Source organism: Rhizobacter terrae (assembly GCF_003852895.1).
Taxonomy (GTDB): Bacteria; Pseudomonadota; Gammaproteobacteria; order Burkholderiales; family Burkholderiaceae_C; genus Albitalea; species Albitalea terrae.
The window spans coordinates 1-56,872 of the sequence record NZ_QUSW01000003.1; the positions used below are offsets into that span (position 1 = coordinate 1).

53 protein-coding genes (1 of these 53 cut by a window edge) are annotated in these 56,872 nt (G+C 67.6%); 25 read left to right on the top strand and 28 right to left on the bottom strand.

Annotated features, from left to right (window positions below):
• Positions 1-176: 176 nt before the first annotated feature.
• From DZC73_RS11475 to trpE, 10 genes are all read right to left on the bottom strand, one after another.
• Positions 177-605, bottom strand: a complete 429-nt coding sequence (locus DZC73_RS11475; RefSeq protein ID WP_124540408.1) for an ExbD/TolR family protein — start codon at positions 603-605, stop codon at positions 177-179.
• Positions 606-617: 12 nt separating this feature from the next.
• Positions 618-1,043 carry an ExbD/TolR family protein gene (locus DZC73_RS11480; RefSeq protein WP_124540409.1) on the bottom strand — a complete coding sequence of 142 codons (426 nt, stop codon included), beginning with the start codon at positions 1,041-1,043 and terminating at the stop codon, positions 618-620.
• Positions 1,044-1,077: 34 nt separating this feature from the next.
• Positions 1,078-1,926, bottom strand: a complete 849-nt coding sequence (locus DZC73_RS11485) for a MotA/TolQ/ExbB proton channel family protein (RefSeq protein WP_124540410.1) — start codon at positions 1,924-1,926, stop codon at positions 1,078-1,080.
• Positions 1,927-1,987: 61 nt separating this feature from the next.
• The gene (locus tag DZC73_RS30465) at positions 1,988-2,632 is read right to left on the bottom strand and encodes a TonB family protein (protein WP_124540411.1); all 645 of its coding nucleotides are present in this window, start codon (positions 2,630-2,632) and stop codon (positions 1,988-1,990) included.
• A 209-nt stretch (positions 2,633-2,841) separates the two neighbouring features.
• On the bottom strand, positions 2,842-3,591 hold the full coding sequence (locus DZC73_RS11495) for a uracil-DNA glycosylase (protein WP_268879040.1): 750 nt from the start codon (positions 3,589-3,591) through the stop codon (positions 2,842-2,844).
• Positions 3,588-4,379, bottom strand: coding sequence for an indole-3-glycerol phosphate synthase TrpC (gene trpC, locus DZC73_RS11500; protein WP_124540412.1), 792 nt, complete (start codon positions 4,377-4,379; stop codon positions 3,588-3,590). The genes DZC73_RS11495 and trpC overlap by 4 nt, the downstream gene beginning before the upstream one ends.
• A 58-nt stretch (positions 4,380-4,437) precedes the next feature.
• Positions 4,438-5,472, bottom strand: coding sequence for an anthranilate phosphoribosyltransferase (trpD, locus tag DZC73_RS11505; RefSeq protein WP_124540413.1), 1,035 nt, complete (start codon positions 5,470-5,472; stop codon positions 4,438-4,440).
• Between the two features lie 16 nt (positions 5,473-5,488).
• Positions 5,489-6,511: a low-specificity L-threonine aldolase gene (gene ltaE / locus DZC73_RS11510; RefSeq protein ID WP_407924105.1), complete on the bottom strand. Its 1,023-nt coding sequence runs from the start codon at positions 6,509-6,511 to the stop codon at positions 5,489-5,491.
• On the bottom strand, positions 6,505-7,089 hold the full coding sequence (locus tag DZC73_RS11515) for an anthranilate synthase component II (RefSeq protein ID WP_124540414.1): 585 nt from the start codon (positions 7,087-7,089) through the stop codon (positions 6,505-6,507). Before DZC73_RS11515 ends, ltaE begins: the two co-directional genes overlap by 7 nt.
• 1 nt (position 7,090) lies before the next feature.
• On the bottom strand, positions 7,091-8,575 hold the full coding sequence (gene trpE, locus DZC73_RS11520; protein ID WP_124540415.1) for an anthranilate synthase component I: 1,485 nt from the start codon (positions 8,573-8,575) through the stop codon (positions 7,091-7,093).
• 400 nt (positions 8,576-8,975) lie between these two features.
• On the opposite strand from trpE, the gene DZC73_RS11525 reads away from it, so the two are divergent.
• Together DZC73_RS11525 and DZC73_RS11530 are read left to right on the top strand one after the other, a co-directional pair.
• A complete protein-coding gene (locus DZC73_RS11525; RefSeq protein WP_235835090.1) occupies positions 8,976-9,590 on the top strand; it encodes a chalcone isomerase family protein in 615 nt (204 codons plus the stop codon).
• Positions 9,591-9,685: 95 nt separating this feature from the next.
• On the top strand, positions 9,686-10,507 hold the full coding sequence (locus DZC73_RS11530; RefSeq protein WP_198414836.1) for a glycoside hydrolase family 16 protein: 822 nt from the start codon (positions 9,686-9,688) through the stop codon (positions 10,505-10,507).
• Between the two features lie 11 nt (positions 10,508-10,518).
• On the opposite strand, the gene gph is transcribed toward DZC73_RS11530, so the two are convergent.
• Positions 10,519-11,190, bottom strand: coding sequence for a phosphoglycolate phosphatase (gene gph / locus DZC73_RS11535; RefSeq protein ID WP_235835091.1), 672 nt, complete (start codon positions 11,188-11,190; stop codon positions 10,519-10,521).
• 138 nt (positions 11,191-11,328) lie between these two features.
• Here gph and DZC73_RS11540 point away from each other — a divergent pair, with 138 nt between their 5' ends.
• The 10 genes from DZC73_RS11540 to DZC73_RS11585 all read left to right on the top strand — a co-directional run bounded on the left by DZC73_RS11540 (position 11,329) and on the right by DZC73_RS11585 (position 25,803).
• On the top strand, positions 11,329-11,952 hold the full coding sequence (locus DZC73_RS11540) for a sigma-70 family RNA polymerase sigma factor (RefSeq protein ID WP_235835092.1): 624 nt from the start codon (positions 11,329-11,331) through the stop codon (positions 11,950-11,952).
• Positions 11,949-14,462, top strand: coding sequence for a serine/threonine-protein kinase (locus DZC73_RS11545; protein WP_161974546.1), 2,514 nt, complete (start codon positions 11,949-11,951; stop codon positions 14,460-14,462). The genes DZC73_RS11540 and DZC73_RS11545 overlap by 4 nt, the downstream gene beginning before the upstream one ends.
• Positions 14,463-14,684: 222 nt before the next feature.
• A complete protein-coding gene (locus DZC73_RS11550) occupies positions 14,685-15,932 on the top strand; it encodes an extracellular solute-binding protein (RefSeq protein WP_124540418.1) in 1,248 nt (415 codons plus the stop codon).
• 90 nt (positions 15,933-16,022) lie between these two features.
• Entirely contained in the window at positions 16,023-17,255 is a 1,233-nt protein-coding gene (locus DZC73_RS11555) for an ROK family transcriptional regulator (RefSeq protein ID WP_124540419.1), read from the top strand.
• A gap of 24 nt (positions 17,256-17,279) precedes the next feature.
• Entirely contained in the window at positions 17,280-18,929 is a 1,650-nt protein-coding gene (locus DZC73_RS11560; RefSeq protein WP_124540420.1) for a glycoside hydrolase family 43 protein, read from the top strand.
• Between the two features lie 74 nt (positions 18,930-19,003).
• Entirely contained in the window at positions 19,004-19,414 is a 411-nt protein-coding gene (locus tag DZC73_RS11565) for a nuclear transport factor 2 family protein (protein ID WP_124540421.1), read from the top strand.
• A 69-nt stretch (positions 19,415-19,483) separates the two neighbouring features.
• On the top strand, positions 19,484-20,353 hold the full coding sequence (locus tag DZC73_RS11570) for an AraC family transcriptional regulator (protein ID WP_124540422.1): 870 nt from the start codon (positions 19,484-19,486) through the stop codon (positions 20,351-20,353).
• Positions 20,354-20,563: 210 nt separating this feature from the next.
• Complete coding sequence (locus tag DZC73_RS29905) at positions 20,564-23,416, top strand: immunoglobulin domain-containing family protein (protein ID WP_124540423.1); 2,853 nt, start codon at positions 20,564-20,566, stop codon at positions 23,414-23,416.
• Positions 23,417-23,551: 135 nt separating this feature from the next.
• Positions 23,552-23,890 (top strand): hypothetical protein, encoded by a 339-nt coding sequence (locus tag DZC73_RS11580; protein ID WP_124540424.1) that lies wholly within the window; start codon positions 23,552-23,554, stop codon positions 23,888-23,890.
• Entirely contained in the window at positions 23,887-25,803 is a 1,917-nt protein-coding gene (locus DZC73_RS11585) for an ATP-binding protein (RefSeq protein ID WP_124540425.1), read from the top strand. Before DZC73_RS11580 ends, DZC73_RS11585 begins: the two co-directional genes overlap by 4 nt.
• A 4-nt stretch (positions 25,804-25,807) precedes the next feature.
• Here DZC73_RS11585 and DZC73_RS11590 read toward each other — a convergent pair whose 3' ends face one another.
• From DZC73_RS11590 to DZC73_RS11630, 9 genes are all read right to left on the bottom strand, one after another.
• On the bottom strand, positions 25,808-26,479 hold the full coding sequence (locus DZC73_RS11590; RefSeq protein ID WP_124540426.1) for a hypothetical protein: 672 nt from the start codon (positions 26,477-26,479) through the stop codon (positions 25,808-25,810).
• Positions 26,480-26,763: 284 nt separating this feature from the next.
• Positions 26,764-27,453, bottom strand: a complete 690-nt coding sequence (gene rpe / locus DZC73_RS11595) for a ribulose-phosphate 3-epimerase (protein ID WP_124540427.1) — start codon at positions 27,451-27,453, stop codon at positions 26,764-26,766.
• A gap of 58 nt (positions 27,454-27,511) precedes the next feature.
• A complete protein-coding gene (locus DZC73_RS11600) occupies positions 27,512-27,988 on the bottom strand; it encodes a c-type cytochrome (protein ID WP_198414837.1) in 477 nt (158 codons plus the stop codon).
• Between the two features lie 37 nt (positions 27,989-28,025).
• Complete coding sequence (locus DZC73_RS11605; RefSeq protein WP_124540428.1) at positions 28,026-28,427, bottom strand: hypothetical protein; 402 nt, start codon at positions 28,425-28,427, stop codon at positions 28,026-28,028.
• Positions 28,428-28,436: 9 nt separating this feature from the next.
• Positions 28,437-28,760, bottom strand: a complete 324-nt coding sequence (locus DZC73_RS11610; protein WP_161974547.1) for a cytochrome c — start codon at positions 28,758-28,760, stop codon at positions 28,437-28,439.
• A 58-nt stretch (positions 28,761-28,818) separates the two neighbouring features.
• A complete protein-coding gene (locus DZC73_RS11615) occupies positions 28,819-30,237 on the bottom strand; it encodes a DUF1501 domain-containing protein (RefSeq protein WP_124540430.1) in 1,419 nt (472 codons plus the stop codon).
• A 17-nt stretch (positions 30,238-30,254) separates the two neighbouring features.
• Entirely contained in the window at positions 30,255-32,729 is a 2,475-nt protein-coding gene (locus DZC73_RS11620) for a DUF1549 and DUF1553 domain-containing protein (protein ID WP_124541107.1), read from the bottom strand.
• Positions 32,730-32,919: 190 nt separating this feature from the next.
• On the bottom strand, positions 32,920-35,682 hold the full coding sequence (locus DZC73_RS11625; protein ID WP_198414838.1) for a TonB-dependent receptor: 2,763 nt from the start codon (positions 35,680-35,682) through the stop codon (positions 32,920-32,922).
• 94 nt (positions 35,683-35,776) lie between these two features.
• Positions 35,777-35,971, bottom strand: coding sequence for a hypothetical protein (locus tag DZC73_RS11630; RefSeq protein WP_124540431.1), 195 nt, complete (start codon positions 35,969-35,971; stop codon positions 35,777-35,779).
• Between the two features lie 2 nt (positions 35,972-35,973).
• Here DZC73_RS11630 and DZC73_RS11635 point away from each other — a divergent pair, with 2 nt between their 5' ends.
• The 8 genes from DZC73_RS11635 to mltA all read left to right on the top strand — a co-directional run bounded on the left by DZC73_RS11635 (position 35,974) and on the right by mltA (position 41,895).
• Positions 35,974-36,444 (top strand): rhodanese-like domain-containing protein, encoded by a 471-nt coding sequence (locus DZC73_RS11635; RefSeq protein WP_124540432.1) that lies wholly within the window; start codon positions 35,974-35,976, stop codon positions 36,442-36,444.
• Between the two features lie 93 nt (positions 36,445-36,537).
• Complete coding sequence (locus tag DZC73_RS11640) at positions 36,538-37,296, top strand: MotA/TolQ/ExbB proton channel family protein (RefSeq protein ID WP_124540433.1); 759 nt, start codon at positions 36,538-36,540, stop codon at positions 37,294-37,296.
• A gap of 28 nt (positions 37,297-37,324) precedes the next feature.
• A complete protein-coding gene (locus DZC73_RS11645) occupies positions 37,325-37,753 on the top strand; it encodes an ExbD/TolR family protein (RefSeq protein WP_124540434.1) in 429 nt (142 codons plus the stop codon).
• A 7-nt stretch (positions 37,754-37,760) separates the two neighbouring features.
• On the top strand, positions 37,761-38,201 hold the full coding sequence (locus DZC73_RS11650; protein WP_124540435.1) for an ExbD/TolR family protein: 441 nt from the start codon (positions 37,761-37,763) through the stop codon (positions 38,199-38,201).
• Between the two features lie 7 nt (positions 38,202-38,208).
• Positions 38,209-38,928 carry an energy transducer TonB gene (locus DZC73_RS11655; RefSeq protein ID WP_198414839.1) on the top strand — a complete coding sequence of 240 codons (720 nt, stop codon included), beginning with the start codon at positions 38,209-38,211 and terminating at the stop codon, positions 38,926-38,928.
• A 31-nt stretch (positions 38,929-38,959) separates the two neighbouring features.
• On the top strand, positions 38,960-40,165 hold the full coding sequence (locus DZC73_RS11660) for a sigma-54 interaction domain-containing protein (RefSeq protein WP_124540436.1): 1,206 nt from the start codon (positions 38,960-38,962) through the stop codon (positions 40,163-40,165).
• A 59-nt stretch (positions 40,166-40,224) separates the two neighbouring features.
• Entirely contained in the window at positions 40,225-40,599 is a 375-nt protein-coding gene (gene apaG / locus DZC73_RS11665; protein ID WP_124540437.1) for a Co2+/Mg2+ efflux protein ApaG, read from the top strand.
• A gap of 126 nt (positions 40,600-40,725) precedes the next feature.
• On the top strand, positions 40,726-41,895 hold the full coding sequence (gene mltA / locus DZC73_RS11670; protein ID WP_235835093.1) for a murein transglycosylase A: 1,170 nt from the start codon (positions 40,726-40,728) through the stop codon (positions 41,893-41,895).
• A gap of 7 nt (positions 41,896-41,902) precedes the next feature.
• Here the strand turns inward: mltA and cynS are convergent, their stop codons facing one another.
• The 5 genes from cynS to DZC73_RS11695 all read right to left on the bottom strand — a co-directional run bounded on the left by cynS (position 41,903) and on the right by DZC73_RS11695 (position 47,331).
• Positions 41,903-42,346: a cyanase gene (gene cynS, locus DZC73_RS11675; protein WP_124540439.1), complete on the bottom strand. Its 444-nt coding sequence runs from the start codon at positions 42,344-42,346 to the stop codon at positions 41,903-41,905.
• Positions 42,347-42,447: 101 nt separating this feature from the next.
• Complete coding sequence (locus tag DZC73_RS11680) at positions 42,448-43,983, bottom strand: hybrid sensor histidine kinase/response regulator (RefSeq protein ID WP_124540440.1); 1,536 nt, start codon at positions 43,981-43,983, stop codon at positions 42,448-42,450.
• A 20-nt stretch (positions 43,984-44,003) separates the two neighbouring features.
• Positions 44,004-45,506, bottom strand: coding sequence for an ATPase domain-containing protein (locus tag DZC73_RS11685; RefSeq protein WP_124540441.1), 1,503 nt, complete (start codon positions 45,504-45,506; stop codon positions 44,004-44,006).
• 172 nt (positions 45,507-45,678) lie between these two features.
• Positions 45,679-46,779, bottom strand: coding sequence for a diguanylate cyclase (locus DZC73_RS11690; RefSeq protein WP_124540442.1), 1,101 nt, complete (start codon positions 46,777-46,779; stop codon positions 45,679-45,681).
• A 12-nt stretch (positions 46,780-46,791) separates the two neighbouring features.
• On the bottom strand, positions 46,792-47,331 hold the full coding sequence (locus DZC73_RS11695; protein WP_124540443.1) for an Lrp/AsnC family transcriptional regulator: 540 nt from the start codon (positions 47,329-47,331) through the stop codon (positions 46,792-46,794).
• Positions 47,332-47,497: 166 nt separating this feature from the next.
• On the opposite strand from DZC73_RS11695, the gene DZC73_RS11700 reads away from it, so the two are divergent.
• Entirely contained in the window at positions 47,498-51,067 is a 3,570-nt protein-coding gene (locus tag DZC73_RS11700; RefSeq protein ID WP_124540444.1) for an indolepyruvate ferredoxin oxidoreductase family protein, read from the top strand.
• 36 nt (positions 51,068-51,103) lie between these two features.
• On the opposite strand, the gene hutH is transcribed toward DZC73_RS11700, so the two are convergent.
• Positions 51,104-52,600: a histidine ammonia-lyase gene (gene hutH / locus DZC73_RS11705; protein ID WP_124540445.1), complete on the bottom strand. Its 1,497-nt coding sequence runs from the start codon at positions 52,598-52,600 to the stop codon at positions 51,104-51,106.
• A gap of 60 nt (positions 52,601-52,660) precedes the next feature.
• On the opposite strand from hutH, the gene hutC reads away from it, so the two are divergent.
• Genes hutC through DZC73_RS11720 form a run of 3 tightly spaced genes read left to right on the top strand, consistent with a single transcriptional unit; the run spans position 52,661 to position 55,012 of the window.
• Positions 52,661-53,404 (top strand): histidine utilization repressor, encoded by a 744-nt coding sequence (gene hutC / locus DZC73_RS11710; RefSeq protein WP_124540446.1) that lies wholly within the window; start codon positions 52,661-52,663, stop codon positions 53,402-53,404.
• A gap of 57 nt (positions 53,405-53,461) precedes the next feature.
• Positions 53,462-54,220, top strand: a complete 759-nt coding sequence (locus DZC73_RS11715) for a UPF0149 family protein (protein WP_124540447.1) — start codon at positions 53,462-53,464, stop codon at positions 54,218-54,220.
• Positions 54,221-54,241: 21 nt separating this feature from the next.
• Positions 54,242-55,012 carry a metallophosphoesterase gene (locus DZC73_RS11720; protein WP_124540448.1) on the top strand — a complete coding sequence of 257 codons (771 nt, stop codon included), beginning with the start codon at positions 54,242-54,244 and terminating at the stop codon, positions 55,010-55,012.
• Positions 55,013-55,027: 15 nt separating this feature from the next.
• On the opposite strand, the gene DZC73_RS11725 is transcribed toward DZC73_RS11720, so the two are convergent.
• Positions 55,028-55,225: a hypothetical protein gene (locus tag DZC73_RS11725; protein ID WP_124540449.1), complete on the bottom strand. Its 198-nt coding sequence runs from the start codon at positions 55,223-55,225 to the stop codon at positions 55,028-55,030.
• 487 nt (positions 55,226-55,712) lie between these two features.
• The gene (locus tag DZC73_RS11730; protein ID WP_124540450.1) at positions 55,713-56,699 is read right to left on the bottom strand and encodes a LysR family transcriptional regulator ArgP; all 987 of its coding nucleotides are present in this window, start codon (positions 56,697-56,699) and stop codon (positions 55,713-55,715) included.
• Between the two features lie 78 nt (positions 56,700-56,777).
• Here DZC73_RS11730 and DZC73_RS11735 point away from each other — a divergent pair, with 78 nt between their 5' ends.
• Positions 56,778-56,872, top strand: partial view of a LysE/ArgO family amino acid transporter gene (locus tag DZC73_RS11735; RefSeq protein WP_124540451.1) — the 5' portion only. The gene runs 529 nt beyond the window's last position; the window shows 95 of its 624 coding nt (coding positions 1-95); its start codon is at positions 56,778-56,780; its stop codon lies off the right edge, out of view.

Here is a 56,872-nt window from a genome sequence, read left to right on the forward strand (position 1 = left end):
CCTCGCGCACCTTGTCCAGCGCCTGCTTGTACTTGCCGCCCTTGATCAGCTCTTGCGCGGCCTGCAAAGGCTTGCCCACGTCCGGGCGCACGGCTTCCTGGGCTTGCGCGCCCAGCGCCAGCGCCACGGCCGCAGCAGCCAGGGTCTTCTTGATGGTGATCATGGGTCGGACCGGGTTACTTCACGAATTGCTCGTTGCCCACCATACCAAGCTTGGTCACGCCAAGCCGCTGCGCGCTCGCCAGCACCATCGCCACCGACTTGTACTCAACGAGCTTGTTCGGCCGGATGTGCACTTCCGGCTGGTCAGCTTGTGCTGCAGCTTGTGACAGTTTGCTTTCCAGCGTCAGGCGGTCCGGCAGCGCCTCGCCATTCCACAACACCGTCCCGTCGAAATCGATGTCGATCGTGACAACCACCGGCTCCTTGGTCGGCGGCGGCGGGTTGCCCGCGGGCATGTTCAGGTTCACGCTGTGCAGCTGGATCGGGATCGTGATGATCAGCATGATCAGCAGCACCAGCATCACGTCGATCAGCGGCGTGGTGTTGATGTCCACCATCACCTCCGGGTCGGCGTTGCCGCCACCACCCAATGTCATTGCCATGTTCTGTGCTCCTCAGCCTTTGGCAGGCGGTTCGGTGACGAAGCTGATCTTCAGGATCGCCGCGCGCTGGCAAGCGAAGATCACGCGGCCCACCGATTCATAGCGGCTCGCCTGGTCGCCGCGGATGTGCACTTCCGGCTGCGGCGTCATCGTCGCGATCTTCTTGAGCCGCTGGAACAACGCCTCGTTGTCGGGCACCAGCTGCGCGTTCCAGAAGACGTCGCCCTCCTTGCTCACCGAGATCTCGATGTTCTCGGGCTTGGTCTGCCGGGCGATGTTGGTCTCGCTCGGCAACTTCACCGGCACCGTCTGCGTGACCACCGGGATCGTGATCAGGAAGATGATCAGCAGCACCAGCATCACGTCCACCAGGGGCGTTGTGTTGATGCTGGAGACGACCTCGTCGTCCCCGCCGTCGCTGCCCACGCTCATGGCCATGGCGTCACTCCTCGTCTTGGCTGAACAGGGCCGATCAGCGGGCCGCGGCGCGCGCGCCCATCAGCACGCCATGCAGGTCGGCGCTGAAGCTGCGCACCGACTCCATCGTCACCTTGTTGCGGCGCACGAGCCAGTTGTAGCCCAGCACCGCAGGCACGGCCACGGCCAAGCCGATGGCGGTCATGATCAGCGCTTCACCCACGGGGCCGGCCACCTTGTCGATGGACGCCTGGCCGGCAATGCCGATGGCCGTCAGCGCGTTGTAGATGCCCCAGACGGTACCGAACAGGCCCACGAACGGAGCGGTGGAACCCACCGTCGCCAGGAAGGCCAGGCCGTCCTGCAGGCGCGACTGCACGTCGTCCACCGAGCGCTGCACGCTCATCGTCACCCAGGTGTTGCGGTCGATGTGCTCGGTGAGCGCGCCTTCGTGGTGGTCACCGGCTTCGATGCCCGTCTCGGCGATGAAGCGGAAGGCGCTGCCTTGCTTGAGCGTCTTGGCCGCATCACCCAGGCTGGCGTGCTTGAAGAAGCCACGGCGCGCCGCCTTCGATTCGCCGCTGATCTTCATGCTCTCGTACAGCTTGGTGATGAGGATGTACCAGCTGCCCAGCGACATGATGAACAGGATGCACAGCGTGCCCTTGGCCACGAAGTCGCCCTGTGCCCACAGCGCTTTGATGCCGTAGGGGTTGTCCACGCTTTCCTTGGTGGTGGTGGCTGCCGGCACCGGAGCGGCGGCCGGTGCGGTGGTTTCAGCAGGCGCTGCCGTCGCGGTGGCGGCCGGGGCGCTGGCCGGCTCCTGGGCCAGCGCAGGCACTGAGCCCACGGCCATCATCAAGACCAGGAAGAGGCGGGAGAAGAAAGACTTGCCGAGATACATGATCGATTTCCAATCCGAAGAGAAATTCAAACGATGGGTGAGGCGCTGGCTGCGGCAGCGCTTATTGAATGGAGTAGCCGAACGGCACGAGCACGGCCACGTCGTGGCCCTGGCCCTGGCACTTGTACTCGGCCACCACCTTCATGCTGGCGCGGGCGAAGATGGGGTGCGAAGCACTGACCACCTTGACGTCCTTGACGGCGCCGCTGGCACTGACGGTGAAGCTGATGAGCGCCTCGCCTTTTTCGATGCCCTGCCGCTGGGCGTCACGCGGGTAGGCGACGTCGCCCATGACCGACGTGTAGTTGGAGCAGACCACCCCCGCGGATACCGGGGCAGCCTGCGCCGGAGCAGCCACCGCCGGGGCCGGCGTGGCCTTGAATTCCTGCGGAGGCGGTGCCACCGGCGTGGCGGTGATGGCCGGCTGAGGCACCGGCTGGGGCGCGATCTGCACCTCGGGCGGCGGAATGAACGGCGGGGGCGGCGCCTCCATCTTGGGCGGCGGTGGCACCACCTGTTCGGGCGGCGGAGGCGGCTTCTTCACCTCCTCGATCACCTTGGTGTCGATGGGCGCCTTCACCACGTCGACGACCTTCTTCGCCAGCCCCGACACCAGGGCCCAGACGATCAGGGCATGCAAGCCGATGACGAAAGCCAACCCGCCGAGGTGCCGCCGCGGGTCTGCCTGTTGTCGCGAAAAGTTCATCCCCTCTGACTCCATGCTGAGGTATTCGGGCATGGGGTGTGGAACGGACCACCTGATCCGTCATCGCCCCTGGACGGTACCAGTTTAGTACCAGTAATACCAGTGAGTCAACGCAAGGAGGGCAGGGTAAACGCGAGGTTCTGCGCTTCCTACGAGGAAGGCAAGGCTACGGCATGGCTACGTGGACAATACCACTCTAATGCCAAATATTACCAATCGATGGGGGGCGTGCCGGGGAGGAGGCGCTGGAGCAGTGCATTGACCTGGCTGAAGTGGCGGCAGCCGATGAAGGGTTCGGGCGGCCTGCGCGCCGATAGCGGGGAGGGATGGTTGGCGGTGAGCACGTGATGGCGCGCTTCATCGAGCGACGCGCGCTTGCGCTGGGCAGAGCCGCCCCACAGCAGGAAGACCACCGGATGCGCCTGTGCCGCCACGTGGGCGAGCAAGGCGTCGGTCAGCGTCTCCCACCCGCGGCCCGCATGGCTCTGGGGCCGGCCGTCCTCGACGGTCAGCGCCGTGTTGAGCAGCAGCACACCCTGACGCGCCCAGGCGCTCAGGTCACCCCGCGCACATTGCGAAGGTGCGCCGGTGTCGGACTCGACCTCCTTGAGCATGTTGCGCAAGCTGGGCGGCAGCTTCTGGCCTTCATAGACGGAGAAGGCGAGTCCCTGCGCCTGGCCCGGCCCGTGGTACGGGTCCTGGCCGAGGATGAGCACGCGCACGTCCTCCGGTGCGGTGAGCTCCAGCGCTCGGAAGATGGTGCCGGGATACACGATGGCACCTTCGCCCACGCGCTGGTCCACGAAGCGCGCGAGCGATTGACCCTCGGGTGATGCAAGGAAGCGGTCGGTCACGGGCATCCATGCCGCCGGGACACGCGCGAACACATCCGCCAGCGGCTCACGCAGTCGGTTGTCGATGCCGGCGGGGTGTTCGGCGAAGAGATCGCCGGAACTCATCCGAACAACAGGCCCAGCGCCGCGCCCGGGTCGGCCGCGCGCATGAAGGCTTCGCCGACGAGGAAGGCGTGCACGTCGGCATCGCGCATGCGCTTCACGTCGGCCGGGCCGAGGATGCCGCTTTCGGTCACCAGCAGGCGGTCGGCCGGCACGTGCCTGAGCAGGCCCAGCGTCGTGTCGAGCGTCACCTCGAAGGTGCGCAGGTTGCGGTTGTTGATGCCCACCAGCGGCGTCTTCAGGCGCAGTGCGCGGTCGAGTTCGGCGCCGTCGTGCACTTCCACCAGCACCGCCATGCCCAGTTCCAGCGCCTGGGCTTCGAGGTCGGCCATCAGCGCATCGTCCAGGCAGGCAGCGATGAGCAGGACGCAGTCGGCACCCATCTCGCGCGCTTCGGCGATCTGGTAGGCGTCGACCATGAAGTCCTTGCGCAGCACCGGCAGTGCGCAGGCAGCGCGCGCCTGCTGCAGGTAGGCGGTGGCGCCCTGGAAGAACTGCACATCGGTCAGCACGCTCAGGCAGGCAGCACCGTGACGCTCGTAGGTCTGCGCGATCTCTGCGGGACGGAAGTCTTCCCGCAGCACGCCCTTGCTGGGGCTGGCCTTCTTGATCTCGGCGATGACACCGGCCCGGCCCGCACCGATCTTGCCGCGCAGGCTGCCGATGAAGTCGCGCACACCGCCACGCGCTTCGGCGTCGCGGCGCAGCGAGGCGTAGTCGCGCTGCTTCTTCGCCGCAGCGATCTCCTCGCGCTTGACGGCGACGATCTTGTTGAGGATGTCTGAACTCACTTGAAAACCTCCGTGCTGCGCACTGCGGTGCGAGCCTCTTCGGGCGGCCGGGCGAGGCTCATGCTGCGCTCAACTTCTTCGTGCTGTCCACGAACTGATCCAGCTTCGCTCGCGCCTTGCCCGAAGCAAGCACGTCGCGCGCCAACGCCACGCCGTCGGCCATGGTGCCGCAGACGTTGGCCGCATACAGCGCCACGCCGGCATTGAGGATGACGATGTCGCGCGCCGGCCCCGGCTCGTTGTCGAGCACCGACAGCAGCAGTGCCTTCGATTGCTCGGGCGTCTCCACCTTCAGCGCACGGTTGCTGGACATGGTGAGGCCGAAGTCCTCGGGATGGATCTCGTACTCGTGGATGCCGCCATCCTTGTACTCGCCCACCATCGTGGCCGCACCCAGCGACACCTCGTCCATGCCGTCGCGGCCGTAGACCACCACCGCATGCTCGGCGCCCAGGCGCTGCAGCGCCCGCACCTGGATGCCCACGAGGTCGGGGTGGAACACGCCCATCAGGATGTTGGGCGCATCGGCCGGGTTGGTCAGCGGCCCGAGGATGTTGAAGATGGTGCGCACGCCCAGCTCCTTGCGCACCGGCGCGACGTTCTTCATCGCGGGATGGTGGTTGGGCGCGAACATGAAGCCGATGCCCGTGTCGGCAATGCACTGCGAGATGGCCTGCGGCGGCAGCGAGAGGTTCACACCCAGCGCCTCCAGCACGTCGGCGCTGCCGGACTTGCTGGACACGCTGCGGTTGCCGTGCTTGCTCACGCGCGCGCCGGCCGCGGCCGCCACGAACATGCTGCAGGTGGAGATGTTGAAGGTGTGCGAGCTGTCGCCGCCCGTGCCCACGATGTCCACGAGGTGCGTGCGGTCGGCCACGTCCACCTTGGTGGAGAACTCGCGCATCACCTGGGCGGCGGCGGTGATCTCGCCGATGGTTTCCTTCTTCACGCGCAGGCCGACGAGCAGCGCAGCCATCATCACCGGCGACATCTCGCCGCCCATGATTCGGCGCATCAGCGCCAGCATTTCGTCGTGGAAGATCTCGCGATGCTCGATGGTTCGCGTGAGGGCTTCGTTGTTGGTGATGGCCATGGGAGCTTCCTTCGCGTCAGGCGTTGAAGTGGTCGCGGAACGAGCGGATGGCATGGTCGATGCCGGCGGCATCGACGTCGAGGTGGGTCACGAAGCGCAGGCGGTACAGGCCCGTGGCCAGCACGCCGCATGACTTCAGGTGCGGCAGCAGCGTCTGGGCCTTCTCGCCTGCGACGTCGACGAAGACCATGTTGGTCTGCGGCGGCTCCACCGTCACGCCGGTGATGCCTTGCAGGCCGTCGGCCAGGCGCTGCGCGAGTGCGTGGTCGTCGGCCAGGCGGTCGATGTGATGCTCGAGGGCATGCAGTGCGGCCGCGGCGAGCACACCGGCCTGGCGCATGCCGCCGCCCAGCATCTTGCGGGCGCGGTGAGCCTGCTTGATGAAGTCGCGCGGGCCGACGAGCGCCGAGCCAACGGGTGCGCCGAGGCCTTTGGAGAAGCACACCGACACGCTGTCGAAGTGCTTGGCAATGTCCCTGGCCGGAACACCCAGTTTGACCGATGCGTTGAATAGCCGTGCCCCATCCAGATGGGTCGCCAGGCCACGCCTGCGCACCAGCTCCGCGGCCTGCGCCATGTACACCATCGGCAGCACCTTGCCGCCGATGGTGTTCTCCAGGCACAGCAGGCGGCTGCGCGCGAAGTGCGCGTCGTCGGGCTTGATGGCGGCCTCGATGTCCTTCAGCGCGAGCGAGCCGTCGCCCTGGTGCTCCAGGGGCTGCGGCTGCACGCTGCCCAGCACCGCCGCACCGCCGCCTTCCCAGCGGTAGGTGTGCGCGAACTGGCCGACGATGTATTCGTCGCCGCGCTGGCAATGCGTCATCGTGGCGATGAGGTTGCCCTGCGTGCCCGTGGGCACGAACAGCGCCGCCTCCTTGCCCAGCATGGCGGCGATGCGCTCCTGCAGTGCGTTGACCGTCGGGTCGTCGCCGAACACGTCGTCGCCCAGCGGCGCGCGCATCATGGCCTCGCGCATGGCCGGCGTGGGTTGGGTGACGGTGTCGCTGCGCAGGTCGACCGTCTTCACGCCCGTCACGATGCCAGCTCCAGGAAGTTCTTCAGCATCGCGTGGCCATGCTCGCTGAGGATGGACTCCGGATGGAACTGCACGCCCTCCATCGGCGTCTTCGTGCCGACGAAATCCTTGTGGCGCACGCCCATGATCTCGCCATCTTCCGAGGTGGAGGTGACTTCCAGCACCGACGGCATGGTCTCGCGCTCGATGGCCAGCGAGTGGTAGCGGATCACCGAGAACTCGCGCGGCAGGTTCTTGTAGACGCCTTGCTGGTCGGTGGTGATGACGCTGGCCTTGCCGTGCATCTGCCGCTGCGCGCGGATGATCTTGCCGCCCAGCGCCGCGCCCATGGCCTGGTGGCCCAGGCACACGCCGAGGATGGGCAGCTTGCCCATGAAGTGCTGGATGGCACTCACGCAGATACCGGCCTCGGCGGGCGAGCACGGCCCGGGCGACAGCACCAGCTGGTCGGGCCTGAGTTCGGCGATGCCTTCGAGCGCGATCTCGTCGTTGCGGAACACGCGCACGTCCACCCCCAGCTCGCCGAAGTACTGCACGAGGTTGAAGGTGAAGCTGTCGTAGTTGTCGATCATCAGCAGCATGTCAGAACCCCTCTTCCACGAGTTCAGCGGCACGCAGCAGGGCGCGGGCCTTCGCCTCGGTCTCTTTCCATTCCAGCTCGGGCACCGAATCGGCCACGACACCCGCGGCCGCCTGCACGTACAGCGTCTGGTCCTTCACGATGCCGGTGCGGATCGCGATGGCCACGTCCATGTCGCCCGCGAAGCTCAGGTAACCGCAGGCGCCGCCATAGATGCCGCGCTTGACCGGCTCCAGCTCGTCGATGATCTCCATCGCACGGATCTTGGGCGCGCCGGTCAGGGTGCCCGCTGGGAAGGTCGCCTTGAGCACGTCCAGGCTCGTCATGCCCGGCTTGAGCAGGCCTTCCACGTTGCTCACGATGTGCATCACATGCGAGTAGCGTTCGACCACGAAGGCCTCGGTCACCTTTACGCTGCCGGTCTTGGCGATGCGGCCGATGTCGTTGCGCGCGAGGTCGATCAGCATGAGGTGCTCGGCGCGCTCCTTCGGATCGGCGCTGAGTTCGACCTCCAGCGCCTTGTCCTGCTCCGGCGTCGCACCGCGCGGCCGGGTGCCGGCCAGCGGCCGGATGGTGATCTTGTCGCCCTCGGGCGTGTGCTCCTGCCGCACCAGGATCTCGGGCGAGGCGCCCACGATCTGGAAGTCGCCCATGTCATAGAAGTACATGTAGGGCGACGGGTTCAGCGAACGCAGGGCGCGGTACAGCGACAGCGGCGACTCGGTGTAGCGCTTGCGCAGGCGCTGGCCGATCTGCACCTGCATCATGTCGCCGGCGGCGATGTATTCCTTGGACTTGAGCACCGCGGCGATGTACTCATCCTTGGGGAACTCACGCTCCACGCCGTGCGAGGTGCCGCGCTTCACGGCCGGCGCCGTCACGCTGTAGCGCAGCTTGTCGGTCAGGTCGGACAGGCGCCGCTTCGCCCGGTGGAAGGCCTCGGCCTCGGCCGGATTCGCATAGACGATGAGGTACAGCCGACCCGACAGGTTGTCGATGACCGCCAGTTCCTCGCACTGCAGCAGCAAAATGTCGGGTGTGTCGATGCCGCCGGTCTTGTGCGTCTTGGCGAGCTTGGGCTCGATGAAGCGCACGGCGTCGTAGCCGAAGTAGCCGGCCAGCCCGCCGCAAAAGCGCGGCATGCCCGGTCGCAGCGCCACTTTGAAGCGCTTCTGGTAGTCGGCAATGAAGTCCAGCGGGTTGCCTTCGTGCGTCTCGACCACGGCGCCGTCGGTGACGACCTCGGTCTTGAAACCCGTGGCCCGCAGCAGCGTGCGCGCCGGCAGCCCGATGAAGGAGTAGCGCCCGAAGCGCTCGCCGCCGACGACGGACTCCAGCAGGAAGCTGTTCTTGCCGCCGCCCGAGGCGTAGGCCAGCTTGAGATAGAGAGACAGGGGGGTTTCCAGATCGGCGAAGGCTTCGGCGATCAGGGGGATGCGGTTGTAGCCTTCGGCGGCAAGGCTCTTGAATTCAAGTTCGGTGATCACGGTGGGGGCCCTCCACAGCCCGCATGGGCGCGCGAAAACGCACGCTTGGGGAGTTGCTGAAGTTCGATGGCGCGGTCCGGATGGGACCGCAGGTCATCGCTGGGGCCGAAGGGCGGCTCATGGTGCGAGCAGCAGCCTGCGGCAAACAAACCTGTCGTGGCCTGGAAAACTCAGGCGCTGATGGGCCAGGCCCGCCAGGGCCATGCTCCCCGGTCGTGCGACCCCTTGGTTTGCTTGCGCGGTGTGAACATCCGAAAAGTGTAGCAGGGGCGGAACCCTGTCACGCAAGTCCGGGCGTGCACCAAGTCCAAGCGTGACTTGTGCACTCGACCGCACGGTCGTGCGAAGTCACACTCACGGGTGTTGTTTAGACTCATCGGTCTAGTTTGGGAGTTGCGCCGTGATCCGTCGCCAAGTAGTTGCTTTCGCCCTCGCCGCCGCCAGCCTGCCGCTGTCGGTCCTTGCTGCTGACACCGTCGAAGCCGGCGGCATCAAGCTGGACACCACCGCGACGGTGGCCAACACCAAACTCCAGCTCAATGGCTACGGCGTGCGCTACAAGGCGGTGTTCAAGGTGTATGCGGCCGGCCTGTACCTCAACGGCAAGGCCACCACGCCCGAGCAGGTGCTCAACAACACCGGCCCGCGCCGCATGCACATCGTGATGCTGCGCGAGATCGACGCCAACGAACTGGGCAAGCTGTTCACCAAGAGCATGGAGCAGAACGCCTCGCGCGAGGAGTTCTCCAAGATCATCCCCGGCGTGATCAAGATGGGCGAGATCTTCGCTGCGCGCAAGAAGCTCGCTCCGGGCGAATACTTCTCGGTGGACTACATCCCCGGCCAGGGCACGAGCATCGTCGTGATGGGCAAGCCCGCCGCCGAACCGATCAAGGAGCCTGAGTTCTACACCGCGCTCATGAAGATCTGGCTGGGCAAGGTGCCCGCCGATGCGCAGCTGAAGGATGCGCTGCTGGGCCAGGGCAAGTCGGCCGCGAAGGACCCGTTCAACTGACGGCCTGCGGACCTGCCGTTCCTGCCAAGGGCGCCTGCTGGCGCCCTTGTTCATTCCAGGCGCTCGAAACTTTCGACATCTTCCGGCGGGGTCCCTTGCGCATCATCAAGCGCATGGAGACGGACTTCGCAGCCAGCCACGCGCTCGCGTTTCATGACGAGTTCGCCGATGGCGCATTGAACCTCGACAAGTGGCTGCCCTGCCATCTGCCGCAGTGGTCGTCCCGCGTGCTGGCCGCTGCCCGCCATGACTTCGCGCTGGGCCATCTGCGCCTGCGCATCGACCCCGACCAGCCGCCCTGGTGTCCGGAATACGACGGCGGCGTGCGCGTTTCCTCGCTGCAGACCGGGGTGCAATCAGGACCCCTGGGCAGTACCCGCGGGCAGCACCGGTTCAACCCACGCAGCGTCGTTCGCGAGGCGCAGCAGCGGCGCATCCTCTGCGCGCCCACCTTCGGACGATTCGAGCTGCGGGCCCGGGCGAACATCCCGCCGGGCACGCACGTGGCGCTGTGGATGATCGGCATCGAGGACGAGCCCGAGCAGTCCGGCGAGATCTGCGTGTGCGAGATCTTCGGGCGCCATGCCACGCCCGAATCGACACGCGTGGCCTTCGGCGTGCACCCATTCGGCGACCCGGCGCTGGTCGATGACTTCCGCGAGGCCGAGCTGCCCATCGACGTGCGCGAGTTCCACCTCTACTCGGCGGACTGGACACCTCGGGGCATCACCTTCCACGTCGATGGTCAGCAGATCGGGCACGTGGCGCAATCACCGGCGTACCCGATGCAGCTCATGCTGGGCATCTACGAGCGCCCTTCCGAGACCGGCTCGCCCACCCAGGCCCTGCCGCAGGACAAATCGTTCGTGATCGACCACTTGCGGGTGCATCGCCCGGTGGAAAGCGCCGGGCTGTGATGCCCACATCGTCACGCCCACCGCAACGCATCCAGCCGATCGACGAAACCATCCGCATCCACCGCCGTCACCGGCTCGCCGTGGTTGTACCCATAGGTCACGAGCACCACCGGGCAGCCGGCCGCACGCGCCGCCTGCGCATCGTTGCTGGAGTCGCCGATCACCAGCGTGCGCTGCGGCGAGGTGCCCAGCGCCTCGCAGGTCTTGAGGAGGGGGAGCGGATCGGGCTTCTTGCGTTCGAAGGCATCGCCGCCGAAGACCAGGCTGAAGCGGTTGGCCAGGCCTTTCATCGCGAGCAGGTCGCGCGCGAAGGCGCCGGGCTTGTTGGTCAGGCAGGCGAGCTTGAGCCCATGCGCCGCCAGTGCCGCCAAACCTTCGGGCACGCCGGCATAGACATCCGAGTGATCGCCGTTGATGCGGTCGTAGTGGGCCTGGTAGGCGGCCCAGGCCGGCTCGTACGCCGACGCCGGCCCGCCCACGTCAGCGAGCACGCAGCGGATGAGATGCTCGGAGCCCTTGCCCACGCTGCGCTCGACGAGCTCGCGCGACACCGCCGGCAGCCACAGGTCCGCGAGCATGCCGTTGAGTGCGGCGTGGAAATCGCCCAGCGTGTCCACCATGGTGCCATCGAGGTCGACGATGGCCGCGTCCAGCCGGTCGTGGTTGAAGTGGATCGTGTTCACGGCCACAGAATACGCCACGGAAAATTCGCGCATCCCTGCGCCGCAGTCGGAGTAACAAACTCACGCAGCCCCGACCGGCGCAAGGGCGTAAGCTGCGCGCCTGCCTTTGGCTGAGCCACAACACTCGGAGGGGACGGCGTGGACGAGCTGTCGAACGGCGCGCAGGGCTATGGCCCGGTGACGCAGTTGCTGCGGCGCTGGACGGACGGCGACGATGCCGCCCTGCACAGCGTCGTGCCCATGGTCTACAAGGAATTGCAGCGCCTCGCAGGAAGGCACCTGGCCCGCGAGCGCGATGGCCACACGCTGCAGCGCACCGGCCTCGTCCACGAGGTGTTCCTGCGCATGTCCAAGGGCAGCGACATGCAGTGGCAATCTCGCGCGCAGTTCTTCGGCCTGGCCTCGCGGCTCATGCGCCACATCCTGGTCGACCATGCCCGCGCGCGGCTTGCCGACAAGCGCGGTGCCGGCGTGCAGGTGCTGCCGCTGGACGAGATCGAAGGCGTGGCCAGCGAGGCCTCGCCTGTCGACCGGCTCGATGTGCTCGCCCTGGACCGGGCCCTGCAACGGCTGGAGCAGCTCGACGCACGGCAAAGCGAGGTCATCGAGCTGCGCTTCTTCGGCGGCCTGAGCGTGGAGGAAACCGCCACCGCGCTCGACATCTCGCCGGCCACCGTCAAGCGCGAATGGGCCTGTGGGCGTGCCTGGCTGCTGCGCGAGCTGGGCGGCGGCACGGCGCGCCCTGCCGGAGGTGCCGCATGACCCACGCGATGGATCCGCAGGCATGGCAGCGCCTGAAAGTCCTGCTGGCCGAGGGGCTGTCGCTCGCGGTCGAGGAGCGTCCCGGGTTCATCGACCGCGTGTGCGGCGAGGACGATGCCTTGCGCCGCGAGCTCGAATCCTTGCTCGCCGCCAGCGACCTCAGCGGCACGCCGCTGGACTCGCATCCCAGCGAGCAGCTGCTGGACGCGCTCGGCATGCCGTCCACGCCGGCCTGGATCGGCCGCCGGCTGGGCGCCTACCGCCTGGTGGCGCTGATCGCGCGTGGCGGCATGGGCGAGGTCTACCGAGGAGAACGGGCCGACGGCCAATACGAGCAGCAGGTGGCCGTGAAGCTGGTGCGCGAAAGCCTGGACCGCGAGTTCCTGCGGCAGCGCTTCGACGCGGAGCGCCGCATCCTCGCCACGCTGGACCATCCCAACCTCGCCAAGATGCTGGACGCCGGCATGGCCGACGACGGCTCGCCCTACTTCGTGATGGAGTTCGTCGACGGCCAGCCCATCGATGCTTACTGCGAATCGGGCCAGCTGGGCATCGAAGCGCGGCTGCGCCTGTTCCGCACGGTGTGCCAGGTGGTGGAGTACGCGCACCGGCAAGGCGTGGTGCACCGCGACCTGAAGCCGAGCAACATCCTCGTCACGGCGCAGGGCGTGGTGAAGCTGGTGGATTTCGGCATCGCCAAGCGCATCGGGCCGGCCGGCGGCACTGCCGTCACGGCCACGGCGCAGCGGGCCCTGACGCCCGAATACGCCAGCCCCGAGCAGGTGCGCGGCGAAGCCGCCACGCCGGCCAGCGACATCTACGCGCTGGGCGTGGTGCTGTATCGGCTCCTCACGCACGCCAGCCCCTACGGTGACACGACCGGCGACAACTACGCCCTCACCCGCGCCATCTGCGACACCGAACCGCTGCCGCCCAGCCGGGCACACGATGCCGCAGGCCAGGCGCCGTCACGCGCCTTGCGGCGCCGGCTCCAGGGCGACCTCGACGCCGTCGTGTTGATGGCGCTGCGCAAGCAGGCCGATCACCGCTATGCGTGCGCCGAAGCGCTGGGCGACGACATCTTCCGGCACCTCGAAGGCCTGCCGGTGCAGGCACGGCGCGGTGCCCTGAGCTACCGCCTCGGCCGGCTGCTGCTGCGCCACAAGGCGGTGGCGGGGGCGGTGCTCTTCGCGAACGTTGCACTCATCGCGGGCATTGGCGTGGCGAGCTACCAGGCGGTGCAGGCCCGGCAGCAGCGTGAACGCGCGCAGCACCATGCGCAAAGCGTGCGGCGCTTGGCCAACAGCTTCATGTTCGAGGTGCACGACGCCATCGCCGAGCTGCCCGGCACCACTGCGGCGCGCAAGCTGCTGGTGCAGAACAGCCTCAAATACCTCGAGGAACTCAGCGCCGAATCGACCGGCGATGCGACGCTGAGGATGGAGCTGGCCATCGCCTACCGCAAGATCGGAGACATCCAGGGCCGCGCATTCACCGCCAACCTCGGCGACCCCGACGGTGCCCTCAAGAGCTACGCGCGGGGCGTGGCGCTGCTCGACGGCATGCCGGGCGAGGCGGCACAGCGCGAGCTGGTGAACCTGTACAAGCGCCAGGCCGGCGTGCTGGTGATGCGCGTCGAATCAGCCGGCGCGCTGGCCGCAGCGAGCAAGGCCGTCGCCATCGCGCAAGGGATCGCCAATGCGCATCCGGATTCCGAAGCCGACCTGATGCTGCTGGCGACCACGCATGGCCAGCATGCGCAGGCCATGCAAGGCGCCGGCAAGATGGACGACTTCATGGTCGAGTCGGAAAAAGCCGCCACGCTGCTGCGGCGCGTCCTCGCGCGCAACCCCGATCAGCGCGATGCGCAGCTCTACCTCAGCAGCCACTATTCGCAGCTCGGCGATCGCTACCTCGAACGCGACACCACGCCCGAAACCTCGAAGCTCGCCTACGACGCCTTCAGCCAGGGCGTGGCGCTGCTGGAGCGCGCACTGGCGGCCAAGCCCGACGACGCCCTGATCTCGGCCCGCATCGGTTCGATGAGCGACGACGTGGGCCGTGCACTCCTGCGCCTGAACCGGCCGGCCGAAGCCCGCACGCAGCACCTCAAGGCGCTTGCCATCTGGGACAGGCTCAGCGGTGCCGACCCCGCCAATGCGCGCTACCGGTTCGAACGTGCGCACAGCCTGGGCCAGCTCGGCACGGCGCTCATTGCCACCGGCGACACCAAGGAGGCGCGGCAACGCCTGCAAACCGCCGTGGACATCTTCGAAGGCCTGCCCGCCGGTTCACAGCAGGACGCCTACCCGCGCTACACCCAAGCCGCCAACCTGTTCCACCTCGGCCAGGCATTGCTGGCGCAGGGCGACAAGCCGGCGGCGAAGCAGCGCTACGAACAAAGCGTGGCGATGCTGGACGACGTGGAGAAGCGTTTCGGCACCGGTGCCGGCAACGTCAGCGCGCAGGACGTGCGCGCCGCCATCGAGCGCCTCGCCTCGGCGCATTGAGCGCACCCGGCCAGAAAAACACTAGCCAATCTTGCGGAATAGTTAGATCGACGCTCGAACTAATGTGTTACCCCAATGCGCGCCTGATGGCCCGCCCGTAACTTTCGCTCGCCTTGCCGCTGCGCACTGGCCATGCGCTGCAGCGGGTGCCCGAACGCCTCGCCGGTCGACACCGGCCGTGGCCACGGGCCCACCCACCCGCAACCCATTGCCGAGAACGCCATGAGACACGCCGCCCTTCTCGCCGCAGCCGCACTCGCCCTGGCGGCGAGTGCCGCCGCACAGGCCGCCACCACCGTGCTGACCGTCACCTCGTTTCCGAGCTTCGACGAGTCGGTGAAGATCGCCATCCCTGCCTACCAGAAGCTGCATCCCGAGATCGAGATCAAGCTCACCAGCCTGCCCTACGCCGACCACCACACGGCCATGAGCGCGGCGCTGGCCACCAACGCCAACCTGCCCGACGTGATGGCGCTGGAGATCTCCTACCTCGGGCGCTTCGCCGAATCGGGCGGGCTGGATGATCTTTCCAAGCCGCCCTACAACGGCAAGCCGCTGCAGCCGCAGTTCCATGCCTTCGCCTGGTCGCAGTCCTTCGATTCCACCGGCGCGCTGGTGGCGCTGCCCGCCGACGTCGGCCCGGGCGCGCTCTTCTACCGCAAGGACATCCTCGACAAGGCGGGCGTGAGCATCGAGCAGATGACGCAGTCGTGGGAATCCTTCATCGAGTCGGGCAAGGTGATCCGCGAGAAGACCGGCGCCTACACGCTCACCGGTGCAGCGGACATCTTCAACACCTACATCCGCTCCAACCTCAAGGCCGGCGAAGGCGTGTACTTCGCCAAGGGCGGCCAGTCGCTGCTGAGCACGCCGCGCTTTACGAAGGCCTTCGAGCTGGCGCTGGCCGCGCGCAAGGCGGGCATCGACGCGAAGATCAACCCGTGGAGCCCGGAGTGGCGCGAGGCCTTCAAGCGCGAGAGCCTGGCCACTCAGATGATGGGTGCGTGGCTGGCCGGCCACCTGGCGGACTGGCTCAATCCCGAGGGCGCTGGCAAGTGGCGTGCATCGCAGCTGCCCGGCGGCGCCTTCGCATCGTGGGGCGGGTCGTTCTATGCGATCCCCAAGGCCAGCCAGCACAAGAAGGAAGCATGGGACTTCATCCGCTTCATGAGCACCAACCGCGAACAGCAGCTCGCCTCCTTCCGCAAGATGGGCGCGTACCCGGCCATTCCGAGCGCGCAGGAGAAGTCCTTCCTGGAGGAACCGATTCCCTTCCTCGGCGGCCAACCGGCACGGCTGCTGTGGGCCGAGTCGGCACGGCGCATCCCGAGCATTCCGGTGAACAAGTTCGATCCCGTCGCCAACGAGCTGGTGTCGGCCGCTCTGGACGAGGTGCTGGAAGGCCGCAAGCCCGTGGCGCAGGCACTGGCCGATGCCGACGCTGCACTGAAGCGCCGCGTGCGCCGCTGAGCCTCGCTGCACATGTGGATCGACAATGCCGCCGCAAGCGCCGGTTCCGCCGGCGCGCTCCTGCCCCAGCCCCCAAGGAGAGCGGCGTCCATGGCCAGCACCCCCATCACGGGAGACCAGCGCTTCGTCAAGCACATCAACCGCATCGCGCTGCTGCGGCTGCTGCGCGAGGAGCCGGGCCTGTCGCGCGTGGACCTGGCCGCGCGCAGCGGGCTCACCAAGTCCACGGTGAGCCTGCTGAGCAAGGAGCTGATCGACGAAGGCTGGCTGGCGGAAGACGAGGTGCAGGCCACCGGTGCGCTGGGCCGCCGGCCGACGCCGCTGCGGCTGGCGGGCCGGGGACTCGCGCTCATCGGCGCCGAGCTGGGGCCGGACCGCATCCACGTCGTCAGTGCCAGCGTGCACGGCGAGGTGCAGGAGGCGACGCAAGCCGCGCTTGCCGACCGCACGCCCGACGGCGCCTGCCACCAGCTGGTGGAGATGGTGACCCGGCTGACCGCCAAGGCCACCCGCTCCGGCTCCCGCGTGCTGGGCGTGGGCGTGGGGCTGCCGGGCGCGGTCAACACCGTGACCGGCGTGCTGCAGTTCGCGCCCAACATCGGCTGGCGGCAGGTGGAGGTGGGGCAGCGGCTGGCGCGCGAGCTGCAGCGCTCGAAGCTGGGCGACGTGCCCGTCTACTGCCAGAACGAAGCCGACCTCGCCGCCATCGGGGAGATCGAGTTCGGCAAGCGGCCGGCCGACGATCCGCTCGTGTACATCAGCTGCGGCGTGGGCGTGGGGGCGGGCATCGTGCTCAACGAAGCCCTGTTCACCGGCGCGACCGGTTCGGCGGGCGAGATCGGCCACACCACCTTGCACATCGATGGGCGCCCATGCTCCTGCGGGCGCCTGGGCTGCGCCGAGGCCTACGTCGGTCTCAAGGCGATCGCGCGCGAAGCCGGGCACCTGGACCGCGCGCAGCAGGTCGACCGCGACACCCTGCGCGCCGAGCTCGCCAACCCGCGCATGCGCCGTGCACGGCAGGCCTTCGCGCATGCAGGCGACGCGCTGGGCGTGCTGCTGCAGAACGCCTGGTCCACCTTCAACCCGCAGGCCATCGTGCTCGGCGGTGAAACGGCAGCGCTGGGGGGCACGCATTTCATCGATGCGGCCATCAAGCGATTGAAGTCCTTCGCCGACCAGGCCGGCCTGCCCATGCCAGAGGTGCGCGTGGCACGCCACGGCGAACTCGCTACCGCCGTCGGCGGCGCTGCCTTCGCCATGCATTCACTGATGCGGCCCTATGGCGCGGTCACCACGGCCTTGCGCGTGAACGGGCCGTGAGATCAACACACATCGTCTTCCGCCATGTCCCGAAACATTCAAAACCCGATCCTTCCGGGCTTCCATCCGGACCCGTCCATCCTGCGCGTGGGCCGCGACTTCTACATCGCCACCTCCACCTTCGAATGGTGGCCGGGCGTGCGCATCCATCACTCGCGCGACCTGGTGCACTGGCAGCACCTGTCGTACGCGCTCACGCGCACCAGCCAGCTGGACATGCGCGGCAACCCCGATTCCTGCGGCATCTGGGCGCCGTGCCTGAGCCACCATGCCGGCACCTACTACCTCGTGTTCACCAACGTGCGCAGCTCGCTGGGCTCGTACAAGGACGCGCACAACTACATCGCCACCGCCGAGCATCCGGCCGGCCCGTGGTCGGAGCCGGTGTACGTGCACAGCCGCGGCTTCGACCCCTCGCTGTTCCATGACGACGATGGACGCAGCTGGTTCGTGAGCATGCAGTGGAACCACCGGCCCGGGCACGATCCGTTCGCGGGCATCGTGCTGCAGGAGTGGGACAAGGACCGCCGCGCGCTCACAGGGTCGGTGCAGACCATCTTCACGGGCACGTCGCTGGGCGTCACCGAAGGCCCGCACCTGTACAGGCGCGACGGCTGGTACTACCTGCTGGTGGCCGAAGGCGGCACCTTCTACGAACACGCGGTGACCATCGCGCGTTCGCGTCGCATCGAGGGGCCGTACGAGGTGAGTCCGCACCACCCGCTGCTGACGGCGCACCGCCAGTCGCCGGCCGGGCTGCAGCGGGCGGGACACGCCAGCCTCGTGGACACCGGCACTGGCCAGTGGTTCATGGCCCACCTGTGCGGACGCCCGCTCGAATGGCGGACCGATCCGCCGGCCGACGCGCCCGTCGGCGAATACGCCGGCCTGCATTGCCCGCTCGGCCGCGAGACCGCGCTGCAGGCCATCGAATGGACGGCCGATGGCTGGCCCCGCCTGGCCGGTGGCGGCACCGCGCCGCATCGCGCCGCACCGGCCCCCGACCTGCCGGCGGCACCGATCGAGCAGGAGCCGCCCAGGGACGACTTCGACCACGCCGCACTCAACCCGCACCTGAACACCTTGCGTGCCCCCGCCGATGCGTCGTGGCTGTCGCTCACCGAGCGCCCCGGCTGGCTGCGACTGCGTGGCCGCGAGTCGCTGATGTCCACCTTCGACCAGAGCCTGGTGGCACGCCGGCAGCAGCACTTCCGCTGCGACGTATCCACGCGGGTGGACTTCGAGCCGACGCACTTCCAGCATTGCGCCGGCCTGCTCGCCTACTACAACACCCAGAACCATGCCTACCTGCACCTCACGCACGACGACGCGGCCGGCGGCAAGGTGCTGGTGCTGGCGGTGAACGACCGCGGCATCCTGCGCGAGCCGGTGAAGCCCGTGCCCGTTCCCAGCGGGCCGGTGGACATGAAGGTGGTGTTCCACGCCGACAGCTTCCGCTTCTTCCACCGCCTGGGCGATGCCGACTGGCAAGCCATCGGCGAGCCCCTGCCCACCGCCATGCTGTCCGACGAACACGCCACCCACTTCGACCAGGGCACGCCGCGCAGCTTCGGCTTCACTGGCAATTTCATCGGGCTGGCCTGCCAGGACCTGAGCGGCGGGCGGCTGCATGCGGACTTCGATTGGTTCGAGTACCGGCCTGTGCAAGACTGAGCAGCGCAGGCTCCTGACAGAACGTTGTCAGGGGGGCCCTCCGACACTGCCCAGCCCGCACCAAGGAGAGCCCCATGAACCTGCGCAACATCGGCATCACCCTGTTCGACCGCTGGACCGCCCTGTGGAATGGCGACCTGTCGCTGGCCGCCGACATCATGGCCCCGACCTTCCGCCTGCGCTACGCCCAGCCTGGCACGCAAGCCTTCGACGAGTGCCGCACGCCGGCACAGATCGCCAAGCTCATCGGCGGATGGCGCCAGGGCCGGCCCGGCCTCGTGTTTCGCGCCGACGGCGAAGCGGCGGTGGACCTGACGCTCATCGAGGGCCTGCCCTACGGCCTCGTCGCCCGCCCCTACCTCGCCACGCTGGCCAAGGAGCCCGGCGAGGCGCTCCGCAAGAGCGGCACCGACATGCTGCGGGTGCAGGCCGGGCGCATCGCGGAGGTCTGGTCGGTTTCGGCGGAGCGCACCTTCTACCCCTGAGCACCTGCCCAAAAACGTCAGGCACCGTTTCTTGCATGAGGAGCAGGCTCGAACCGTTCGCGCCCTGCCATGTCCTCCAGCGTCATCGTCCTTCCGCCCTCGCCATCGCTCGCCCAGGACGTGATGGGGTACGTGGTACGACGACGTTCCATGCACATGCCGCGCGACGTAGCGGCTTTTCGCACCCACTTCCCGGCCAACCTCTATGCGGCACTCACCATTGTTCATGAAGGCACGCTGGTCGACCCGGACGGCGGCCTGCGCACGCCGCCCGTGAGCTTCTCGGGGGCGATGACGCAAGGCGTCAGCCGCGAGTACATCGATGCGCCTGAGACCACCGTGGTGCTGTTCAAGCCGGGCCGCCTGACCGACGTGCTGCGCCTGCCCGCCGGCGAGTTCACCGACCGCTGGCACGACGGTGACGCGCTGCTGAACGCGCAGGAGCGCTCGGAGATTGCCGACCGCATGGCCTCGCAGCGCACCGTGGCCCGGCAGCTCCACGTGCTCGAAGGCGTGCTGGAGCGGCGCCTGCGCCGGAAGTCACCCAGCCGTGCATCGGTGCTCGCGCGCTTCGTGCAGCAACTCGTCTGGCGCCTGCCGCACATGACGGTGCGCGAACTGGCCGAGCACACGCAGATGCACGAGCGGCGACTGCATCGCCACTTCATCGACACCTTCGGCGTACCGCCCAAGGTGGTGATCCGCTTGGCGCGGCTTCAGCTGTCGCTGCTGCACGTCCAGGCGGCTGCGCGGCAGGCCACGGCGTCGATGGCATCGGTGGCCCAGGCCTCGGGCTTTGCCGATGCCTCGCACATGGCGCGCGACTTCAGGTCGCTGATCGGGCAGACGCCGGCCGCGCTGCGGGATCTCATGGCCCGGTCCGCGCCGTCGCAGTGGGCCTTCGACCTGCCGCAGGACCTGCTGCATCCGGTGGGCTGAAGCGCACCCGCCGCGTCCGATTTGGCATGGAACAAATCGGACACGCGAGGGCTGGCGGGGTCAGATCGCGCCCAGCTTTGTCAGCGCTGGAAGGCGCCTGTGGGCGCAAGGGCCGCATGAGGCGATCACTTTTGGTCAGGCCTGGGGCGGGTCCATCAAGGCGCGGTCCTTGCGCCTTGGGGCGGCATGCCAAGCACACGCACCAACGACATGAGCCTGCCGAAATCCCTGCGCCGCGACCCACGCCTGAGCGCCCTGATGCTGGCCGTCTTCGTCACAGCCTGCGGTGGCGGCGCGGCGCCGTCTCCGACGCCTGATCCGACACCGACACCGACACCGACACCCGCCCCTGCCCCGACTCCAGCGCCTGCGCCCACCCCGACACCGCCACCACCGCCCGCGACGGCCGGCGCGCCCATCATCCTGGCGCATCCCATCGACCGCACGGTGAGCGCCGGCACCGGCACGAGCTTCAGTGTCTCCACCTCGGGCACGTCACTGAGCTATCAGTGGCGGCGCAACGGCGTGGCCGTCACCTCGGCGAACTCGGCGGTCTACACGCTCACCGCCGCGGCATCGGACGACGGCGCGCAGTTTGACGTGGTCGTCAGCAACCCGAGCGGCTCGCTGGCCAGCGAGCCTGCCGTGCTGCATGTGAATGCCGTGGCCAACCGCACGCCGGTCGCCACGCACCCGCGCTTGTGGGTTCGCAACGACGACCTCGCCCGCTTGCGCTCCTGGGCCGTCGCCTCCAATCCGATGTACGGCAGCGCCACCGGCGGCGCGCTCTACCAGCTCGCCCTCACCGCACGCGAGCGCATCGAGTCCGGCGTCGTGCCGGCGCAGGACAACGGCGGCTCCACCTACACGCCCTACGCCACCGAGTCGTACGCCGCGCTGATGGCCTTCATGGCCCTTGTCGACACCGACGCGGCACGCAACCCGCGATGGATCGCCGCGGCCAAGACCGCACTCTTTGCCGTCATCGACCAGGCCGACCTGGGCGTGGGCAGCGGCAAGTTCCGCAGTGACTCCTTCGCATCGTCGGACCGCGGACGCTGGCACGGCGAGGCCTTCCCGCTCGCGGTGGACTGGCTGTACCCCTGGCTCACCGCTGCCGAGAAGCAGCGCATACGCCGCGTCTTCCTGCGCTGGTGCGCCGAGGACCGCGACGGCTATCCGTCGGTCACCTACTACCACTCCAACCCATCGTCGGTACCAGTTGGTACCGAGCGCCGCAACAATCCGGCGCTGCTGGACCTGGCCGACCCCAAGCGGCGCGCCATCCGCTTCTCGATGAACAACTACCTGATGGCCCATGCGCGCAACATCTTCATGATGGCCAACGCGGTCGATCCGGCCGACGACGTGGCCGATGCGTCCGTCAGCGGCGACGCCGCCGGAAAGCTCGGCGACTTCATGCAGGAGGCCATCGGCACCTACCTGTACATGACCGACTTTGCCTACCGCAACGACGGCTTCGGCGGCATCAGCCCGGAGGGCATGGAGTACGGCGAGTCCATCGGCTTCTACTACGGGCTGATGCTGGCCATCCACACCTCGGGCATGGACGACACCACGACGTACGGTGACAAGGTCTCGCTCGTGAACCACCCGCTGCTGTCCAACCTGATGCCGGGCTTCTTCCACAGCCTGCCCACGAAGAAGGTGTCCACCGACTACGGGCAGGTCTATCAGCCCGCGTGGTTCGGCGACGCCGAGCAGCTCTACCTCATCGATCCGATGCGGGTGATGGGCCCGATGTCGCTGTACACGCGCTACAGCGGCCAGGCGGCGGCATTGAACGCCGCCAAGTGGCTCGAATACACCGCGCCGCCCAACAACCCCGGCAGCCTCGCCTCGCGCACCAACAACGACGACAACATCATCCAGTCGATCATGTATTTCATGATGTTCGATCCCGGCCAGGCCGCGCCCTCGGACCCCCGTGGCTCGCAGCCGCTGGTCCACTTCGCGCCGAGCCTGGGCCGGCTGCAGGCTCGCACCAGCTGGAACGACGCCGCCGACGTGCGCATGCTGGACATCAAGCTCAGCTTCAACAGCGTGGACCACCAGCACGGCGACGGCAACATGTTCGACTTCTGGCGCAAGGGCGAGTGGCTGACCAAGGAGCTGTCGGCCTACGGCGCGGGCGCGGCGATGTCGGAGTTCAAGAACACGTTGACCATCCAGAACAATCCGCAGGCCCACGTGGGCGGCTACCACGCGGCCTTCCTGGCGCGGGGCAGCCAGTTCATCGGCGGCGCGCACGACGGCGACCCGAGCGTGCTGGTGCGCGGCACTGCGTCCGACTACCTGGTCTTCACCGGCGATTCCACCAACCTCTACAACTACGGCGACGACGGCGTGAATGCGCGCGAAGTCACTCATGCAAGCCGCTCGCTGTTCTGGCTGCAACCCGACACGGTGGTGGTGATGGACCGTGCGCGCACGGCCACCGACAACCGCTTCAAGCGCTTCTGGCTCACCCTGCCCAGCAACGGCGCGGCACCGGTACTCAGCGGTTCCACGGTCACGGCCTCCACGCCCGGCAACCAGCGGCTGCACGTGAGCACGCTGCTGCCGGCAGGCGCGAACGCCACGAACACGGTGATCGGCCCGGTCATCGATGCTCCCGACCAGTTCTGGAAAGCCACGCTCGACCCGATGTCGGCTGACAAGACGAACTGGACCGGCGCCTACCGGCTGCGCGTGGAGGCCGCGGGCAGCCCGCGCGATGCCCTGTTCCTGCACGTGCTGCAAGGCACCGACGGCGGCACCACGCCGGCAACGCCTGCGCTCATCCGCAGCGACACGGGCACTGCCGTGAGCGGTGCACTGACCGGCGCCACGGCCGTGATGTTCCTGGACGACCCCTATGCCGTCCTCGCGAGCACGTCCTTCGTCGTGCCGGCTGCCGGCACCCGCGTGCTCATGACCGGTCTGGTACCGGGCGGCTCCTACACCGTCGCCACCAGCGCCGTCACCCAAGGCCGGCGCATCACCATCACCTCGGGAGGCCCCCAGTTGGCCAACCACCTCGGCGTGCTGGATCTGAATTGAACTGAAAATCTTGCAATTGACGGTGAATCGAGGTGCTTCACTCTCCACTTACTAGAATGTCCCATGGTGTACTACCGGCCCAATGGGAACAATATGCGAGCAGCACATGCCAGGCGCGCCGGGGAGGAAACCACGATGAGCGATCCAGGCTCACGTCGGAAAGACGACCCCGCGGCCTTTCCTTTGCCCATCGGCGGGCTGTTCGCAGACCTTGAGCTGGGCGTGGGCGCGGTGAACCTGCCCGACGGGTTCTTCGCCGCCTCCAGCGCCATCCAGATCGAGGTCATCGCCGACTGGCAGCGCGAGTTCGAGACGCTGCGCCTTCGCGCCATGGTGAGGCTGTACCGCGATCTGGCCGCCGCCCTGCCCCAGTGTTCGGACGCCGAGAAGCTCGAACGCTTCCGCGTGACCTGCCAGAGCCTTGAGCTGGACTGCCCCGAGGACATGCCCGCGCTGCTGGCAAAGTACGAATGAGCGGCACGCCTCCCATCGCCATGGACACGTCCACCCACGAACACACGCTGCCTCCGGCCAAGGGCGAGTTCGCCGAGCAGCTCGCCGACGAGCAGCTGCGCATGGTGTGGGAGCATGCCTCCATCGGCACGCTGGTGGCCACCGCCTTCGCGCTGCTGATGGCCTGGAAGCTGCCCACGCACTTCCCGCAGTACGTGCTGCCCTGGCTGGGGCTGAAGCTGGCGATCGCGCTGCCGCGCATCGTGCAGGCCATGGTCTACAACCGCCGCGGCCACCCCGGCGGCAAGCGCTGGCGCAACTACACCTACGGGCTGCTGGCCATCGACGGCATCGTGTGGGGTCTGGCCGGCGCGGTGCTGGTGCACGACACCATCGGCGTGGCCTCGGTCATCCTGCCGTGCCTGACGTGCGTGGCCATCGTGGCCACCTACGGCCTGCAGGCACGCGTCACGGCCACGGCTGCCTACGTCGTGCCCATCATCCTCATGTCGGGCGTGAGCGTGCTGTTCCGCGGCGACGAGTTCGGCGTGCTGTGGGGGCTGGGCTCGATGGCGCTGCTGGGCCTGCTGCTGTCCACCGCCCGCCGCTACGAGCGCCGCCTGGCCGAGAACTTCCTGCTGCGCATGAAGGCCAGCCGCAGCGAGGAGATGAAGGACGCCGCGCTCGCACTCGCCCAGCGCAACGCCGAGGAACGCGAGCACGCGCTGCAACTGGCCCAGCGCAAGAGCGCGGTGAAGAGCCAGTTCCTCGCCACCATGAGCCACGAGCTGCGCACGCCGCTGCACGGCATCCTGGGCATCGCGCGGCTGCTGCACATCGAGTCCAACGATTCGGCGGTGCAGCGCCGGGTGGAGCTCATCGAGTCCAGCGGCATGCACCTGCTGGAGCTCATCAACGACCTGCTGGACATCGGCCGCATCGAGTCGGGCCAGCTCAAGATCGCGCAGGCCGAGTTCGACGTCGCGTCCGAGGCCCACCGCGTGGCCGAGATCTACGCCGTGCGCGCCGGCGACAAGGGCCTGTCCTTCTCCTTCGACTGCCGGGTCAAGGGCGAATGCTGGGTGCTGGGCGACCCCTCGCGGCTGCGCCAGGTGCTGCACAACCTGCTGGGCAATGCGGTGAAGTTCACCAAGACGGGCTTCGTGTCGATGTCGCTCGAACACCTTGGCGGCGAGGACTACGTGTTCGTCGTGCGCGACAGCGGCGTTGGCATCTCGCCCGAAGACCAGGCCCACATCTTCGAGGCCTTCCGCCAGGTCGGCGCGACAGCGGCACGGCCCTTCGAGGGCACCGGCCTGGGCCTGACCATCGCCCGCGAGGTGGCGCAGGCCATGGGCGGCGACATCACCTGCCGAAGCGCGACCGACGTGGGTTCGTCCTTTCGCTTCACCATCAAGCTCAAGCCGATGGCGCAGGCCTCGCAGGCTGCAGGCGACACATCCGACATGCCGGCGCCCGCGGTGCAGCGCGGCGAGTTCCAGGTGCTGCTGGCCGAGGACAACGACCTCAACGCGCTCATCGCCCAGGCCTTCCTGGAGCGCGAGGGCGTGGTGGTGGAGCGTGCCGTCAACGGCCGCGAGGCGGTGCGCCGTGCGCTGCGCGAGGTGGGCCGGCCCAACCTCGTGCTGATGGACGTGCTGATGCCCGGACTGGACGGCGTGGCGGCAACGCGTGAGATCCGTGCACGCGAGCAGGCGCTGGGCCTGTCACGCGTGCCGGTGATCGCGATGACCGCGACCGCCAGCGACGAAGACCGGGAAGCCTGCCTGGCTGCCGGGATGGACGAGTTCCTGCCCAAGCCCTTCTCGGCCGAGCAGCTGGGACGGATCATGGCGTTCTGGCTGCATCGGCCGGGCGCATCTGCGCTGGGCCTCGGCACGGCGGGTGACGCCGCGCCGCCGCTCGCGCATTGATCGATCAGGCCGCCATCGCTTCGATGCGCGGCTGCGCACCCAGGCGCTCCACGAGCTGGATGTCCGGGTGATAGGTGTCGAAGCAGAAGTCAAACAAGCCCTGCTGGTTCGGATTCGCCTGCCATTCGCGCGGCCCCATCAGCGTGTCGAACATCAGCACGCGGTGCGGCATGTTGCCCGCATGGGCCAGAGGCACCATGGGCTGGTCGGCGTTCATCTCCACGAAGCCGATGCGACGGTACTGGCGGATCAGCGCCTCATTGCGCGCGCCGATGATGGCAAAGCGCGACTGCGTGGACAGGCAGTACAGGAAGGCCGCCTTGCAGATGGCGAACTTCAGGATGGGGTCGCACTTCGGCATGGTCGCCAGCCGCGTGATCTCGGCGCGGCCCAGCCGGGCCATCGACTCGGGCAAAGCCATCGACTGCTCGATCAGCAGCGGCCCGCGGCGGCTGGTCTGGATGCGTGCCGTGCCCACCGCGGCGCCGGTCTTCTTGTCTTCGCAGATCAGCACCAGCGTGCCCTCGGCGTGGTCGAGTGCATCAGGCTCGATCAGCGACTGGCGCAGCGACGGCATGTGGTGCCCGTAGCCTTCGGCCCGCACTTCGCAGGCGCGGCGCAGGTCCAGGCCGTTCACGGCCGGTCGAATGGTGAAGCTCAAGCTGGAGGTGGTCATGGCGTGTCCCGACGATCTTTGGTGGATGAATCACCAGCCATCACGCCCTACTCGCAATGGCGGCGCCGCGCGAACTTAGCGCATTTGTGACTAAGTGCACATCGCGGAAACCATCGGCAACCTCCATTGGTTGCCGTTTAGGTGTAGGCGATCAAGCAAAAAGCAGCGCAGTCACGGAAGCGACAGACCTCGTCATGACGGGACCATGACGGGCGCATCACGCACAGCAAGGCGTGGCGCGGGTTGCAGCGCAGATGGGGCGCGAAGACGCGCCAGACAAAGCGTTACTTGACGGCCAGTTCGCGTCGCATGTCGGCCACGACAGTGGCGTAATCGGGCTTGCCGAAGATCGCACTGCCGGCGACGAAGGTGTCTGCGCCGGCGTCCGCCACCTGGCGGATGTTGTCCACCTTGATGCCGCCGTCGACCTCCAGGCGGATGTCGCGGCCGCTCGCGTCGATGATGCGGCGTGCCTGCTCGATCTTCTTCAGCGCCGAGGGGATGAAGCCCTGCCCGCCGAAGCCGGGGTTCACGCTCATGATGAGCACGAGGTCCACCTTGTCGATGACCCACTCCAGCACATCAAGCGGCGTGGCGGGATTGAACACCAGGCCGGCCTTGCAGCCTTCGGCGCGGATGAGCTGCAGCGTGCGGTCCACGTGCGTCGATGCGTCGGGGTGGAAGCTCACCAGGTCGGCGCCGGCCTTGCAGAAGGCCTGGGCCAGCGCATCGACCGGGCTGACCATGAGGTGCACGTCGATCGGCACCTTTGTGCCGTCGGCCTTCACCGAATGCTTGCGCAAGGCCTCGCACACCATCGGCCCGAAGGTGAGGTTGGGCACGTAGTGGTTGTCCATCACATCGAAGTGGATCCAGTCAGCGCCGGCGGCGATGACGTTTCTCACTTCTTCCCCAAGCCGGGCGAAGTCGGCGGAAAGGATGCTGGGGGCGATGCGATAGACGGGCGTGCTCATCCCCAGGATTTTAGGGGACCGGTCAGACGCAGGGGAGCGAAGCGACTTGGGGGGCCTATCAGCTCGCGTTGCGGAAGTTGTCGTGGCATGCCTTGCAAGCCTTCGTCAACTTGCCGTGTTGTTCCTTGATCGCGCCCACGTCGCCCGTCAGCGCGACCTTCGCCAGCTCGTTCGCCTCCTTGGCGAAGTTCGCATTCAGCTCCCCCACCTTCGCGCCGTCCTTGAACAGCTCCGGCTTGGCCGTCGTGTCGTGCCAGCCCTTGCCGGTCTCGGTGCCGGCCGGGAACAGCGACCCCAGGCCGGTGTTGGCCAGCGCGGCGATGGTGTTGGCCGCCTTGATGACATCGTCCTTGTCGTAGTTGCCGTCCACCGAGGCCTTGATGCGGCCGGTGTTCCAGGCGATCACCTGGTAGGCGGACTGCCGCCACTTGATGAGGTTCTCGGGCTTGGGTGCCTGCTGGGCCACGGCGACGGAAGAAGCCAGCGCAGCAAGCGCGACGATGGGCACGAGCAGGAAGGGAATTCGCTTGTTCATGGTCATGGGTCGTGGAGGGTCGTGGTTGGAAGGGGGACTACTTGAAAGGCTTGTAGGCGTCGTGGCAGTCGTTGCAGGCCTGGGCGATGCGCAGCGCCGCCTGGCTGGCGCCGTCGAAGTCCTGCGCATCCACGAGGCCGGTGATGGAGGAGGCCAGGTCCTTGCCGTCCCTGGAGATCTGCACCGCGTCCGATGCATTGCCGGCATCGACGAAGTACGTCTGCATCAGGGCGTAGAGCCGCTCGATCTCCTGCGCGTCGGCACGCGCGGCGACGGCATCGCGCCTGGCGATGCTCTTTTGCACCGCGACGCTGCGCTTGTCGATCGCACGCATCCAGACATCGAAGTCCAGCACGCTCGCCGCACGGGCGAGGGGCACACAGGCGAAGGGCGCGAGGACCACGGCGGCCAGCCCGGCCGCGAGCGAGAGTCGGGACATGGCCGGCACCTACTTCTTGTAGACCTCGTGGCAGGACTTGCACGAGCGCGCCAGCGCGATGACGGTGGTGGACGCGGTGTCGTAGTCACCGGCGTCCACTGCCTTGATCACCTGCTCGGCCAGGTCGTGCGTCTTGCGCGAGAAGCCCACGGCATCGGTCGCATCGCCCTTGCGGGCATAGAAGTCCTCGACCTGGGCGAAGAGCGTGGCCAGTTCCTTCGCCTCGGCGGCGGCAGACTTCGCGTCCTTCAGCGACACGTTGGAATCCAGGCTCTTGGTGGTGTCCTCGATGTTGCGCATCAGGTCGCTGTCCACCTCGAACTGCGCGGACATGACGTGTCCCGCGAGCACGAGGAGGACGGCGAAGAGAGCAGTCGCATGTCGTCGCATGTCAGGCCAGGATGTCCTTCACGACATCGCCGAAGACGGAGGTCGGCCGCTCGGACCGGCCCTGGTACTGGAAGGTGATCTGGCGGTGGTCCAGGCCCAGCTGGTGCAGGATGGTGGCCTGCAGATCGTAGGTGTCCACGATGCCGCTGACCGCGCGCAGGCCGATCTCGTCGGTCGCGCCATAGGTGCCCGGCTTGATGCCGCCGCCGGCCAGCCAGCTCGTGTAGCCCCAGGGGTTGTGGTCGCGCCCGTCGCCGCTCTGGCCGTAGGGCGTGCGGCCGAACTCCGAGGTCCACACCACCAGCGTCGAGTCCAGCAGGCCGCGCGACTTCAGGTCCGCCAGCAGGCCGGCGATCGGCTTGTCCACCTGCCTGCTCATCACGCTGTGGTTCTTCTCGATGCCGTTGTGCGCGTCCCAGCTGTCCACGCTGTTGTCCGGCGCGCCGGAGATGACGTGGACGAAGCGCACGCCGCGCTCCACCAGCCGGCGGGCGCGCAGCAGCGCGGTGCCGTACTCGTCGGTCTCCTTCGTGCCCAGGCCGTAGAGCTCCTTGGTGGCGGCGGTTTCCTTGCCCAGGTCCACGGCTTCAGGCGCCGAGGTCTGCATGCGGTAGGCCAGGTCGTAGGACTTGGCGCGCGCTTCCAGCTCGGTGTCGCCGGGGCGGTTGCGGGCCTCGTAATCGTTCAGCGCCCGCAGCAGGTCCAGCGTGTTGCGCTGTTCCGGCTCGGTCACGTTCGCCGGCCGCGCGAGGTGCAGGATGGGCGAGTCGCCCTGGCGGAAAGCCGTGCCTTGGTAAGCCGCGGGCAGGAAGCCCGAGCTCCAGATGACTTGGCCGCGGCCGCCACCGGCCGCACCTTTGCCGGTGGGCAGCACCACGAAGGCCGGCAGGTCGGCGTTGGCCGAACCCAGCGCGTACTGCACCCACGAACCCAAGGCAGGACGCCCCGGCACCAGCCCCGCGGTGTGCAGCTTCAGCGACGAGATGACGTGCGTGCTGCCCTCGGTCTTGCAGCCCTTCAGGAAGGCGATGTGGTCCGACTGCTTGGCCAGGTTGGGCAGCAGGTCCGACACCCACGCGCCCGTCTCGCCGTGCTGCTTCCAGGTGCGCTTGGTGGCCAGCAGGTTGCCCACGCCGCCGTCGGTGGCGGTCTTCAGGTTCTTGGCGAACGAGTCCGGCAGCGGCGTGCCATTGAGCTTGATGAGGTCGGGCTTGTAGTCGAACAGGTCCAGCGTGCTCGGGGCCCCGGCCATGTGCAGCCAGATGACGGCCTTTGCCTTGGCCGGGAAGTGCGGCTCGCGCGGAGCCTGCGGATCGAGTTCGGCCGCCCAGGCGGCGTTCAGGCCCAGGGCCGGGGCAAAGCCCGCGCTGGCAGCCGCCAGCGACTGGGCCAGGAAGTCACGACGCGATGTGTGGCTCATGGTGGATGTCCTCGTTCTCAGAAGCGGTAGGTGAATTCGTTGGAGTTGGCGACCGCGTGGACCAGGTCCACGAAGGCCGCGGCGCGCGCCGGGTTGAGCTTGGACGACGCCGCCTTCTTCGCGATCGCGGTGCCTTCGGCAGGCTTGTCGTCGGCGTCCTCGTCAGCGCCTGCGCCGGCGGACTTCGCCTTCTTCTCCTGCTGCTTTTCCAGGAACTGCAGGAAGGCCGCCTTCTCGAAGCGGTCCGCGCCGCGGCCGTAGCTCACCTGGAAGAGCTTGTCGATCTGCGTGTTGAGCTCGGGCGCGACGCCATAGCCCTCGGGCGCATTGAGCTTCTTGCCGGCTGCGAGCTGCTGCTTCGTGATCGCCTCCTGTGCATCCAGGAATGCGGTCAGGCGCTTCTTCTCGGAGGCGTCAGGTGCGCGCGAATAGAGGATCTGGAAGAGCCGGTCGATCTGCGCCGATTCGCTGCTTCCCGCCTCGCGGATCACGCGTCCGGCCAGCGCCTTGGACCACTCGAAGACCAAGTCGCTGTTGATCAGCGCCAGCGCCTGCGGTGCGGTCGTCGTCACCTCGCGCTTGTTGTGCACGATCTGCGGGTTGGCCCAGTCGAAGGTCTCCAGCAGCGGGTACGGCGTGTTGCGGCGAACGAAGACGTAGACGCTTCGGCGGTTGTGGTCGTGCGGGTTCTCCGAGGTCGTCCACGCATTGCGGTTGTCCATGTTCACCGGGATGGGCGGGAACACGGCGGGACCGCCGATCTTCTCTTCCAGCAGGCCCGATGCCGCCAGCAGCGAGTCGCGGATCTGCTCGGCATCCAGGCGCTGGCGCGGGAAGGCCCACAGCAGCTTGTTCGTCGGATCCACGGCCTGCGCATCGCTGCGGGCGGCCGAGGCCTGGCGATAGGTGCTCGACAGGAAGATCTGCCGCTGCAGCTTCTTCACGCTCCAGCCGTCCTTCACGAAGTTGTCGGCCAGCCAATCGACGAGCTCGGGGTTGGTGGGCTTGCTCCCTTGCCTGCCGAAGTCGCTCACCGTGTCGACGATGCCCTGGCCGAAGAACTGCGCCCACTGCCGGTTGACGAAGACACGCGCCGTCAGCGGATTGCTGCCGCTGGCGATCCAGTTGGCCAGCGCCGTGCGGCGGCCGGAAGACGTGGCGGTCGGCTGGATGTCCACCTTCGTGTCACCGGCCAGCAGCGACGGCAGGCCCGGCTGCACTTCGTCCAGCTTGCGATCGTAGATGCCCTTGAAGAGCACGTAGGTGGGCGGCGCATCGGCATGGCCCAGCTCGGTCATGGCCGAGATGGCGCCCGGGTCGCGCGGCTTGATGCTGTCGAACTTCTTCAGCTCCTCGGACAGCTTCTCGTACTTGGCGTAGCCGTCCTTGTCCTTGGTCTTGAGCTGGTTGACCGCATTGCGCGTGCGGCCGGACATCGTCCACAGGTTGCGGTGGTAGATCCAGCGGTCGTAGGCGTTGCGCTCGTTCTCGGGCTTGGTGATGGACACGCGCGTCTCCGGCACGAAGCCCGACAGGCGGTCGGATTCCAGCTTGTCGATCACCGGCTTGAGGATCGCCTCCTGCTGCTCGCGGATGCTCTTGGTGGCCTCTTCCCACTTCGCGAGCCTGGCCTGGTACTCGGCGTACTCCTTGCCGCCGACGGCCGGGATGTCGTCGCGCCAGCTCGCGTTCACGAAGAAGGCCTGCAGCTGGTAGTACTCCTTCTGCGAGATCTTGTCGAACTTGTGGTCGTGGCATTGCGCGCAGCCCACCGTCGTGCCGAGGAACACCGAGCCCACCGTGTCGGTGAGGTCGTTGGCCACCTCCTGCTTCTTCAGGTTCAGGTCGCGGGCGTTGATCTCGTCGGGGAAGTTGCGCAGGAAGCCGGTGGCGATCAGCGCCTTGCGGTCATCCGGCCACAGTTCGTCGCCGGCGAGCTGCTCCTTCACGAAGCGGTCGAAGGGCTTGTCCTGGTTGAAAGCCTCGATGACGTAGTCGCGATAGCGCCAGATGTTGGGCCGCGTGCCGTCGGCGTTGTAGCCGTCGCTGTCGGCGTAGCGCGTGAGGTCCAGCCAGCGGCGGCCCTGGCGTTCGCCGTAGCGCGGCGAGGCCAGCAGGCGGTCCACCAGCTTCTCGTGGGCCTTGGGCGACTTGTCGTTGACGAAGGCCTTGACCTCTTCCGGCGTGGGGATGAGGCCCCAGGCGTCCAGCGTGGCGCGGCGGATGAAGGTGGCGCGGTCGGCTTCGGGCGAAGGCTTGAGGTTCTTCGCCTCCAGCTTGGCCAGCACGAAGGCATCGACCGGGCTGCGCACCCAGGCCTTGTTCTTCACCTCGGGCACGGCGGGGCGCTGCACGGGCTGGTAGGCCCAGGCCTTCTTCGCATCGGGCCTGGAGGCCGATGTGGGTGTGGGCGCGGCGGGCTCGTCGGCAGCGAAGGACAGCACGGCAGCCAGGCCCAGGGCGGCGGCAAGGATGGCGGTCTTCTTGGTCATGGAGCGTTCTCGGACGGACGGTGGAAACGAAAGGCGGGAAAGGCGGACAGGCTGTCTCTGCAACAAGTGCGCCACGATGCAACGGGGTGTTTGTGCTGGGTTTGCGGGAGGCGCCGCTGCGATCGAGGCAAGCCGGTGCACGGCACTCAACATCGGCCTGCTTCGATCGCAGCAGGCCGATGCGCCAGCACTACAGCTTGCCGACGAACTGGATGCCCACCGAACGCGGGATGGCCGGCGTGTAGCTGTTCCAGGTCTGGTTGCGCACGGTGTCGTCGTTGAACAGGTTCTTCACCACCAGGCTCACGTCGAAGCTCTTGCTGCGCGAACCCAGGCCCACCGCGGCGTCCACCGTCGTGCTCTTGGGCACCCCGGAGTACGCCGACAGCAGCACGTCGGAGTAGTAGCTGCTGGAGAAGGCCAGGTTGGCGCTGGCGTGGAACACCTTCTCGCCGCCGAACACCGGGCGCTGGTAGTCGGCGCCGATGTTGAAGCTGTACCTGGGTGCGCCGGCCAGCGGCTGGCCGCTGATGTCGCGGTAGGCCGGTGCGCCGCTGTAGCCGTTTTCCACCGGCTGCGCGGCATTCGGGAACTCCTTGTAGATCGCCCGGTTGTAGGCGCCCGAGAAGCGCAGCGTGAGGTTGGGAATGCCACCATACACGCCGTCGACCTCCAGCCCCTTGACCTGCACCTTGGGCACGTTGCCGGTGGCCGAGGTGTAGTAGGTGGTGCCGTCGTTGTTCAGCGCCGTCAGGTATTCATCGACCACGCGCACGGACTGCTGGTAGTCCTTGATGTTCATCAGGAACACGTCGGCATTGAGGATCAGCGTCTTGTTCAGCAGCGCCGACTTGAAGCCCAGTTCGTAGGCGTCGGTCTTCTCCGGCTTGACCAGCGACGACACGCCGTTGACGAACTGAGAGATGCCCGCCTTCTCGCCGTGCTGGTACGACACGTAGCCCGTGAGGTTGGTGTTGAACTTGTAGGTGGGGCTGAGCACCAGCGCAGGCTGGGTGGACCGGAAGCCCTCGGCCTGGCGCTGCGTGAACAGCACACCCACCTGCGACTTGCGGATGGCCTGCGCATCGGCGAGCTGGCGCTTCTGCGCATCGGTGAGGGCCGCCCAGTTCGCGGCACCGAAGTACTTCCTCGCGGCGGCATCGGCCTGGGCATTGGCTTGCGCGAGCAAGGCCGCGTTGGTGGTGTCGGTGGTCAGCGCCACGGTACCCGGCGCAACGTTCACGGCGCCCGGCAACGCGCCGGACACCACGTTGCCGTTGAGCACCCACTTGGCGGTGGACGTGGTGTTGTAGAACGAGTCGAAGCCGCCGAGCCCCACGCCGTTGACGATGGACGGATTGAGTTCGGGCGCGCTGCCATTGCTCGTGATCTCCGAGCGGCCGGCGTTGCTGCGGTCCTCGCGGGTGAAGCGCAGGCCGGTGGTCACCGTCAGCGGTTCGCTCAGGTGCCAGTTGGCCTGCGCGAAGACCGCGGCGCTCTTGTTGCGGATGTCCTGCACGCCGGTGGGCGAGTTGTAGGAGGTCTTCACGTTGGCCAGCGAGTTCAGCAGCAGCACGCGGCCGGCCGCATCGGCATCCAGCCGGTTGTACTGCGCGGGCGTGGCGAACCAGGCGCCGGCGTCGTCGCCCCACCAGCGGCGGTAGTCGGCCACGTTGTGCACGTCCATCAGGAAGAGGCCGCCCTGGTAGTCGAGGAAGCCGCCGGCGGCCGAGCTGATGCGCAGCTCCTGGCTCACCTGCCGGTAGTCGTTCCAGAAGCCGCCGGCATTGCGGTAGACGTCGAAGGGTGTGCCTTCGTCGTTCACTGCGTCGAAGTGGTAGTCCTTGTAGGCGGTGATGGAGGTGAGCGTGTGCCCGGCCAGCTTCCAGTTGAGCTCGGCGGCGGCGCCTCGGCTGCCGGTGACCAGCGGACGCTGGTTGTCGTTGCTCAGCACATTGTAGTAGTCGGCCAGCGTGTAGCCGGTGTTCTGCGTGAACCAGCGGCGCTGCAATCGCGTGCCGTTGTCGGTGGCCAGGCTGTTGACGCTGCCATTGGAGAAGGTCGTGGGCGTCGGCGTGAACACCGTGCGTCCGTTGGTCGTCTCGCCCGCACGTGGCTGCAGGTCCACCGCCACGCGGGCGCTGAAGTCGGGCGTCGGTGTGTAGAGGAACTGCACGCGGCCCGACACGCGGTCGGTGTTGGTGTAGGTGATGTCGCGGTTGTACTGGTTGACGATGTCGCCCTGGCCGCGGTTGACGGAGAAGGTGCCGCGCCAGGCGAGCAGGCCATCGACCACCGGGCCGCCGAGGGCCGCGGTGGCGAAGAGGCCGTCGCGCTGGCGGAATTCCAGCGAGTAGTCGGCGGTGGGCGTGAAGGACGGCCGGCGCGTGGTGATGTTGATGACGCCCAGGCTGGTGTTCTTGCCCAGCAGCGTGCCCTGCGGACCGCGCGTGACTTCCACCGTGTCCACGTCCACGAAATCGAAGCTCGACGTGAGCGCGTTGTAGGCGAAGTTCACGCCGTCGACGATGGTGCCCACGCTCGGGTCCTGCGCCTCGGTCTGGCCGATCTTGCCCACGCCGCGGATGGACAGGCTGCTGGTGCGCTGGTTGCCCAGGTTCCACGACACGTTGGCCGCGCGCTTGGTGATGGCATCAATGCCGTAGGCGCTCAGGCGGTCGAGCTCGGCGCCTTGCACCACCGAGACGGACAGCGGCACGTCCTGCAATCGCTCGATGCGGTTGCGGCTGCGCACGACCACGGCGTCCAGCGCGGGTGCTTCGGCCGGCGCATCGGCGGCCGGCGCGCTGGCTGATCCTGCGGGCGCAGGGGCTGCATCAGCGGCCTGCGCGGCACTCGATGCCAGCATGGCCAGGCCGGCGGCAACGGCGGCAATGGGTGAAAGACGGAACCGATGCTTGGGTTGCTGTTGCCAACCGGACTTGCGCTTCACGTGAAAACCCCTCTCGGATGTTTGGAATCTGGTCTTGTGAGGGGGTGAACCGTATCGGACACCGCAAGGTGCAGCCAATCATGAAAACGGATATTCAAATGAGGCTGCACCCAGGGATCGGGAGCATTTGCTGGGAAAGGAACAGTCGGGCAACACGCATCGCTGCAAGTGCAGCGGCCCCGTTGAAGATCTGCTGAAAATCCAGCTTTTGTGCTGCTTGAATTTGGATCGTGGTGCCGTGGCATGGATGCTGCACCACCCGGTTGTCAACACGACTCTTTTGATTCATCCATGCAACACCTTTTCGCCAGAACCGCCACCGCCATCGCCATTGCCCTGGCTTCCTTCAGTGTCTTCGCCCAGCAGGCGCCCGCTGCGGCCGCCTCGCAGCCGCAACCCTGGAAGTACAAGACCAAGCGCCTGAACCAGGCCGAGGTGGATGCCCTGCTCGCCAAGCCCGAGAAGGTGCTCTTCCTTGATGTGCGCCGGCCCGACGAGCTCATCAAGTACGGCAGCTTCCCGGTGTTCGTCAACGTGCAGAACCAGGACCTGGAGAAGCATCTCGCCTACCTGCCGAAGGACCGCGCCATCGTGACGGTATCCAACCATGCGCAGCGCGCCGGCGCCGCCGGTGACCTGCTGGCCAGCCGCGGCTTCACCATCGCGGGCGCCACCGGCTCGGAGGACTACGAACACGAAGGCGGCAAGGCCGTGGCACACATCCAGCCGCCGGCACGCCCCGCTTCTGCACCAGCGCGCTGAGCTCGAATAAGCATCTGCAAAAGTCTTTCTTCCTGCCCGGCAGTGCGATGGCCACACTGCCACCCTCCAATCGTTCGCAATCCACCCGCATCCATGAAGCGCCACACCTTCTTCACGCTGCGCAGCGCCGCCACCGCGGCGGCCCTGCTCGCGGCCAGCGCCCTTGCCTATGCTCAACCGGGCGAGGCCACCGACAACCCGTACGGCCTCACCGCCTTGTGGACGCAAAGCGATCTCGTCGCCAAGAGCGTGCTGGTGATCCTGGCGGTCATGAGCATCGGCAGCTGGTACGTCATCATCACCAAGCTGCTGGACCAGTTGCGCATCGGCGTGCAGTCCAAGGCCGCGGCGCGCGAGTTCTGGAACGCAGGCTCGGTGCAGGCCGGCGCGAAGAAGCTGTCCGACAACAGCCCCTTCCGCTTCATCGCCGAAAGCGGCCTGCTGGCCACGCACAAGCACAGCGGGCTGCATGCCCAGGTGGACTTCAACGACTGGGTGGACCTGTCGATGCACCGCGCCACCGAGCGGGTGCAGCGGCGGCTGTCCAGCGGACTGAGCTTCCTCGCCACCGTGGGCTCCACCTCGCCGTTCATCGGCCTGTTCGGCACGGTGTGGGGCATCTATCACGCGCTCACCGCCATCGGCGTGGCCGGCCAGGCCTCCATCGACAAGGTGGCGGGTCCGGTGGGCGAGGCGCTGATCATGACGGCCATCGGCCTGGCCGTGGCAGTGCCTGCGGTGCTGGGCTACAACTGGCTGCTTCGCCGCAACGTCAGCGTGATGGACGACGTGCGCGACTTCTCCGGCGAGCTGCATTCGGTGCTGCTGGGCAGCTCCGCACAACCGGCCTGAGGCCCGTACATCGACGGGAGCACGCACCATGGCCATGAACATTCCCGCCTCGGGCGGCAGCGAAGAACAGGTGGTTGCCGCCATCAACACCACGCCGCTGGTGGACGTGATGCTGGTGCTGCTCATCATCTTCCTCATCACGATTCCGGTGGTGAACACCTCCGTGCCGGTGGACCTTCCCAAGAAGCGCAACGAAGTGCGCGAGAGCAAACCGCAGGACATCGTGATTTCGGTGGACGACAAGGGCGGCATCTACTGGTTCGACGCGAAGCTCGGCAGCACGCAGGCCCTGGTGGACCGGCTCAAGAAGGTGTCGGTGCAGAACCCGCAGCCCGAAGTGCACATCCGCGGCGATGCACGCGGCGACTACGCCCCGGTGGGCCGCGTGGTGCTGGCCTGCCAGCGCGCGGGCATCGCGAAGGTGGGCTTCATCACCGAACCGCCGTCCAAGGCCTGAGCCCGACATGAGCCTCCAACGACACAAGAAGGCGCGCCGCCAGCCGACGCAGGACGAACCGGTGGCCGACATCAACACCACGCCGCTCATCGACGTGATGCTGGTGCTGCTGGTGATGCTGATCATCACGATCCCGATCCAGCTGCATTCGGTCAACCTCAACCTGCCGGTGGGCACGCCGCCACCCAGCGACATCAAGCCGGAGGTGGTGCAGATCGACATCGGTGCCGACAAGGTCGTGCACTGGAACGGCACGCCGCTGGCCGGCACGCCGGACCTGCAGGCGCGGCTGCACGCCATCGCCACGCAGACCACGCAACCCGAGGTGCATGTGCGCCCGGACAAGCACGCCAGCTACGACAGCTTCGCCGAGGTGATGGTGGCCGTGAACCAGGCCGGCCTGCAAAAGCTGGGCGTGGTGGGCAGCGAACAGTTCATCGACCAGTGAGGATTCCATGAGCGCAGTTCTTCTTCCACAAGGCGGGGTGCTGGACCTTCCGCACCGGCCGCTGCCGGCCGTGCCACTGCAGCGCCCCGTCGATCCGCTGGCCGGCCAGAAGGCCGGCAGCCGCGGCACCGGGCTCGCGGTGGTGGTGGCCCTGCACGTGCTCATCGGCTGGGCGCTGGCCTCGGGCCTGGCGCGCCAGGCGATCGAGATCGTGAAGAAGCCCATCACGATGAGCATCATTCCCGAGGTCGCGCCGCCCCCGCCGCCGCCTCCGCCGCCCAAGGTGGAGAAGATCAAGGAGACGCCCAAGGTGCAGGCGCCTCCGCCGCCGGCCTACGTGCCGCCGCCGGAAGTGCAGGTGGCCGCGCCGCCTCCGCCCATCGTCGCGGTGCAGGCGGAGCCGCCCAAGGAGCCGGTGGTCATCGAACCGCCGCCACCGCCGGCGCCCCCCGCACCCAAGCCGGTGGCCAGGCAAGAGGTGAGCGTGGCCTGCCCCGGCTACCAGGCCGTCATCGAGCAGATGCTGGGCGACGCCTTCGAGCGCGTGGGCATCGCCGGCACCGTGCGCAGCCGGCTCACCATCCGTGGCAACCAGGTGGTGGACGTGGTGCAGCTGTCGGGTCCGAAGGAGTACACGAAGTACATCCAGCCGGCCATCAAGCGGCTGAAGTGTTCGTCCGGCGGTGAAGACGTCCAGGTCAACCTGGACGTGCAGTTCAAGCCCTAGAGGAACAGTCCGCTTTCCAGAACGCACACCGATGTCCGACACGAACCTGCTCACATTCCCCGACGCCGCGTCCATGGCCTTGTCCATCCGCGCCAAGGCCCTGCTGTTCCATGACGCGCGCTCGATGGCGCTCCTGGAGCAGGTGGAGCGCATCGCGCGCAGCGAGGCGACCGTGCTGGTGATCGGCGAGACCGGCACCGGCAAGGAATTGATCGCGCGGCACATCCACAAGCGCAGCGGACGCAAGGGGCCCTTCCTCGCGGTGAACTGCGGCGCCTTCAGCGAGACGCTGATCGACGCCGAACTGTTCGGCCACGAATCGGGCGCCTTCACCGGCGCATCGCAGGCGCGTGCCGGGTGGTTCGAGGCGGCCAACGGCGGCACCCTCTTCCTCGACGAGATCGGCGACCTGCCGCCGGCGCTGCAGGTGAAGCTGCTGCGCGTGCTGCAAGAAAAGCAGGTGGTGCGCCTGGGCTCGCGCCGCGCGGTGCCCCTGGACGTGCGGCTGGTGGCGGCGACGAACGTCGACTTGCACCAGGCGGTGGAGGCGCAGCACTTCCGCGCCGACCTGTATTACCGCCTGAGCGTGGCGTCGGTGAACCTGCCGCCGCTGCGGGTGCGCACCGGCGACATCCTGCCGCTGGCGCGCCACTTCATCGGCATGTATGCGGGCAAGCTCAGCATGCTGGAGCCGCGCCTGTCAGAGGAGGCGCAGAGCGCGCTCCTGAGCTATGGCTGGCCGGGCAACATCCGCGAGCTGGAGAACGTCATCCACTACGCGCTGATCGTGTGCCGTGACGGCGTGATTCGCGGCAGCGACTTCCGCTTCTCGCCCTTGCTGCGGCTGGGCGCGACGGCGGCGCCTGTCGATGGCGTCGAGGCGAACGCCTCGGCCGGCATCGCCGCAGGGGCGCCCCTGCCCGCGCCGGCCACCACGCCGACGCCTGCCGAGGCCCCGCCCATCGAGCAGTTCACGCGGGCACTCGGCCGGCTGATCGAGTCGCGCCCTCCCGAGCTCTTCGACACCATCGAGCGGCTGGTCGTCCACCACGCCTTCGCCCATGCGCGCAACAACCAGGTCCAGTCGGCGCGGCTGCTGGGCATCACGCGCAACACCTTGCGCACGCTGCTCAAGCGCCATGGCTTGCTGAGCGCGCGGCATGAGGACGCAGACGACGCGGAACCGCCGACGCTGCCGCACGAGGCGGTGCAGACCGCCTGCTCGCCGGTGCTTTGATCGCCCTGCCCCTTCGCCGTGTGGGGCGCCCGGGCGGGCTGCACCTCTAGAATGGCCGCATGCCCAAACCCGAGTTCACGTGCAGCGTCGCCGTGCGGCCCCTGCCCGAGCAATCGCAGCCGGACGCGGGGCAGTACGCCTTCGCGTACACCGTCACCATCCACAACACCGGCGATGTCACCGCGCAGCTCATTGCGCGGCACTGGATCATCACCGACGCCGACGGCCACACCGAGGAGGTGCGCGGCCTGGCGGTGGTGGGGCACCAGCCCCTGCTCAAGCCGGGCGAGCAGTTCGAGTATTCGAGCTGGACGCGCCTGGGCACGCCCAACGGCACCATGCGCGGCACCTACTTCTGCATGACCGAGGATGCGCGGCCCTTCGACACGCCCATCGCGGAATTCGGCCTGACCACGGCCTCGTCGCTGCACTAGGCCCGCGCCGCTCAGCGCTCGTCGGGCCCTCGCCGCTCGCCGCCCTTGCGGCCCGAGAACATGGTCCACCACACGATGAGGATGAGCAGCGCCATCGCGCCCAGGGCCTCCAGCAGAATCACCCACATGGCTATGTCGTTTCGAAGTGCAGCCCGCCTCGCGTGGCCGGCGCTCATTCTAGGAGCGCTGGCGGCCTGCTCGTCCGTTCCGCTGGACGATCGCGTGCCGGTGGAGGACAAGGCCGCCAAGGCGCCTGCGCCGCCTGCGTCGGCCCCTTCCCCAGGCACCGCCTTGCTGCGCAGCCGCGCCCGCTGGGTCGCGGTGGACTGGAACGACCTTCCAGGCTGGGACAGCGACCGCACCAGCGAGCTGTGGCCCGCCCTCATGCGCAGCTGCGAGAAGCCGCCCTTCGAATGGGCCCGCCTGTGCAGCGATGCTCGCAAGTCCGGTGCCTCGCTGGCCGGTGATGCGGCGGTGCGCACCTGGCTGCAGCAGCGGCTGTCGCCCTACCGCGTCGAATCCCTCGAAGGCGCGACAGATGGCCTGGCCACCGGCTACTTCGAGCCCCTGGTCGAAGCGCGCCGCACGGCCCAGGGCCCGTTCCGCGTGCCGCTGTACATGACCCCCGCCGACCTTGCCACGCGCAAGCCCTGGTGGACGCGCCAGCAGCTGGACACGCAGGCTGGCGTGCAGGCCCAGCTCAAGGGCCACGAGCTGGCCTTCGTGGCCGACCCGCTGGATGCACTCATCCTGCAGATCCAGGGCAGCGGCCGCTTGCAGATCACCGAGGCCGACGGCACGCGCAAGCTCGTGCGCGCCGCCTTTGCCGGCCACAACGACCAGCCTTACAAGTCGGTGGGCAAGTGGCTCATCGAACAGGGCGAGCTCAAGCCCGAGCAGGCGTCGTGGCCCGCGATCAAGGCCTGGGCGCGCATGAACCCCAAGCGGGTGAACGAACTGCTGTGGAGCAACCCGCGCGTGGTCTTCTTCAAGGAAGAACCCATTCCCGATCCGGCCGCCGGCCCACGCGGTGCGCAGGGCGTGCCCCTGTCGCCGGGCCGCTCCATCGCGGTCGATGCACAGAGCGTTCCCTACGGCACGCCGGTGTGGCTGGACACCACGGAGCCGCTGTCCAACACACCGCTGCGGCGCGTGGTCCTGGCGCAGGACACGGGCACCGCCATCACCGGCGCGGTGCGCGCCGACTACTTCTGGGGCTGGGGCGAGCAGGCCGAGCAGCAGGCCGGCCGCATGAAGCAGCCGCTGCGCATGTGGGTGCTGTGGCCGCGGTCGTGAGCCTTGCTCAGTAGGTCTTGTAGGGCAGGAACTTGCCCGACATCGTGATGCTCACGCGGTCGCCGGCATCGTTGGGCTCGCGCTGCAGGTCCATCTTGAAGTCGATGGCGCTCATGATGCCGTCGCCGAACTCCTCGTGGATCAACTCCTTGAAGGTCGTGCCGTACACGCTCACCAGTTCGTAGAAGCGGTAGATCAGCGGATCGGTGGGCACCTGCGTGGGCAGCGAGCCCTTGTACGGCACCACGCCCAGCCATTTCTGCTCGGCATCGCTCAACCCGAAGATCTCGCCCACGATGCCCGCCTGCCGTGCGTCGAGCGTCATCTGGCCCAGGCACGCGGCCGTCGTCCATTCCTTGCTGAGCCCGACCTTCTTCGCGACGTCGCCCCATTGGATGCCCTTGGCCACCTTGGTGGCGATGATCTTCTCGGTGACGTCCAGTCGGCTCATGGCGGTTCTCCTTGGTGCGTGGATGGTCCGGCACGCGCCACAACAGTGCCGCGCCGGCGTCTGGACACCGGCCCTGCAATATCCGAGCCTCGATGGGCAGGCTACGGGCTGGGCACCGTATGCGCCGCGGACTGGATCAGTTCCAGCACCGCCGCCGGATCCGCCGGCTTCACCAAGTGATGTGCAAAGCCCGCCTGCGCGGAGCGTTGCCTGTCGATCTTCTGGCCCCAGCCCGACAAGGCCACCAGCACGGTATGCGCGGTGGCTTCGTCTTCGCGCAGCCGCGCAGCGAGGTCGAAGCCGGACATGTCCGGCAGGCCGATGTCCAGGATGGCCAGGTCCGGCGGATGGGCCCTCGCTGCCTCGATGCCGCCCTGCCCGGTGTAGGCCTTGCTCACCTTGTGCCCGCAGGCCGTCAGCAGCAGGCTCAGGCTGTCGGCGCTGTCGATGTTGTCGTCCACCACCAGGATGCGGTGCGGCTGCACCTCGCGGCGCGTGTCCGCGCCGGGCAGCGCAACGGAAACATCCTCGCAGGACTCGACCAGTGGCATGTGGATGGTGAAGGTCGAGCCGCGGCCTTCGCCATCGCTGGCGGCCCACACCGTGCCGCCATGCAGCTCGACGAAGGCTTTCACGATGGACAGGCCGATGCCCAGCCCGCCGCGTGAATGGTCCTTGGAACGGCCCACCTGCGAGAAGATGTGGAAGAGCTGCTCCATCGCCGAAGGCGGGATGCCCAGCCCGTCGTCCTCGACGGCGATGCGCAGGTTCATGCCGACACACTCCGCATCGATCTCGATGCGGCCGCCCTCGGGCGTGTATTTCGCGGCGTTGTTGAGCAGGTTGGAGATGCACTGCGCCAGCCGGACGGGATCGGCATCCACGCGCGCGGGCTCCTCGGGCAGCGTCATGACCAGCGTGTGGCGCATGGCCTCGATGAGCGGTGCGCTGACTTCGACGGCATTGCGGATGACCTCGCGTGCATCCACGATGCGCCGCTGCAGCACCACCTTGCCCTGGGAGATGCGTGCCACGTCCAGCAGGTCGTCCACCAGGCGCGTCATCTGCAGGAGCTGGCGCTGCATCACCGCCAGCGACCAATCGCGCACGGACGCAGTGGCGTCGCCGCGCTTGACCAGGTGCAGGGCGTTGGTCATCGGTGCCAGCGGGTTGCGCAGCTCGTGCGCCAGCGTGGCGAGGAATTCGTCCTTGCGGCGGTCGGCGGTGCGCGTCGCGTACTGGCGCTCGCGCGTGCGCAAGGCCGTGCGCACCGCGCTCACCAGCGTGGCGCTGGGCACCGGCCTCTCCAGCAGGGTGACGTTGCCCAGCGTGCGGCCCAGGTCGAGCTGGAGCCGGGTGGGCAGGCCGGCCTTGGCCAACAGCACCACCGGCAGGTCCGACCAGGAGGGCTGGTCCTCGATCAGCTCCTGCATCAAGCGCCGCAGGGACAACTTCACCAAGGCCTCCTCGGCCACCAGCATCGCTCCCACGCCCAGGCGCGCTTCGCTCACCAGCTCTTCCACCGAGGCGCAGACATGCGCCAGGATGCCCGATCGCTGCAGTGCTCCGGCGATGAGCGAAGAGTCCTTGCCCGACGGAGCCAGCACCAGGCTGCGTTGTTCGCGCTTGTCGTCCATCCCCAACCCCGCCGCTCGCGTCAATCCATGGAGGGCAAGGCGTCGCCCAGGTACTTGGGCACCCCGGTGAGCACGCCGTGGAAGCGGTCCAGCGCCGGCCCCACCCGCAGGCCGGTCGGGCCGATGGCGAACTCGCGGATCGTGCGCTCGTGCGGGCCGCTGCGCTTCTTGAGCACCGAGATCGCGCCCCGGATGCTGCCCTTGAGTTCGAAGTAGCGCAGCAGCATCACGGTGTCGGCGAGGTAGCTGGCGTCCACCGGACTGTCCATGGCCATGCCGATCAGCCCGCGCTGCACCGCCACGAGCAAGGTGGCGGTGCCTTGCTGCCCGAGGAAGGTGAGCAGCTCGTGCAGTTGCACGTTCAGCACCTTGTCGTGCGGCATGGCGTTGAGGAAACCGTTCAGGCTGTCGAGCACCACGACCGACGCCCGCTCGTTGCTGGACACGCCCGCCACCGTGCACATCAATTCGCCGGGCGAGAGCTCGGCCGGGTCGATCTGCTGCATGGTGAGCCGGCCGGAGCGCATCAGCGGTTCGACATCCAGGGACAGCGCCTGCAGGCGCTTCTTCATGGTGGCCGCGCTTTCGTCAAAGAGGAACATGGCCGCCCGCTCGCCGCGCCGCGCAGCCGCCACGGCATATTGCGCCGCGATGGTGGACTTGCCCGTGCCGGGCCCACCCGACAGCAAGGTGCTGGTGCCGCGCTCGAGGCCGCCGCCCAGCAGCTGGTCCAGCTCGGGCACGTCGCTGCTGAGCGCCCCGCCCAGGGTCTCGGCCTGGCGATGCAGGGACGCCACCAGGCGGGGGAACACCTGCAGGCCACCACGCGCGATGCGGAAGTCGTGGTAGCCGCCCACGAACTGCCGGCCGCGGTACTTGATGACGCGCAGCCGCCGCCTCGCCGAACCGAACAGCGGCGTCTCCTGGTCCAGCTCGATGATGCCGTGGGCGATGCTCTGCAGTTGCGGGTCGTCGTCGGTGCCGGTGAAGTCGTCCAGCACGATGACCGTGCACTTGCGGCCCGCGAAATACTGCTTGAGGCCCAGCATCTGCCGCCGGTAGCGCAGTGGGCTGCCCGCCAGCAGGCGCAGCTCCGACAGGGAGTCGAAGGCCACCCGCACCGGCTTGCGCGCCTCCACTTCACCGAGGATCGCCTTGGTCGTCTCGCTCAGCTCGACCTCGTCGGGCTGGAACACGGTGTATTGCTCTTCGGGCGACAAGGCCTCTTCGGACGGGATGACCTCCAGCACCTGCACGCCGTCCAGCGACCAGCCATGCGAGGCCGCGACGGCGCGGATCTCTTCTTCGGTTTCGGACAGCGTCACGTACAGGACCGACTCGCCGTGCCGGGCGCCCTCCATCAGGAATTGCAGGGCCAGCGTCGTCTTGCCCGAGCCGGGAACGCCTTGCACCATGTAGAAACGGTTGCGGGTGAGGCCGCCGCCCAGGATGCCGTCGAAGGTGGAAATCCCGGTAGAGACGGTGTCGTCTTCCCTGGTTGCCGATGTGGGTTCCTTGCTCATCACGCCCTCTCGAAACAGGCCGGCCCGATCTTGGTCGGCCGGCCGCCATGCGCCATAGTTTTTGAATGCGGCCACAGGGAGGCCGCACCCGAACTTGTGCCGGCAAACGGCGTTCCCACCCCAAAGGTGACGCGCGAAAAGCGAACAGGAATTCAAGGGGCGGACCGGGCCCTCAGCCCATCACCACCCGGTTGCGGCCCTGGGCCTTGGCGAGGTACACGGCCTGGTCGGCCCGCGAGATGGTCTCGCTGATGGGCTCGCCGGCCCGGTGCTCGGCCAGCCCGGCCGACAGGGTGATGGGCAGCGACGACTCCACGCCCGGCGGGCGCAAGGCGGTCACCCGCTCGCGCAGCCGCTCCACGCCCAGCTTGCCCAGCGAGGCACGCGTGTCGGTCATGAGCAGCAGGAATTCCTCGCCACCCCAGCGGGCGATGGCGTCGGACGCTCGGATGCAGGCCTTCGCCTCATCGGCGAAGGCGCGCAGCACCGCATCGCCCCCGGCGTGGCCGTGGGCGTCGTTGATGCGCTTGAAGTGGTCCAGGTCCAGCATCACGATGCAGAACGGGTGGCCCGATCGCATGCAGCGCTGGTGCTCCAGGTGCAGCAGGTCCTGCATGTGGCGGCGGTTGAAGAGGCCGGTGAGTTCGTCGTGCGTGGCCAGGTCCTGGATGCGCTCCAGCGCATGCGCGAGTTCCGCCTTCTGCGTGCGCAGCCGGTTGCGCAGCCGCGAGAGCTGGCTGGCCAGCCAGGACACGGTGAGGATCATCACGCTGAAGACGAAGAAGTGGACGAGCTCCACCCGGGGTTCGTACACCGTGGGCTTGAGTTGGGTCATCACGCCCATCACGACACCGAAGACGATCACCGCGAACCAGCCGATGCGGCGGATGGACCCCGGCGTGAGCGCATACATGCCGAACATCATCGTGAGCATGGGCGCCGGGAACACCGCGCCGCGGCCGGCATTGGCGATCGCGTAGGCCCACACGCTGACCAGCATGGCCATGACCATCTGCGCCGCGGACAGCGATGGGTCGGCAAGGCCCCTGTTGAAGCCCAGCCGGATGAAGAGGAGGAAGCCAGCGAAGGTGCCGAGCGTGAACACGGTCCACACCACACCCTGCCAAACCGGCGTGATGCCCACCCACACGAGGTAGTTGACCGCGGCGGCCGCTGCGAACATCAGCAGCGATGCGATGGCGGTTTGCAGAAGCCGGATGCGCTGGTGCGGATCCGTGCCAAGCAAGGCCGTGGCGATCGTGGGGGCGGTCACGCGGCGAGCGTATCAGCCTGTGTGCAAGTGCGACAAGGGCAGGGCCGCACCCGCCTTGACCTCGCCGAGGGAAAAGCTGGTGTGCAGGTCCTTCACGTTGGGCAGGGTCAGCAGCGTGTCCAGGCACAGGCGCGAGAAGGCGTCGAGGTCAGTGGCCATGACCTGCAGCTCGAAGGTGCCCGAGCCGGAGATGTAGTGGCAGGAGATGACCTCCGGCACGTGGCGGATCGCCTCTTCCAGCTCGCGCGTCATGGCGGCGTTGTTGCGCTCGCTGTCCACGCGCACGAAGGCCAGCACGCCCAGGCCGATCTTGCGGCGGTCGATCTCGGCGCGGTAGCCGGTGATGTAGCGCTGATCTTCCAGCCACTTCACGCGCCGCCAGGTGGGCGCGGCCGACAGCCCGATGCGCGAGGCGAGCTCGGTGTTGGACAGCCGCGCGTCGGACTGCAGCTCGCGCAGGATGGCGATGTCGTAGCGGTCGAGGCTGGCGCCATGGGGCTCGGTGTCGGTCGGATCGGGGGTTTTCCCTGGTGTTGCTGATTTCGGCTTCATGTTGCTCGATTCATTGAATTTTGAGCAACATTATTGCCCTCCACCGCGGTTTCCGGGCACAGAAAGAAAAGACTTGTTGAAAGCAAAAATCTAAACTGCTGGGCTGGTTTGACCATTGCGTGGGTCCGCTGCGCTGGACCCACCCTACGCCTGGAGCCCCCTGCCGATGAACGCCCCCCTGCCTGAGTCGATCCGCCGCGCGCTGGAGACCGTGTCGCTGGACGACAAGTACAGCCTGGACAACGGCCGCGCCTTCATGAGCGGCGTGCAGGCGCTGGTGCGGCTGCCCATGCTGCAGCGCAAGCGCGACGCCTTCAACGGGCTGAACACCGCCGGCTTCATCAGCGGCTACCGCGGCTCGCCGCTGGGCACCTACGACCAGGCGCTGTGGCAGGCCAAGAAGCACCTGGCGGCACAGAACATCGTGTTCCAGCCGGGCGTGAACGAAGAGCTCGGCGCCACCGCCATCTGGGGCACGCAGCAGCTGGACCTGTACCCGCAGAGCAAGAAGTTCGACGGCGTGTTCGGCATCTGGTACGGCAAGGGACCGGGCGTGGACCGCTGCTCCGACGTGTTCAAGCACGCCAACATGGCAGGCACTGCAAAGCACGGTGGCGTGATCGCCATCGCGGGCGACGACCACATCGCCAAGAGCTCCACCGCGGCGCACCAGAGCGACCACATCTTCAAGGCCTGCGGCCTGCCGGTGTTCTTCCCCTCGTCGGTGCAGGACATCCTCGACATGGGCCTGCATGCCTTTGCGCTCAGCCGCTTCGCGGGCGTGTGGTCGGGCATGAAGACCATCCAGGAGATCGTGGAATCCGCCAGCAGCGTGTTCGTCGACCCGGACCGGGTGGACATCGTCATGCCCGAGGACTTCCAGATGCCGCCGGGCGGCCTGCACATCCGCTGGCCCGACGCGCCGCTGGAGCAGGAAGCGCGGCTGATGGACTACAAGTGGTACGCGGCGCTCGCCTACATCCGCGCCAACAAGCTCAATCACAACGTCATCAGCGGGCCGAACGACCGCTTCGGCCTGATCGCCAGCGGCAAGGCCTACAACGACACGCGCCAGGCGCTGCACGACCTGGGGTTGGACGACGAGACCTGCCGCCGCCTGGGCATCCGCCTGCACAAGGTGAACGTGGTGTGGCCGCTGGAAGCGACCATCACCCGCGACTTCGCGCAGGGCCTGCAGGAGATCGTGGTGGTCGAGGAGAAGCGCCAGGTCCTCGAATACCAGCTCAAGGAGGAGCTGTACAACTGGCGTCCGGACGTGCGGCCCACGGTGGTGGGCAAGTTCGACGAAGGCGAGGACGGCGAAGGCGGCGAGTGGTCGCATGCCAACCCGTCCAAGCATTGGCTGCTGCGCCCGCAGGCCGACCTCACGCCGGCCATCATCGCCAAGGCGATTGCCAGGCGGCTGAAGAAGCTGGGCGTCGATGCCGACACCGCCGCGCGCATGGACGCGCGCGTGGCCATCATCGAGGCCAAGGAACGCAGCCTGCAGGTGCTGGAAGTGAAGGGTTCGGGCACGGGCGACCGCACGCCCTGGTTCTGCAGCGGCTGCCCGCACAACACCAGCACCAAGGTGCCCGAAGGCTCGCGCGCCGTGGCCGGCATCGGCTGCCACTACATGGTGGTGTGGATGGACCGCAGCACCAGCACCTTCACGCAAATGGGCGGCGAAGGAGTGCCCTGGGTGGGCCAGGCGCCGTTCACGACCGACAAGCACATCTTCGCGAACCTGGGCGATGGCACCTACTTCCACAGCGGCCTGCTGGCCATCCGCCAGAGCATCGCGGCGGGCGTGAACATCACCTACAAGATCCTCTACAACGACGCAGTCGCGATGACCGGCGGGCAGCAGGTGGGCGAGCGGCCCGAAGGCCATTCGGTGCTGCAGATCATGCAAAGCCTGAAGGCCGAGGGCGTGACGGCGCTGAGCATCGTGACCGACCAGCCCGAAAAGTACCAGGGCGTCGATCTGCTCGCGGGCGTGAACGTCTACCACCGCGACGAGCTGGACCGCATCCAGCGCGAGTACCGCGAGATCAAGGGCTGCACGGCCATCATCTACGACCAGACCTGCGCCACCGAGAAGCGCCGCCGCCGCAAGCGCGGCACCATGGTCGAGCCCAGCAAGCGCGTGGTCATCAACGAGCTGGTGTGCGAAGGCTGCGGCGACTGCTCCGTCAAGAGCAACTGCCTGAGCGTGGAGCCGGTGGAGACCGAGTTCGGTCGCAAGCGCCGCATCAACCAGAACAGCTGCAACAAGGACTACTCCTGCGTGAACGGCTTCTGCCCGAGCTTCGTGACGGTGGAAGGCGGGCAGATGAAGTCGGCGAAGAAGGGCCAGAAGACGCGGCCCGATCCCTTCTCGCTGCAGGCGATTCCCGAGCCCACCCTGCCCGTGGCCGAGACGGCCTGGGGCATCGTGGTGGCGGGTGTGGGCGGCACCGGCGTGATCACCATCGGCCAGCTGCTGGGCATGGCGGCGCACATCGAGGGCAAGGGCATCGTCACGCAGGATGCGGCGGGCCTGGCGCAGAAGGGCGGCGCGACCTGGAGCCACATCCAGATCGCCAACCGCATGGACGCCATCCTCACCACCAAGGTGGGCACGGCGGAGGCGGACATCGTGATCGGCTGCGACCCGATCGTCGCGGCCAACAAGAGCACGCTGGCGGTGATGCGCGAAGGCCGGACCTTCGTGGCGCTGAACTCGCATGGCTCGCCGACGGCCGCCTTCGTGAACAACCCGAACTGGCAGTTCCCCGGCGGCAACTGCGAGAACGCCATCACCGCCGCGGCGGGTGCGGCCAACGTGGGCATGCTGGACGCCGACAAGATCGCGGTGGAGCTGGTGGGCGATTCGCTGTACGCCAACCCGCTGATGCTGGGCTATGCGTGGCAGAAGGGCCGCATCCCGCTGAGCCATGCGGCGCTGATGCGTGCCATCGAGCTCAACGGCGTGCAGGTGGAGAACAACAAGATCGCCTTCGAGTGGGGCCGCCGCGCCGCCCACGACCTGGCGGGCGTGCAGCAGCAGCTCAAGCCGGCGCAGGTGATCGAGTTCATGCGCAAGTCCACCAACGTGGACGAGCTGATCGCCAAGCGCGTGGAGTTCCTCACCGGCTACCAGAACGCGGCGTATGCGGCCCAGTACAAGGAGTTCGTCGAGAAGGTTCGCACCGCAGAGAAGCCGCTGGGCGGCACGAAGCTGACCGAGGCCGTGGCCCGTTACCTCTTCAAGGTGATGGCCTACAAGGACGAGTACGAAGTCGCGCGCCTGCACACCGACCGCAGCTTCCTCGACAAGGTGGCCGCTCAGTTCGAAGGCGACTACAAGCTGAACTACCACCTCGCGCCGCCGATGACGGCCAAGAAGAACGAGAAGGGCGAGCTGGTGAAGAAGACCTACGGGCCGTGGATGCTGACGGCGTTCGGTGTGCTGGCCAAGCTCAAGGGCTTGCGCGGTTCGGCCTTCGACGTGTTCGGGCACACCGAGGAACGCAAGATGGAGCGCGCGCTGATCGGCGAGTACAAGGCGTCGATCGATGAAGTGCTGCGTGGCTTGAAGGCGGAGAACCTGTCACTGGCCGTGGAGATCGCGCGCATCCCCGAGGAGATTCGGGGCTACGGCCACGTGAAGGAGCGGCACCTCACGGCAGCCCGGCCGAAGTGGGACGGGCTGATGAAGCAGTGGCGCGGCGGAGAACAAGTCGCCGCGTGAGGCCCGGTGGACCCTGGCGTTCGCCGGGATCCATCGTCACGCCAGCGAAACGCCGCTCTCCACCAATCGCGTCGCCGCCTCGATGTCCGGCGCCACCAGCCGGTCCTCGTGCATGAACGGCACCTTCTCGCGCAAGGTCGCGTGCAGCTTCTCGATCGCCGGCGAGGACTGCAGCGGCCGGTGGAATTCCAGCGCCTGCGCGGCAGACAGCCACTCGATCGCCACGATGCCGGCGGTGTTGTCGAGCATCTGGTGCAGACGCCGCGCGGCATAGGTCGCCATCGAGACATGGTCTTCCTGGTTTGCGCTGGTGGGCAGCGAATCCACGCTCGCCGGATGGGCGAGCGACTTGTTCTCCGAAGCCAGCGCAGCGGACGTCACCTGCGCAATCATGAAGCCGGAGTTCAGCCCGCCATGCTCGATCAGGAAGGCCGGCAGCCCCGACAGCACCGGGTCCATCAGCATCGCCGTGCGGCGCTCCGACAGTGCACCGATCTCGGCGATGGCCAGCGCCATGTTGTCTGCCGCAAAGGCCACGGGCTCGGCATGGAAGTTCCCGCCGGACAAGGCCTCCATCTGGTCGGCAAACACCAGCGGGTTGTCGGACACGCCGTTGGCTTCGGTCAGCAGCACATTGAAGGCATGGCGCATCTGGTCTAGACAGGCGCCCATCACCTGGGGCTGGCAGCGCAGGCAGTACGGGTCCTGCACCTTCTCGCAGTGCAGGTGCGACTGGCGCAGCGGGCTGTCGTGCAGCCAGTCGCGGTAGGTGCCGGCCACCTCGCGCTGGCCGGGCTGGCCGCGCACCGCATGGATGCGGTCGTCGAATGGAGTGTCCGATCCCTTGGCAGCATCCACCGTCATCGCACCGACGGCGACCGCTGCGTCGAACACGCGCTGAAGGCGCTGCGCCGCATGCAGGGCCAGCGCCGTCGAGCACTGCGTGCCGTTCAGCAGCGCGAGCCCCTCCTTGGGGCCCAGCTCCAGCGGCTTGAGCCCGGCCTTGGTGAGGCCTTGCACCGCGGGGAGGCGCCGCCCGCCCACGAACACCTCGCCGATGCCGATGAGCACACCGGACAGGTGCGCCAGCGGTGCGAGGTCGCCTGACGCACCGACGGAACCCTTCTCGGGCACCACCGGCAAAACGTCGGCATTGAGCAACGCGAGCAAGGCATCGATCACCTCGCCACGCACCCCCGACACGCCATGCGCGAGGCTCGCCGCCTTGAGCAGCAGCATCAGCCGCACCACCGGCGCCTCCAGGGGTTTGCCCACGCCGGCACTGTGTGAAAGCACCAGATTCTTCTGCAGCTGCGCCAGCTGGTCGTCGGCGATTCGGGTTTGCGCGAGCTTGCCGAAACCGGTGTTGATGCCGTACACCGCGTCGTGCCGAGAAACCAGCTCGCGCACCGCGCGCACGCTTGCCTCGATGCGCGCCCTCGCCGACTCCGCCAATGCGAAGCGACTGCCGCCCTCGGCCGCGCTGCGCAGGAGTCTTGCGTCCAATCCGCCCGGTTCGATCGTGTGAAGCATGGGTTTGTCTCTAGCAAGTGGTCTAGACAACTTTAGCATGCCGTCCCATAGAATGCCCGCATGAAAGCTGCCCGCCGCAAACGCTCCCTGTCCTACGAGACCGTCAAGACCTCCATCCAGCAACGCATCGCCGACGGCGGCTGGCAGCCCGGTGTCAGGCTCCCATCAGAACGCGAGCTGGTGCAGGAGTTCGGGTGCGCGCGCATGACCGTGCACCGCGCCTTGCGCGAGCTGGAAGCCGAAGGCCTGATCGAGCGGCGCCAGGGCTCGGGCTCCTACGTGGCCGAACTGACGCCAATCTCCAATTTGCTGCAGGTGCGCGACATTCACGAAGAGATCGTCGAGCGCGGCCACACCCACACCACGCAGGTCTGCAGCGTCGGCCGCGAGAAGGCCTCGCCCGACGTCGCGCAGGCCATGCGCCTGCGCAAGGGCGCCTCGGTGTTCCGCTGCCAGCTGGTGCACCTGGAAAACGGCGTGCCCATCCAGTACGAAGACCGGCACGTGAACCCCTCTCTCGCACCGGACCTGCTCAAGCGCGACTTCACCGAGGTCACGCCCTCGGCCGTGCTGTTCGAGCATGCGCCGCTGACGGAGGCGGAGCAGGTGATCGAAGCCGTGCTGGCCACGGAGGAACAGGCGCGCATCCTCGACGTGCCCGTCGGCAGCGCGCTGCTGATGGTGTCGCGCCGCACGGTGTCGCAAGGCGAGGTCGCGTCCATCGCGCGGCTGTACCACCCCGGCTCGCGCTACCGGCTGATCGGCAGTTTCAGCGTTCCGGCGCCCGGAGGCCGCGCGGCATAGGACAATCGCGGGCTGCCCCTTCGGAACGGATTCGAACGGGCCACCCAGAGGTTTCCCATGCCACAGAACCCCACCGCGGCCAACGCTCGCGACCTCACCGACGCCGAATTCGCCGACCTCGACGAACTGCTGCAGCAGACACCCGAGCCGCTCACCCCTTGCGATGCGGTAATGCTCGACGGCTACCTGTGCGGCATCCTGGTGCAGCCCGTGCTGCTGCAGCCCGACGCCTGGCTCCCGCACATCTTCGACTTCGAGGGCGAGCCGCTGCCCGACGACGTCGATGTCGCCTGGTTGGAGCGCACCACGGCGCTGATCATGCGCCGCCATGCCGCCCTGAACCGGGCCATGGAAGAAGACGGCTGGTTCGACCCGCTCGTCCTGGAGTTCGACGAAGAGCACCAGCCCGAGCCCATCCCGGAAGGCCAGCCCGATCCGATGGCCGGGCTGCATCCCATCTCCCAATCGCTGATGCCCTGGGTGGCCGGCTTCCAGCACGCCACCATCTGCTTCCCCGACCTGGTGGAGCTGCCCGATGACGCCGTGATGGCCGCGCTCGCCCGCCTCTTCCGCCACCTGCCGGCCGAGACCGACGAGGAAAAGGAAGTGGTGGCCACGCTGGACCGCGAGCAGCCGCTGACCACGCTGGAAGACGCGATCGAGGAGATTGTGCTGGCCGTGGCCGACCTGCAGGACCTGACCCGCGAGCAGCGCTACAAGGTCGAGACGGTCAAGCGCGACGCACCCAAGGTGGGCCGCAACGACCCCTGCCCCTGCGGCAGCGGCAAGAAGTTCAAGCACTGCCATGGGGCTTGAGCCGGCCTGACATCTCGAGCGATGCGCCTCCAGATCCTTTCCGACCTCCACCTCGAGACCGAAAGCTACCAGCCACAGCCCGCGCCCGGCGCGGAGCTGCTGGTGCTCGCCGGCGACGTGGACAGCACCTGGGCCGGCATGGAGCTGTTCCGCGGCTGGCCGGTGCCGGTCATCTTCGTCGCGGGCAACCATGAGTTCGACAACCGCGAGATGAACGACACCTGGCCGCTGCTGCGCGAGCAGTGCGCGGACCTGGGCTTCACCATGCTGGAGCGCGAGAGCGTCGTGCGCACAGGCGCAGACGGACGGCGCATCCGCTTCGTGGCCACCACCCGCTGGTGCGACTTCAACCTCTTCGGCGACGCACAGCGCGAGCGCGTGCTCAAGGCAGCGGGCTACTTCATGAAGGTGCAGCGCTCGACCATCGACGGCCTGCCCTTCGATGCGGCGGCGGTGCGCATCGAGGCGCTGGCCTGCAGGGCATGGCTGGAGGCGGAGTTGTCACAGCAGGCCGGTGATTGGGACGCGACGGTCGTCATCACCCATTTCGGTCCGAGCTTCCTGAGTGCCGACCCACGCTATGGGGCGCAGCCGGGGACGGCGAGCTTCTGCAATGCGGATGACGACCTGCTGCCGCTGGCCGACCTGTGGATCCACGGTCATCTGCACTGCCGGCACGACTACCGGGTGCGATCGCAGGGGCATGAGACACGCGTCGTGTGCAACGCGCGAGGGCATGGAAAACGCGGCGAGGCCGACGGCTACGACGGCTTGTTCACCGTCGAGGTTTGACGGGCGAAGCCCGGATCAGCGCATCCCGCGCCGACTCTGTCTGTCGTTGGCCGCGAGCTCGTCGGCCAGCGACTGCGCCTCGGGATCGTCGACCGGCGCGACCGTGGCATCCAGCCCGAAGGCGGTGCCCATGTCTGCGTAGTCCGTGTCCGCGGCTTGCTCGCTCTTGCCGAATCCGATCGATGACCACCAGGGCTGGCTTGGCTTGTTCATCTCGACCCCCACACTGCTTGGTGTTGATGATCCCAGTGTGGTGCGCATTTGTTTCGTGCGTTGCGCGGAAATGACGGGCGCTTTGCGTGCAATTCGTTACGCGTTGGTCGAGCGCGTGGTAACGGCGTGCCGCGATGCAGCATAATTGCGCGCTTTTGACCGGCGCCGCACCGTCTTGTTGCATGGCGGCGACGACCACACTTTTGGAGTGGTAGCAATTTGCTGGCGGTCGAACTATCGTTGAAGGCTCCGCGCTGGGATGAGGCGGAAAAAGTCCCTTCTGGGAGATACAAAAACATGACGCTAAACGCTCTCCAGGCGCTGACGTGGAGCACCGTTGCCGGTGCCGTCGCCGGCGCCCTGCTCCTCGCCTCTGTCGAATCCAATTTCTCGGACTGGTCTCGGACCCGACGGGCCAATACCGAGCCTCGCTTGGGCAATGCCGACTTGGCTACCCAGCGCAAGTCACAAGAGCGCCCCCCTGTCCTCATGGACGCGAGCGTGGCGAAGCGCGAGGTCGCCGTCCGCTGAGGTTTCGCGGCGCGGCCAGTGTGCGTTGCGCGCCGGCCGCCAGCGCAGCCCCCACGCGGTCCAGCAACCCGCCATGGCGCGGCCCTTGGGCATCGGGCCCGAGTTGCCATTGGTGCCAGAACAGTTCCACCTCCAGCATCACCTCTGGCCTGAGCAGCACCAGCGAGCCGCTGCCCAGCAGCGGTTGCACCTGCACCAGGGGCACGACCCCCACGCCCCAGCCCATCAGCACCGCCCGGACGTATGCCTCCGACGACGGCACGTAGCGTTCGCGCAGCGATGGCCGGCGCACACCGAAGGCCTGCGACACCCACTGCTGCTGCATGTCGTCCTTGCGGTTGAAGATCAAGAACGGCACCTGGGCAAAATTGCCTTCGTGAAGGCCTTTCGGACCCGTTCCGCCCGACCCGATCAGCTCACGCTCGATGAATGACGGTGACGCCACGGCGGTGTAGCGCATCACACCCAGCGGCTGGACGCGGCACCCCCGGAGTGCCTCCCGAACGGTGCTCACGCATCCGAGCACGGCGCCCTGTCGCAACCAGTCGTGGGTGAAGTCCTGGTCGTCGACCACCAGCTCCAGTGACACGCCCTCCTGCACCAATGGATCCAGCGCAGGCAGCACCCAGGTGGCGAGGCTGTCGGCATTGACGGCGATCGGCAGCCGCTCCTGCACCGGCGACGCCGCGCCAAGTTCGCGGGCGAGGTCCGAGCGCATGGCGTGCATCTGCCGGGCAAAGCGCAGCAGCACCTTGCCGGACTCGGTCAGGCGCAAGGGCCGCGAGCGCACGACCAGCAGCCGACCCACCTGGGCTTCCAGCGATTTCAGCCGCTGCGACACGGCCGACTGGGTGATCGACAGCCGTTGTGCGGCGCGCTCGAAGCCAGCCTCGTCCGCCAGGGCGGCGAGGCAATCGAGGGCGGCAGGGTCGAGGTCCTTCATCAGTATTGCTAATGTATCTCGATAAATATTCATCACGCTTCACAGCGTCACTGCCGGTTCGGACAATCCGCAGCCACCATGTCCACCATTTCCACCGCCTTGATCCAGGGCTGGCTGATGACCGCCGGCCTGATCGTCGCCATCGGCGCGCAGAACGCGCTGGTGCTGCGCCA

Coding starts and splice junctions, on each gene's coding strand:
- DZC73_RS11600 (WP_198414837.1), bottom strand. CDS start 27,988: ATGAACAAGCGAATTCCCTTCCTGCTCGTGCCCATCGTCGCGCTTGCT.
- DZC73_RS11685 (WP_124540441.1), bottom strand. CDS start 45,506: ATGAGCAAGGAACCCACATCGGCAACCAGGGAAGACGACACCGTCTCT.
- DZC73_RS11585 (WP_124540425.1), top strand. CDS start 23,887: ATGAGCGGCACGCCTCCCATCGCCATGGACACGTCCACCCACGAACAC.
- apaG (WP_124540437.1), top strand. CDS start 40,225: ATGCCCAAACCCGAGTTCACGTGCAGCGTCGCCGTGCGGCCCCTGCCC.
- DZC73_RS11725 (WP_124540449.1), bottom strand. CDS start 55,225: ATGAACAAGCCAAGCCAGCCCTGGTGGTCATCGATCGGATTCGGCAAG.
- DZC73_RS11550 (WP_124540418.1), top strand. CDS start 14,685: ATGAGACACGCCGCCCTTCTCGCCGCAGCCGCACTCGCCCTGGCGGCG.
- DZC73_RS11545 (WP_161974546.1), top strand. CDS start 11,949: ATGACCCACGCGATGGATCCGCAGGCATGGCAGCGCCTGAAAGTCCTG.
- DZC73_RS11580 (WP_124540424.1), top strand. CDS start 23,552: ATGAGCGATCCAGGCTCACGTCGGAAAGACGACCCCGCGGCCTTTCCT.
- DZC73_RS11495 (WP_268879040.1), bottom strand. CDS start 3,591: ATGAGTTCCGGCGATCTCTTCGCCGAACACCCCGCCGGCATCGACAAC.
- DZC73_RS11720 (WP_124540448.1), top strand. CDS start 54,242: ATGCGCCTCCAGATCCTTTCCGACCTCCACCTCGAGACCGAAAGCTAC.
- DZC73_RS11660 (WP_124540436.1), top strand. CDS start 38,960: ATGTCCGACACGAACCTGCTCACATTCCCCGACGCCGCGTCCATGGCC.
- DZC73_RS11565 (WP_124540421.1), top strand. CDS start 19,004: ATGAACCTGCGCAACATCGGCATCACCCTGTTCGACCGCTGGACCGCC.
- cynS (WP_124540439.1), bottom strand. CDS start 42,346: ATGAGCCGACTGGACGTCACCGAGAAGATCATCGCCACCAAGGTGGCC.
- DZC73_RS11610 (WP_161974547.1), bottom strand. CDS start 28,760: ATGTCCGCGCAGTTCGAGGTGGACAGCGACCTGATGCGCAACATCGAG.
- DZC73_RS29905 (WP_124540423.1), top strand. CDS start 20,564: ATGAGCCTGCCGAAATCCCTGCGCCGCGACCCACGCCTGAGCGCCCTG.
- DZC73_RS11655 (WP_198414839.1), top strand. CDS start 38,209: ATGAGCGCAGTTCTTCTTCCACAAGGCGGGGTGCTGGACCTTCCGCAC.
- DZC73_RS11695 (WP_124540443.1), bottom strand. CDS start 47,331: ATGAAGCCGAAATCAGCAACACCAGGGAAAACCCCCGATCCGACCGAC.
- DZC73_RS11650 (WP_124540435.1), top strand. CDS start 37,761: ATGAGCCTCCAACGACACAAGAAGGCGCGCCGCCAGCCGACGCAGGAC.
- DZC73_RS11485 (WP_124540410.1), bottom strand. CDS start 1,926: ATGTATCTCGGCAAGTCTTTCTTCTCCCGCCTCTTCCTGGTCTTGATG.
- DZC73_RS11700 (WP_124540444.1), top strand. CDS start 47,498: ATGAACGCCCCCCTGCCTGAGTCGATCCGCCGCGCGCTGGAGACCGTG.
- DZC73_RS11570 (WP_124540422.1), top strand. CDS start 19,484: ATGTCCTCCAGCGTCATCGTCCTTCCGCCCTCGCCATCGCTCGCCCAG.
- DZC73_RS11730 (WP_124540450.1), bottom strand. CDS start 56,699: ATGAAGGACCTCGACCCTGCCGCCCTCGATTGCCTCGCCGCCCTGGCG.
- DZC73_RS11630 (WP_124540431.1), bottom strand. CDS start 35,971: ATGAATCAAAAGAGTCGTGTTGACAACCGGGTGGTGCAGCATCCATGC.
- DZC73_RS11645 (WP_124540434.1), top strand. CDS start 37,325: ATGGCCATGAACATTCCCGCCTCGGGCGGCAGCGAAGAACAGGTGGTT.
- DZC73_RS11715 (WP_124540447.1), top strand. CDS start 53,462: ATGCCACAGAACCCCACCGCGGCCAACGCTCGCGACCTCACCGACGCC.
- DZC73_RS11605 (WP_124540428.1), bottom strand. CDS start 28,427: ATGTCCCGACTCTCGCTCGCGGCCGGGCTGGCCGCCGTGGTCCTCGCG.
- DZC73_RS11555 (WP_124540419.1), top strand. CDS start 16,023: ATGGCCAGCACCCCCATCACGGGAGACCAGCGCTTCGTCAAGCACATC.
- hutC (WP_124540446.1), top strand. CDS start 52,661: ATGAAAGCTGCCCGCCGCAAACGCTCCCTGTCCTACGAGACCGTCAAG.
- DZC73_RS11680 (WP_124540440.1), bottom strand. CDS start 43,983: ATGGACGACAAGCGCGAACAACGCAGCCTGGTGCTGGCTCCGTCGGGC.
- DZC73_RS11590 (WP_124540426.1), bottom strand. CDS start 26,479: ATGACCACCTCCAGCTTGAGCTTCACCATTCGACCGGCCGTGAACGGC.
- DZC73_RS11475 (WP_124540408.1), bottom strand. CDS start 605: ATGGCAATGACATTGGGTGGTGGCGGCAACGCCGACCCGGAGGTGATG.
- DZC73_RS11480 (WP_124540409.1), bottom strand. CDS start 1,043: ATGGCCATGAGCGTGGGCAGCGACGGCGGGGACGACGAGGTCGTCTCC.
- rpe (WP_124540427.1), bottom strand. CDS start 27,453: ATGAGCACGCCCGTCTATCGCATCGCCCCCAGCATCCTTTCCGCCGAC.
- DZC73_RS11560 (WP_124540420.1), top strand. CDS start 17,280: ATGTCCCGAAACATTCAAAACCCGATCCTTCCGGGCTTCCATCCGGAC.
- mltA (WP_235835093.1), top strand. CDS start 40,726: ATGGCTATGTCGTTTCGAAGTGCAGCCCGCCTCGCGTGGCCGGCGCTC.
- DZC73_RS11620 (WP_124541107.1), bottom strand. CDS start 32,729: ATGACCAAGAAGACCGCCATCCTTGCCGCCGCCCTGGGCCTGGCTGCC.
- hutH (WP_124540445.1), bottom strand. CDS start 52,600: ATGCTTCACACGATCGAACCGGGCGGATTGGACGCAAGACTCCTGCGC.
- DZC73_RS30465 (WP_124540411.1), bottom strand. CDS start 2,632: ATGAACTTTTCGCGACAACAGGCAGACCCGCGGCGGCACCTCGGCGGG.
- DZC73_RS11640 (WP_124540433.1), top strand. CDS start 36,538: ATGAAGCGCCACACCTTCTTCACGCTGCGCAGCGCCGCCACCGCGGCG.
- DZC73_RS11515 (WP_124540414.1), bottom strand. CDS start 7,089: ATGCTGCTGATGATCGACAACTACGACAGCTTCACCTTCAACCTCGTG.
- DZC73_RS11635 (WP_124540432.1), top strand. CDS start 35,974: ATGCAACACCTTTTCGCCAGAACCGCCACCGCCATCGCCATTGCCCTG.
- trpD (WP_124540413.1), bottom strand. CDS start 5,472: ATGGCCATCACCAACAACGAAGCCCTCACGCGAACCATCGAGCATCGC.
- DZC73_RS11615 (WP_124540430.1), bottom strand. CDS start 30,237: ATGAGCCACACATCGCGTCGTGACTTCCTGGCCCAGTCGCTGGCGGCT.